The sequence below is a fragment of the Gelria sp. Kuro-4 genome, from assembly GCF_019668485.1.
In the GTDB taxonomy this organism is placed as follows: domain Bacteria; phylum Bacillota; class DTU030; order DUMP01; family DUMP01; genus DUMP01.
The window spans coordinates 1,352,897-1,410,023 of the sequence record NZ_AP024619.1 but is presented as its reverse complement, the minus strand read 5'-3'; the positions used below and the strand labels follow the sequence as shown (position 1 = coordinate 1,410,023).

The 57,127-nt window shown below is 60.1% G+C and carries 59 protein-coding genes and 1 tRNA gene (1 of these 60 only partly in view); 11 read left to right on the top strand and 49 right to left on the bottom strand.

Annotated features, from left to right (window positions below; all coding sequences use genetic code 11):
- Positions 1–297 carry the 3' portion of a CoA-binding protein gene (locus K5554_RS07020; protein ID WP_221040430.1) on the top strand. Its footprint begins 120 nt before the window's first position, so only the last 297 of its 417 coding nucleotides appear in the window; its start codon lies off the left edge, out of view; it ends in the stop codon at positions 295–297.
- On the opposite strand, the gene K5554_RS07015 is transcribed toward K5554_RS07020, so the two are convergent.
- Together K5554_RS07015 and K5554_RS07010 are read right to left on the bottom strand one after the other, a co-directional pair.
- On the bottom strand, positions 294–1,568 hold the full coding sequence (locus K5554_RS07015; protein ID WP_221040429.1) for an alanine--tRNA ligase-related protein: 1,275 nt from the start codon (positions 1,566–1,568) through the stop codon (positions 294–296). The two genes, K5554_RS07020 and K5554_RS07015, sit on opposite strands and share 4 nt — an antisense overlap.
- 156 nt (positions 1,569–1,724) lie before the next feature.
- Positions 1,725–1,928, bottom strand: coding sequence for a hypothetical protein (locus K5554_RS07010; protein WP_221040428.1), 204 nt, complete (start codon positions 1,926–1,928; stop codon positions 1,725–1,727).
- Between the two features lie 151 nt (positions 1,929–2,079).
- On the opposite strand from K5554_RS07010, the gene K5554_RS07005 reads away from it, so the two are divergent.
- Both K5554_RS07005 and K5554_RS07000 read left to right on the top strand, forming a co-directional pair.
- Positions 2,080–2,259: a hypothetical protein gene (locus K5554_RS07005; protein WP_221040427.1), complete on the top strand. Its 180-nt coding sequence runs from the start codon at positions 2,080–2,082 to the stop codon at positions 2,257–2,259.
- Positions 2,260–2,331: 72 nt separating this feature from the next.
- Positions 2,332–4,161, top strand: coding sequence for a dipeptidase (locus tag K5554_RS07000; RefSeq protein WP_221040426.1), 1,830 nt, complete (start codon positions 2,332–2,334; stop codon positions 4,159–4,161).
- A gap of 381 nt (positions 4,162–4,542) precedes the next feature.
- Here the strand turns inward: K5554_RS07000 and K5554_RS06995 are convergent, their stop codons facing one another.
- From K5554_RS06995 to K5554_RS06965, 7 genes are all read right to left on the bottom strand, one after another.
- Complete coding sequence (locus K5554_RS06995) at positions 4,543–5,661, bottom strand: mandelate racemase/muconate lactonizing enzyme family protein (protein WP_221040425.1); 1,119 nt, start codon at positions 5,659–5,661, stop codon at positions 4,543–4,545.
- A 13-nt stretch (positions 5,662–5,674) separates the two neighbouring features.
- A complete protein-coding gene (locus K5554_RS06990; RefSeq protein ID WP_221040424.1) occupies positions 5,675–6,964 on the bottom strand; it encodes a TRAP transporter large permease in 1,290 nt (429 codons plus the stop codon).
- A complete protein-coding gene (locus K5554_RS06985) occupies positions 6,961–7,461 on the bottom strand; it encodes a TRAP transporter small permease (protein ID WP_221040423.1) in 501 nt (166 codons plus the stop codon). Before K5554_RS06985 ends, K5554_RS06990 begins: the two co-directional genes overlap by 4 nt.
- A 63-nt stretch (positions 7,462–7,524) precedes the next feature.
- Positions 7,525–8,544 (bottom strand): TRAP transporter substrate-binding protein, encoded by a 1,020-nt coding sequence (locus K5554_RS06980; RefSeq protein ID WP_221040422.1) that lies wholly within the window; start codon positions 8,542–8,544, stop codon positions 7,525–7,527.
- A 99-nt stretch (positions 8,545–8,643) separates the two neighbouring features.
- Positions 8,644–9,792 (bottom strand): mandelate racemase/muconate lactonizing enzyme family protein, encoded by a 1,149-nt coding sequence (locus K5554_RS06975; protein WP_221040421.1) that lies wholly within the window; start codon positions 9,790–9,792, stop codon positions 8,644–8,646.
- 13 nt (positions 9,793–9,805) lie between these two features.
- Positions 9,806–10,918, bottom strand: coding sequence for a mandelate racemase/muconate lactonizing enzyme family protein (locus K5554_RS06970; protein WP_221040420.1), 1,113 nt, complete (start codon positions 10,916–10,918; stop codon positions 9,806–9,808).
- 78 nt (positions 10,919–10,996) lie between these two features.
- Positions 10,997–11,998, bottom strand: a complete 1,002-nt coding sequence (locus K5554_RS06965; RefSeq protein WP_221040419.1) for a LacI family DNA-binding transcriptional regulator — start codon at positions 11,996–11,998, stop codon at positions 10,997–10,999.
- A gap of 290 nt (positions 11,999–12,288) precedes the next feature.
- On the opposite strand from K5554_RS06965, the gene K5554_RS06960 reads away from it, so the two are divergent.
- Positions 12,289–13,281 carry a 2-dehydro-3-deoxygalactonokinase gene (locus K5554_RS06960; protein WP_221040418.1) on the top strand — a complete coding sequence of 331 codons (993 nt, stop codon included), beginning with the start codon at positions 12,289–12,291 and terminating at the stop codon, positions 13,279–13,281.
- Between the two features lie 78 nt (positions 13,282–13,359).
- Here K5554_RS06960 and K5554_RS06955 read toward each other — a convergent pair whose 3' ends face one another.
- The 20 genes from K5554_RS06955 to K5554_RS06860 form a co-directional block, all read right to left on the bottom strand.
- On the bottom strand, positions 13,360–14,388 hold the full coding sequence (locus K5554_RS06955; protein WP_221040417.1) for a sugar kinase: 1,029 nt from the start codon (positions 14,386–14,388) through the stop codon (positions 13,360–13,362).
- A 12-nt stretch (positions 14,389–14,400) separates the two neighbouring features.
- A complete protein-coding gene (locus tag K5554_RS06950; protein ID WP_221040416.1) occupies positions 14,401–15,048 on the bottom strand; it encodes a bifunctional 2-keto-4-hydroxyglutarate aldolase/2-keto-3-deoxy-6-phosphogluconate aldolase in 648 nt (215 codons plus the stop codon).
- A gap of 132 nt (positions 15,049–15,180) precedes the next feature.
- Positions 15,181–15,972, bottom strand: a complete 792-nt coding sequence (locus K5554_RS06945; RefSeq protein WP_221040415.1) for an IclR family transcriptional regulator — start codon at positions 15,970–15,972, stop codon at positions 15,181–15,183.
- A 126-nt stretch (positions 15,973–16,098) separates the two neighbouring features.
- Positions 16,099–16,860 (bottom strand): fumarylacetoacetate hydrolase family protein, encoded by a 762-nt coding sequence (locus tag K5554_RS06940; RefSeq protein ID WP_221040414.1) that lies wholly within the window; start codon positions 16,858–16,860, stop codon positions 16,099–16,101.
- 819 nt (positions 16,861–17,679) lie between these two features.
- Complete coding sequence (kduD, locus tag K5554_RS06935) at positions 17,680–18,438, bottom strand: 2-dehydro-3-deoxy-D-gluconate 5-dehydrogenase KduD (protein WP_370636974.1); 759 nt, start codon at positions 18,436–18,438, stop codon at positions 17,680–17,682.
- 65 nt (positions 18,439–18,503) lie between these two features.
- Positions 18,504–19,526 carry a zinc-binding dehydrogenase gene (locus K5554_RS06930; RefSeq protein WP_221040412.1) on the bottom strand — a complete coding sequence of 341 codons (1,023 nt, stop codon included), beginning with the start codon at positions 19,524–19,526 and terminating at the stop codon, positions 18,504–18,506.
- 28 nt (positions 19,527–19,554) lie between these two features.
- Positions 19,555–21,261: an FAD-binding protein gene (locus tag K5554_RS06925; RefSeq protein ID WP_221040411.1), complete on the bottom strand. Its 1,707-nt coding sequence runs from the start codon at positions 21,259–21,261 to the stop codon at positions 19,555–19,557.
- Positions 21,262–21,338: 77 nt separating this feature from the next.
- The gene (locus K5554_RS06920; protein ID WP_255565551.1) at positions 21,339–21,785 is read right to left on the bottom strand and encodes a MaoC family dehydratase; all 447 of its coding nucleotides are present in this window, start codon (positions 21,783–21,785) and stop codon (positions 21,339–21,341) included.
- 506 nt (positions 21,786–22,291) lie between these two features.
- Complete coding sequence (locus K5554_RS06915; protein WP_221040410.1) at positions 22,292–23,578, bottom strand: TRAP transporter large permease; 1,287 nt, start codon at positions 23,576–23,578, stop codon at positions 22,292–22,294.
- Positions 23,579–24,061, bottom strand: a complete 483-nt coding sequence (locus K5554_RS06910) for a TRAP transporter small permease (RefSeq protein WP_221040409.1) — start codon at positions 24,059–24,061, stop codon at positions 23,579–23,581. It abuts the gene before it with no gap.
- Positions 24,062–24,121: 60 nt separating this feature from the next.
- Entirely contained in the window at positions 24,122–25,168 is a 1,047-nt protein-coding gene (locus tag K5554_RS06905) for a TRAP transporter substrate-binding protein (protein ID WP_221040408.1), read from the bottom strand.
- A gap of 123 nt (positions 25,169–25,291) precedes the next feature.
- On the bottom strand, positions 25,292–26,863 hold the full coding sequence (locus K5554_RS06900; RefSeq protein WP_221040407.1) for an acyl CoA:acetate/3-ketoacid CoA transferase: 1,572 nt from the start codon (positions 26,861–26,863) through the stop codon (positions 25,292–25,294).
- A 28-nt stretch (positions 26,864–26,891) separates the two neighbouring features.
- A complete protein-coding gene (locus tag K5554_RS06895; protein ID WP_221040406.1) occupies positions 26,892–27,698 on the bottom strand; it encodes an enoyl-CoA hydratase/isomerase family protein in 807 nt (268 codons plus the stop codon).
- A gap of 66 nt (positions 27,699–27,764) precedes the next feature.
- Complete coding sequence (locus K5554_RS06890; protein ID WP_221040405.1) at positions 27,765–28,541, bottom strand: IclR family transcriptional regulator; 777 nt, start codon at positions 28,539–28,541, stop codon at positions 27,765–27,767.
- A gap of 183 nt (positions 28,542–28,724) precedes the next feature.
- Positions 28,725–29,690 carry a substrate-binding domain-containing protein gene (locus K5554_RS06885; protein ID WP_221040404.1) on the bottom strand — a complete coding sequence of 322 codons (966 nt, stop codon included), beginning with the start codon at positions 29,688–29,690 and terminating at the stop codon, positions 28,725–28,727.
- Between the two features lie 87 nt (positions 29,691–29,777).
- Positions 29,778–30,746: an ABC transporter permease gene (locus K5554_RS06880; RefSeq protein WP_221040403.1), complete on the bottom strand. Its 969-nt coding sequence runs from the start codon at positions 30,744–30,746 to the stop codon at positions 29,778–29,780.
- Positions 30,746–32,242 carry a sugar ABC transporter ATP-binding protein gene (locus K5554_RS06875; RefSeq protein ID WP_221040402.1) on the bottom strand — a complete coding sequence of 499 codons (1,497 nt, stop codon included), beginning with the start codon at positions 32,240–32,242 and terminating at the stop codon, positions 30,746–30,748. The genes K5554_RS06880 and K5554_RS06875 overlap by 1 nt, the downstream gene beginning before the upstream one ends.
- A gap of 121 nt (positions 32,243–32,363) precedes the next feature.
- Positions 32,364–33,146 (bottom strand): enoyl-CoA hydratase-related protein, encoded by a 783-nt coding sequence (locus tag K5554_RS06870; protein ID WP_221040401.1) that lies wholly within the window; start codon positions 33,144–33,146, stop codon positions 32,364–32,366.
- 16 nt (positions 33,147–33,162) lie between these two features.
- Positions 33,163–34,728 (bottom strand): acyl CoA:acetate/3-ketoacid CoA transferase, encoded by a 1,566-nt coding sequence (locus K5554_RS06865; RefSeq protein ID WP_221040400.1) that lies wholly within the window; start codon positions 34,726–34,728, stop codon positions 33,163–33,165.
- Positions 34,729–34,807: 79 nt separating this feature from the next.
- A complete protein-coding gene (locus K5554_RS06860) occupies positions 34,808–35,596 on the bottom strand; it encodes an IclR family transcriptional regulator (RefSeq protein ID WP_221040399.1) in 789 nt (262 codons plus the stop codon).
- A gap of 178 nt (positions 35,597–35,774) precedes the next feature.
- Here K5554_RS06860 and K5554_RS06855 point away from each other — a divergent pair, with 178 nt between their 5' ends.
- The 6 genes from K5554_RS06855 to K5554_RS06830 all read left to right on the top strand — a co-directional run bounded on the left by K5554_RS06855 (position 35,775) and on the right by K5554_RS06830 (position 40,159).
- Entirely contained in the window at positions 35,775–36,203 is a 429-nt protein-coding gene (locus K5554_RS06855) for an Rrf2 family transcriptional regulator (protein ID WP_221040398.1), read from the top strand.
- A gap of 133 nt (positions 36,204–36,336) precedes the next feature.
- The gene (gene hcp, locus K5554_RS06850) at positions 36,337–37,620 is read left to right on the top strand and encodes a hydroxylamine reductase (RefSeq protein ID WP_221040397.1); all 1,284 of its coding nucleotides are present in this window, start codon (positions 36,337–36,339) and stop codon (positions 37,618–37,620) included.
- Positions 37,621–37,737: 117 nt separating this feature from the next.
- Complete coding sequence (locus K5554_RS06845) at positions 37,738–37,875, top strand: hypothetical protein (RefSeq protein ID WP_221040396.1); 138 nt, start codon at positions 37,738–37,740, stop codon at positions 37,873–37,875.
- Positions 37,876–38,097: 222 nt separating this feature from the next.
- Positions 38,098–38,532: a MarR family winged helix-turn-helix transcriptional regulator gene (locus tag K5554_RS06840; RefSeq protein WP_221040395.1), complete on the top strand. Its 435-nt coding sequence runs from the start codon at positions 38,098–38,100 to the stop codon at positions 38,530–38,532.
- 15 nt (positions 38,533–38,547) lie between these two features.
- Complete coding sequence (locus K5554_RS06835) at positions 38,548–39,348, top strand: ABC transporter ATP-binding protein (RefSeq protein ID WP_221040394.1); 801 nt, start codon at positions 38,548–38,550, stop codon at positions 39,346–39,348.
- Between the two features lie 34 nt (positions 39,349–39,382).
- Positions 39,383–40,159 carry an ABC transporter permease gene (locus K5554_RS06830; RefSeq protein ID WP_370636973.1) on the top strand — a complete coding sequence of 259 codons (777 nt, stop codon included), beginning with the start codon at positions 39,383–39,385 and terminating at the stop codon, positions 40,157–40,159.
- A gap of 316 nt (positions 40,160–40,475) precedes the next feature.
- Here the strand turns inward: K5554_RS06830 and K5554_RS06825 are convergent, their stop codons facing one another.
- From K5554_RS06825 to K5554_RS06810, 4 genes are read right to left on the bottom strand one after another with little or no spacing between them, the layout of a single operon-like run.
- Complete coding sequence (locus K5554_RS06825) at positions 40,476–41,321, bottom strand: ABC transporter permease subunit (RefSeq protein ID WP_221040392.1); 846 nt, start codon at positions 41,319–41,321, stop codon at positions 40,476–40,478.
- Positions 41,290–42,228 (bottom strand): ABC transporter ATP-binding protein, encoded by a 939-nt coding sequence (locus K5554_RS06820; protein ID WP_221040391.1) that lies wholly within the window; start codon positions 42,226–42,228, stop codon positions 41,290–41,292. Before K5554_RS06820 ends, K5554_RS06825 begins: the two co-directional genes overlap by 32 nt.
- 2 nt (positions 42,229–42,230) lie before the next feature.
- On the bottom strand, positions 42,231–43,394 hold the full coding sequence (locus K5554_RS06815) for an anti-sigma factor (protein WP_221040390.1): 1,164 nt from the start codon (positions 43,392–43,394) through the stop codon (positions 42,231–42,233).
- Positions 43,391–43,903 (bottom strand): RNA polymerase sigma factor SigX, encoded by a 513-nt coding sequence (locus tag K5554_RS06810; protein WP_221040389.1) that lies wholly within the window; start codon positions 43,901–43,903, stop codon positions 43,391–43,393. Before K5554_RS06810 ends, K5554_RS06815 begins: the two co-directional genes overlap by 4 nt.
- A 193-nt stretch (positions 43,904–44,096) precedes the next feature.
- Between K5554_RS06810 and K5554_RS06805 the strand changes: the two genes are divergently transcribed.
- Positions 44,097–44,315, top strand: coding sequence for a hypothetical protein (locus tag K5554_RS06805; protein ID WP_221040388.1), 219 nt, complete (start codon positions 44,097–44,099; stop codon positions 44,313–44,315).
- A gap of 122 nt (positions 44,316–44,437) precedes the next feature.
- Here the strand turns inward: K5554_RS06805 and K5554_RS06800 are convergent, their stop codons facing one another.
- The 16 genes from K5554_RS06800 to pheA all read right to left on the bottom strand — a co-directional run bounded on the left by K5554_RS06800 (position 44,438) and on the right by pheA (position 56,936).
- Positions 44,438–45,460 (bottom strand): alpha-hydroxy-acid oxidizing protein, encoded by a 1,023-nt coding sequence (locus tag K5554_RS06800; protein WP_221040540.1) that lies wholly within the window; start codon positions 45,458–45,460, stop codon positions 44,438–44,440.
- A 59-nt stretch (positions 45,461–45,519) separates the two neighbouring features.
- Complete coding sequence (locus K5554_RS06795) at positions 45,520–46,173, bottom strand: helix-hairpin-helix domain-containing protein (protein ID WP_221040387.1); 654 nt, start codon at positions 46,171–46,173, stop codon at positions 45,520–45,522.
- A 141-nt stretch (positions 46,174–46,314) separates the two neighbouring features.
- Positions 46,315–48,801 carry a leucine--tRNA ligase gene (gene leuS, locus K5554_RS06790; protein ID WP_221040386.1) on the bottom strand — a complete coding sequence of 829 codons (2,487 nt, stop codon included), beginning with the start codon at positions 48,799–48,801 and terminating at the stop codon, positions 46,315–46,317.
- A 126-nt stretch (positions 48,802–48,927) separates the two neighbouring features.
- Positions 48,928–49,002 (bottom strand) — tRNA-Ala (locus tag K5554_RS06785).
- Between the two features lie 99 nt (positions 49,003–49,101).
- Positions 49,102–49,518: a ribosome silencing factor gene (gene rsfS / locus K5554_RS06780; RefSeq protein ID WP_221040385.1), complete on the bottom strand. Its 417-nt coding sequence runs from the start codon at positions 49,516–49,518 to the stop codon at positions 49,102–49,104.
- 16 nt (positions 49,519–49,534) lie between these two features.
- The gene (locus K5554_RS06775; RefSeq protein ID WP_221040384.1) at positions 49,535–50,767 is read right to left on the bottom strand and encodes an LCP family protein; all 1,233 of its coding nucleotides are present in this window, start codon (positions 50,765–50,767) and stop codon (positions 49,535–49,537) included.
- The gene (yqeK, locus tag K5554_RS06770) at positions 50,727–51,365 is read right to left on the bottom strand and encodes a bis(5'-nucleosyl)-tetraphosphatase (symmetrical) YqeK (protein ID WP_255565548.1); all 639 of its coding nucleotides are present in this window, start codon (positions 51,363–51,365) and stop codon (positions 50,727–50,729) included. The genes K5554_RS06775 and yqeK overlap by 41 nt, the downstream gene beginning before the upstream one ends.
- 102 nt (positions 51,366–51,467) lie before the next feature.
- On the bottom strand, positions 51,468–51,728 hold the full coding sequence (locus K5554_RS06765) for an RNA-binding protein (protein ID WP_221040383.1): 261 nt from the start codon (positions 51,726–51,728) through the stop codon (positions 51,468–51,470).
- Positions 51,729–51,824: 96 nt separating this feature from the next.
- The gene (nadD, locus tag K5554_RS06760; RefSeq protein ID WP_255565547.1) at positions 51,825–52,460 is read right to left on the bottom strand and encodes a nicotinate-nucleotide adenylyltransferase; all 636 of its coding nucleotides are present in this window, start codon (positions 52,458–52,460) and stop codon (positions 51,825–51,827) included.
- An 88-nt stretch (positions 52,461–52,548) separates the two neighbouring features.
- Positions 52,549–52,791 carry a hypothetical protein gene (locus K5554_RS06755; protein ID WP_221040382.1) on the bottom strand — a complete coding sequence of 81 codons (243 nt, stop codon included), beginning with the start codon at positions 52,789–52,791 and terminating at the stop codon, positions 52,549–52,551.
- Positions 52,772–54,058, bottom strand: a complete 1,287-nt coding sequence (obgE, locus tag K5554_RS06750; RefSeq protein ID WP_221040381.1) for a GTPase ObgE — start codon at positions 54,056–54,058, stop codon at positions 52,772–52,774. The genes K5554_RS06755 and obgE overlap by 20 nt, the downstream gene beginning before the upstream one ends.
- A gap of 45 nt (positions 54,059–54,103) precedes the next feature.
- Complete coding sequence (locus K5554_RS06745; protein ID WP_221040380.1) at positions 54,104–54,874, bottom strand: Spo0B domain-containing protein; 771 nt, start codon at positions 54,872–54,874, stop codon at positions 54,104–54,106.
- 123 nt (positions 54,875–54,997) lie between these two features.
- Entirely contained in the window at positions 54,998–55,288 is a 291-nt protein-coding gene (gene rpmA, locus K5554_RS06740) for a 50S ribosomal protein L27 (protein ID WP_221040379.1), read from the bottom strand.
- Positions 55,285–55,611: a ribosomal-processing cysteine protease Prp gene (locus tag K5554_RS06735; RefSeq protein ID WP_370636953.1), complete on the bottom strand. Its 327-nt coding sequence runs from the start codon at positions 55,609–55,611 to the stop codon at positions 55,285–55,287. The genes rpmA and K5554_RS06735 overlap by 4 nt, the downstream gene beginning before the upstream one ends.
- Positions 55,608–55,925: a 50S ribosomal protein L21 gene (gene rplU / locus K5554_RS06730; RefSeq protein ID WP_221040377.1), complete on the bottom strand. Its 318-nt coding sequence runs from the start codon at positions 55,923–55,925 to the stop codon at positions 55,608–55,610. Before rplU ends, K5554_RS06735 begins: the two co-directional genes overlap by 4 nt.
- A gap of 87 nt (positions 55,926–56,012) precedes the next feature.
- Positions 56,013–56,936 carry a prephenate dehydratase gene (gene pheA / locus K5554_RS06725; protein WP_221040376.1) on the bottom strand — a complete coding sequence of 308 codons (924 nt, stop codon included), beginning with the start codon at positions 56,934–56,936 and terminating at the stop codon, positions 56,013–56,015.
- Between the last annotated feature and the right edge of the window lie 191 nt (positions 56,937–57,127).

The window sequence follows — 57,127 nt, the reverse complement described above, 5'->3', positions numbered from 1 at the left end:
CTTAAGGCCCACGGCTTCTGGATTATCCCGGTAAACCCCACCCTCGACTCCGTGCTAGCTGAAAAGGCCTACCCCTCGCTGGACGACGTGCCGGAACCCGTGGACATTGTCGATGTCTTCCGGCCCGGCGAAACCATCCTCCCCATCGTCCAGGCCGCCCTGCGCCGCAAGTTCCCGGTGCTCTGGCTGCAGCTCGGCATTCACAACCAGGAAGCTGAAAACCTGGCCCGCACCGCCGGCCTAACCGTAGTAACCGATCGCTGCCTGATGATAGAGCACCGGCGGCTTTTCAGCTAAAGAGCCGCGAGCACTTGCCGGATCTTCGCCGCCACATCTGCATCGCCGCCCGGCAGCGCCGCGCGGCCGCCCAGTTGGGCCACCTCCGGCGACCCACCGCCCCGCACGCCCAGCACCGCCCCTAACCGGGTGGCGGCAGCGCGGGCATCAAAGCCTGGATCGGCGCCGCGCGCGATAACGACGCTAAAGCGGGGTTCGCGCGCAAAGAGCACCACCGGCGTCCCCCGGGCTGCGGCCGCAGCGCGGGCGAGGTACCGGAGCTCGTCCACCGCCCTTCCAGCCAGGGCGCGCACCAGGATCCCGCCCGGCTCTTCCTGCGCCAGCGCCTTGGCTTCAAGATCAAGCAGGGCCCGCCGCAGCTCCTGAGCTTCTTTTTCGCCTTTTTCCGCCCGAGCCGCGAGCGCCTCTATGCCGGTCGCCACCTCCGCCGGCGGCCGCTTGAGCGCCTGGGCCGCGGCAAGGAGTGCCGTCTCTTTGTCCCGGTAGTCCGCGAGGGCCCGCCAGCCGCAGCGGAAGATCACCCGGGTGCCGCCGTGCGCCCGGGTTATTTCATTTATCTTGATGAGCCCGATCCTCCCCGTGGCGGTGACGTGGGTTCCGCCACAGGCACAGGCATCAAAAGCGCCGATGTGAACCACGCGTATCTTGGCCACCGGCTTGGGGATGCGCCGGCGTACCCCTTCCGGCAGCTCGTCCGGCAGGTACTCGCGCGCCGTCACCGGTAGGTCCTGAAAGACTACCTCGTTCGCCAGCCGTTCGACCCGTTCCACCTGTTCCGCGCTCGGCTCTGCCACATCCAGGTCAATGCTCACGTAATCGGCCCCCAGGTGAAAGCCCGTGGTGTGCGCGCCTAGCACGGTAAGAAACGCCTGCGACAGCACGTGCTGCCCGCTGTGCTGCTGCATGTGGTCGAAGCGCCGCTCCCAGTCGATGCGGCCGCGCACGCAGGCGCCGGGCACGAACGGCACCTGCCGTCTGGTTCCCGCCTCAGGCGCGGCCGGCAGCGCTGCCACGTGTACAATGGCGCCGTCTTCTTCGTGCACCTCTTTCACCGTGTACTGTACGCCCTCACCTTCCAGCTCCAGCACGCCGGTGTCCGCGGGTTGACCGCCACCCTCTGGGTAAAACAAGGTGCGGTCCAGGACCAGGCCCCAGCTTGGGTCATCCGCTTCACGGCTTTGTGAGGCCGTGCCAGGCGACGGAACTACACGCTTGATGGTTGCGGTGAATTCCGCTTTATTTGGCTCTTGCCAGTAAAGACGCTCGGTCACAGTATGTTTACCCTCTTTCTTCGGGAAAGTCCGCTAAAGCCCCCTGTCAACCCTGCACTAAGCTTCGCCGCCCGCGGGGCAACCTCCTCTTTCGCCCCGCCCAAGCAGCAAAAGACCTCCGGCCGGTACAGCAGCCGGAGGTCTTCACCAGTTTCGTCATTTTATCAGGTAATAGCAGTACTCCACGTCACCTGGCGGCAGCTTGCTCAGTGATGTCGCCAGTTCCTCGGCCCGCCCGGCGGCATCGGCATCATAGTCGTGCCAAGCCGTCTTCAGCACCACCCGCGAAGCGTGGGACTCGGGGTTCTTCTGTACGAAATCCACTATCTCCTGGATCATCTCGCTCTGGGAAATCTCCACCGCCGGCACCTCCCTGGCGCTAGTTTGTCGCGCCCGCCTTGATTTATACCCCAGGTACCCGCCTTCTGGGATTATATTCATAATTTACCAAATACCTACATAGGTGTATAATGTTAACTGATGATGAAAATCGCGCCACGGGGAGCTTGGTGTGAACACCTGGAGCCGGCCCCGCGCTCTTAAGGCGGGCGTGACCCTCATTCCCTTACGGGGGAGGGCGGCCGCCCTCCTGGGCGCCCGCATCGACCACAACCCGGCCAGCCAGGTCATCAGCACTATGCCGCGCCAGGAGATGGCGCCCGGACCGGAGGCTTCACGGCCCGCAGCCTGAAGGGGGGATGTGGAAAAGACTTGAGCGACCGGTCGGTGTTGCCAAGAGCATCCACGAAAGGAGTGCGCTTTCATGGCGAGCAAGCACAGGCTGGGAACGGCTCTCGTTGCAACCCTCTTGGTGTTGGTCCTCATCGCCCCACCCGCCCTGGCCGACTGCACCACAGTGCTTGTGGGAAGCAAGGCCACGATAGACGGCTCGCTTCTGGTCGGCCACAACGAGGACAACGGCGGTCGCATCGTCATGCCCCAGTACTATGTACCCCGTATGAAGCACGAGCCCGGCGAGGTGATCCGCTTTGAAAACGGCGGCACCACCCCCCAGGTGCCGGAAACCTGGGCCTTCCTCTGGTCGCAGACACCGGGCGGCTCCTTCAGCGACTTCTTCGTCAACGAGTGGGGCGTGGTGGTCTGCAGCGACAACTGCGGTCCTACCAGGGAAGACACGTATGAAGACCTCGTCGCACGCGGCGATATCACCGACGGCGGCATCGGTTACCACATCCGACGGATTGTAGCCGAACGCGCCCGCACCGCCCGCGAAGGCGTGGAAATCGCAGCCAAGCTGGTGGAAGAGTTCGGCTACATTGCGCCCGGCCGCTCCTACCACATCGCCGATGGCAAGGAGGCCTGGGTGCTCCACCTGGTCCGCGGCAAACACTACGCAGCCCAGCGGGTACCCGATGACATGGCCGTCGTCATTCCCAACCATTATGTCATCCGCGAAGTTAACCTCAAGGACAAGAAGAACTTCATCGCTTCCCCCGATATCATCGACTACGCCATCGAGCGCGGCTGGTACGACCCGAAGAGCGGCAAACCCTTTGATTTTGCCGAGGCCTACTCCGCTCCCGCCCAGGGTAAGGCGCTGGAACGCGGCTACGACACCCGCCAGTGGATCGGCCAGAAGCTGCTCACTGGCAAAACGCCCGAGGGTCCCCTCCCCTTCGCGGTCAAACCTGCTGAGAAAGTCGGCGTCCGTGACGTAATGAACATCCTGCGCAACCACTACGAGGGCACGCCCTACGACAAAACCGATGGCTACAAGACTTCGCCGCACTGGACGGACGAACGCGTCATCTGCACCAGCACCACGCGCGAAAGCTCCGTGACGCAGCTAAGAGATAACGTACCGGCCGCTCTCAAGGCTGTCTGCTGGCGCACCAGCGGTCGCCCGGACACCAGCCCCTATGTACCCTGGTACCTGGGCATCACCGCCGTGCCTGAAGGCCACTTCTGGGCCGAGCCCACTGTCGGTGGCTCCCTCCAGTTCAAGCCGCACGCCGCCCTTTATGATTACGACCGCACCAAGGCCTGGTGGACATTCCAGGATCTCGAAAACATCGTCGATGCCCAGTACGGTTCCGTCATCGGCACGGTACAAAAAACCTGGCAGGATTTCGAGGAAGAGGCCCTGGCCAAACAAGCGGAAGTGGAAAAGGAAGCCTGCCGCCTCTTGGCGAAGGACGAAGCCGCCGGCCGCGCCTACCTCACCCAGTACACCAACAGCCTGGCCCAAAAGGCCTGGCAGCAAGCCAAGGAACTCATCGGCGAACTCCCCACAATGAAAGTTGACATCCCGCGTGAAGCCGTGCGCCTGAGCGAGACCGGCACGCTGCAGGTGAATATCATCAGCTCCGGTGAACTTTCTGCCAAGAACATCGACCCCGCCACGCTCACCCTCGGCCCTGCCTACCGCAACCCCAACACCTGGGTACCGGCCAAGAGCAGCGCCCTCAAAGACGTCAACGGTGACGGCGACCCCGACCTCACCCTCACCTTCGAGCTCCCACCCCTCCTTAAACTCATTTCCCCCGCCTGCTACACCGACCTCTGGCTCCACGGCAGCACCAGAGCCGGCGCGCCCATCGTCGGACGCGATCTGGTGAACTTCCTGGAGTGATGCCGCTCGCCGGTACCGCCACGCACAGCAGAGCAAAATGGGGCGACCCCTGCGACTGCAAAGCTCCCGGCTTCACGCTACCGCCGGGAGCTTTCCTGTCGACTGGTCACCTCCGCCTGAACGGGCTGCCTGGGAAAACGCGCCTCATAAGAAGCTCTTTAACACCGCCGCTCAATCGGGTTGGGACTCAATCGGGTTGGTAGTGGGCCGACGCCAACTCCCACAGACCGAGCTTCTCCAATATGGGCCTGGGCGTCAACATGCTGACTTGAAGTCCGCTTCGCAAAGCGCGTAACTGTGGGGTGCCCCCAACAGGAAACTCCCCAAATTAGCCCTTCCCCACTCAACCACGCAGCGAAGAGGGCTGACAACGGTAGGCTGCTACGCCAGCCGGTACCGGGCCAGTATCGCTTCATCCAGCTCTATCCCTAAACCTGGTCCGCCGGGCAGTGCCACTTGGCCGGTGGGGCCTATGCGCAAGCGGCCGCCGATTAGTTCCTCCCGCAATGGGTTGGGATTGCAGTCGTATTCCAGCCAGCGCCCGTTCGGAATGGAAGCGATGAAGTGCAGGTTGGCAGCCAGACTGACCCCGGTCGAAAAGACATGCGGCACACACGGGAGGTTCCAGGCGGCCGCCAGGGCCGCGATCCGTCGGCACTCGGTGATGCCGCCCGCCCACGTGACATCCGGCTGGACAATGCCCACCGCTTTGGCGCAGATGAGGTTGCGGAAGGCAAAGCGCGTGCTCTCCTGCTCAAAGCCGGCTATGGGAATGCGCGTGCCGGCAGCGATGCGCGCGCACCCCTCGACATCGTCCGGACACACAGGTTCCTCAATCCAGGTGATGTTGAACTCTTCCAGATCATGCGCCGCCCTTTGTGCCGTGGGTACATCCCAGTTGCTGTTGGCATCCACCATCAGCGGAACATGCGGGCCGATCGCCCGGCGCACAGCTCGAACCCGCTCCAGGTCTTCCTCCCAGGCAAGGCTCCCGACCTTGATTTTCGCCGCCGTAAATCCTTGTTGCAGACAGCCTGCCACTTCCTGGGCCAGTTCTATCGGACCCTTACCGTCGCTGTAAAAGCCCCCGCTTGCGTAAGCCGGAATGCTCTCAGCGTACCCGCCCAAGACCTTATAGAGCGCCAGCCCAGTTGCCTTGCCGACAATGTCCCAGACGGCGATGTCTACGCCGCTCAGCGCCGCGATTACAGCACCCCGCCGGCCGTGCTGGATGGTACCCCGGTAACTGGCATCCCACAGTCTTTCTACGCAAAAGGGGTCTTGCCCCAAGTAGTAGGGAGCGATTTCTTTTTCTACCAGGGTGGCGGTTGTCTCCCAAGGACCGCCAAAGCAGGCGGATTCGCCCACACCTACCAGGCCTGCATCTGTTTCCACTCTCACCAGTACCGCCGTGCGCGCAGCAATATAGTGCTGGGCATCCCAGATCGGTTTGACCAGGGGGTAGGAAACAGGAATGGCTTTGACGCCGGTTATCTTCATGGTATACCCCCTCTCATCCGCCCAACCCGAGCAGGCGCGGCAGAAACAATGTAATGCCGGGGAAGATCGTCACCAAAGCGAGCGCCACCAAAAGCGCACCCATCCAGGGCATCAGGGCCCGGGTCAACCGGTCTATCGGCAGGCCGCCAATACGGGACATGACAAAGAGTACCAGGCCGAAGGGCGGGGTGAGAACACCGATCATCAGGTTGAGCACCATGATGATCCCGAAGTGGATGGGGTTTATCCCCGTAGACTGAAGAAGCGGCAGGATGATCGGCATAAGAATAGTTATCGCGGAAATGGTCTCCATGAAGCAGCCCACTATAAACAAGAAAACATTCAAGATCAGCAGCATGACGAGCGGAGAATGGATTGAAGCCGTAAAGGCATTAAGAACCATCTGGGGAATCTGCGCACGGATGATAACGTTACCGTAAAGCGTGGCCGTCGCCAGGATAAGCCCGATGGCCGCACTGTCCCGCACAGTTTCGCGCAGGACTTGGTGTAGCTTGGGCCACGTCATCTCCCTGTACACAAACGTTGAGAGGAAGAAGGCGTATACCACCACTACGACCGCAGCCTCTGTGGGGGTGAAGAGGCCGCTGTAGATGCCGCCGATGATGATGACAGGGGTGACTGCAGGCAGGATACCGCCCTTAAGCGCTTCCCAAAGCTGCCCTGCTGTGGGAAAGGGATCACGAGGATAGTGTTTCTTCAGAGCATAATACGCGACGACGCACATCATAATCGCCGCCATGAGCAGGCCGGGAATGATGCCGCCGATAAAAAGCGCCCCAACCGAAGTCGAAGCCATCATCCCATAGATCACCATCGGCAGGCTGGGCGGAATGATCGGACCGATGGTGGAAGCGGTGGCGGTAACTGCACAGGCAAACTCCGTATCGAAGCCGCTCTGACGCATGGCCTGAATCACAATAGGTCCCAGGCCCGAAGCATCTGAGACGGCCGTGCCCGACATGCCGGCAAAGATAACGTTGGCCACGACCACCACGTGGCCCAAGCTGCCCGGCAGAAAACCCACCAGCGTACGCGCCAGCCGAAACAGACGCGTAGTGATTCCGCCCACGTTCATCAGTTTACCCGCCAGGAGAAAAAGCGGCACGGCCAGAATAGTGAAGGTGTTGACCCCGGCGAACATCATCTGAGGAATAGAGCCCAGCCGGACACTGCCCCACTGTAAATACATGAGAATGACTGACGTTATCCCCAGACTGAAGGCTACCGGGACCCCAACCAAGAATAGGAACACCAATACGGCAATAAACACAATTCCGATCATCTGTTCTCACCCCCAGAGCTGAGGGTGTTGTGGTTCTTGCCGCGGCCTAGTCTAACGATATCCCTTATTGTATACCCAAGCATCAGAATGCCGCCCAGAAGTACGGCAAAATAAGCATAGGTCATTTTAAACCAAGGCAGGGATGCCGCTGTTACTTGGGCATTAACCTTGAAGGTGATCACGCTGCCCCAAATAACCAATAACAGAAAAGCAGCAACCACAGTACCAAAAACAATACCCATAGTGCGTCGCACGGTGCTGGGCAAGCGATCCACGAGGACGTCAATAACGATGTGGCTCCGCTCTTTCAGGGCAAGAACAGCCCCCAGAAAGGTAATGTACACAAAGGCAAAGCGGGCCATTTCCTCGGTCCAGGGCGCAGCAAAGCCAATGAAACGAAACACCACCTGCAATGCCACCAGAACCACCAACAGAATAAGAATCAACACCGTTAAGCCGTCCAGGAGTTTTTCTAGAATCCTCACCGGCGCATTCATCCGATACCCTCCCTGGGAGGGCAGTAAGCACGAACCCTACCGCCCTCCCCGTGTTTGGCAGCCCTATTTCGAGTACTGCATGACCTCATCGTACGTGGTGGCGGTCCAGGTGCTCTTGAACATGTCATCCAGCATCGGCTTCGCTGCAGCTTGGAAAGCGGCCAGGTCGGGTTGGATCTCCTGCATACCATGGTCAGTCAGTTCTTTTAAGAACTCTTGGGCCTTCTCTTGAGCCAACTGGTCGGCGTAGAGCATGGCCTCTTTGGCTGAGCTCGTGATGATCTCCTGCTGCTCTTTCGGGAGAGAATCCAGGAAGGACTTGCTGATATACAGCCAGCAGGGTTCGTACACGTGTTGGGTCTGCACGATGTACTTTTGCACCTCATAGAGCTTGAAGGTTGCCAGTTGCTCGTACGGTCCTTCGGAAGCATCGACCACCTTGGTCTGGAGCGCCCCGTACAGCTCCGGAAGCGCGACCGGCGTCGGCATCGCCCCAAGCCCTTTCCACGCCGCCACCCAGGAAGCTACCTCCGGCAGGCGGAGCTTAAGACCTTTCAGCTCATCCGGCTTCTTAAATGCTTTGTTCGAGGTGGTGTTGCGAATGCCGCGGTAGTTCACCGCCAGCATGTGCACATTCTTTTTATCCAGGTCTTGGATCATTTTTTGACCTAGATCTCCCTCGAGAATAGCCCGCAGGTGGTCCCAGCTTTTGATCAAGTAAGGGGCGGTGATGAACATGTACTGCGGGGCAAACTGGTCAACACCTTGAATCCCGCCCAAGATCATTTGGAGTTCGTTTCCGGAAAGAGCATTGAAGGTATCTTTCTCTGAACCGAGAGCCCCGTTGGTGAACAGGTTGACCTTAATCGCACCGTTACTTCTTTGCTCCACCAGCTCTTTAAACTTGGCCGCTCCCATTGTGGGTGGGGCCTTCGCGTCATAAATAGTAGCCAGGTCGATCTTGACCGGAGCTTTGGAGCCGGTGTCCGTGTTCCCTTGTCCGTTACCGCCCCCGGCGCAGCCCGCTAGAACCAAGCTGAGGACTAGTAGCAACGCCCCTACGGTGAGCCGCGTTTTTTTCATCCAAAGTACCTCCCCTGCTTTTTTACTCTATCCTGGATACGCTCTCTAACGTACACGCAACTTCCCGGCCTCACCCCCCCCAACCACGGGTCTTCCCCATCACTGCACCAGATACCGTGAGATGACCTCGCGCCTAATCCTGATACCCAGTCCCGGTCCTTGCGGCACCGCTACGCAGCCCTGTTGAGCCACGAAGGGTTCTTCTACCAGATCGTTCCGGAACGGGTGCAGCGAGCGGTCAAACTCCAGAAGGGGCTCGTTAGGATAAATCGAAAGCGGATTGGGTGGTAACGTTGCCAGAAGCTGCAATGCTGCCGCTAAACCGACAGCAGTTCCCCACACGTGGGGGTTGTAGGACACGCCCCAGGCGCTGGCCATGGCTGAGATGCGCCGACATTCGGTGAAGCCGCCGGCCTGACAGGTGTTAGGTTGAATAATGTCCACCGCCCGCCGCGCAATCCACTCCTTGAAGCCGATGCGAGTAAACTCGTTTTCCCCAGAGGCCAGCGGGATGGGGGAGACGCGCTTGAGCTCCTGGTAGCCGTCAATGTCCTCCGGTTGGATGGGTTCTTCAAACCAGGTGATGTCGTAGGGAGCCAGAGCCTGTGCAAGTCGCCGGGCATCAGCCAGGTTGTAGCCGTGGTTGGCATCGACCATGAGCAGCGGCTCCGGCCCTATGGCTTCACGTACGGCGGCTACGTTCTGAATGTCCGCTTTCAACCCCAGCCCGATCTTAAGCTTCATGCCCGAAAACCCGGCCGCAATGTGTCCCAACGCCTCTTCACGCCAGGGACCGCGCAGGTCCGTCCCCTCACCACGGCGGTAGAACCCAGTGGCATAGGCTTTAACGCAGGTCCGATACGCACCGCCCAGAGCTTTGTACACCGGCACACCGTGCACCTGCCCGATGATGTCCCAAAGGGCGATATCCACACTGCTGATGCCACCAATTACGGCACCTTTTTGCCCATAGTCCTTGGTTTGGTTGTACATAAGGTCCCACAAAACCTCAACATCGAGCGGATCTCTGCCCAGAAGGAGCGGCTTTAGGGCGTGCTCCACCACAGCAGCGGCGATCTGCGGAGGCTGCAATCCTTGACAAAGAGCCTCACCCCACCCGCTTACCCCATCATCAGTAACGACCTCGGTAAGCATCGCTGAACGGGCCCGCACCCAACCCTGCGAAAAAGCGAAAGGTTCTGCCAAGGGCGCCGAAAGAACATAGGTCTTCACGTCCGCGATTTTCATTTACTCACCCGCCTTACTGAACAAGGTATTTGTTGACTACGTCCAAGTTAAGTTCAATCCCCAGTCCAGGGCGCTCCGGCACTAAGAGCTCACCGCCCACACGCTCAATTGGTTCCAGCGCCAGTTCATCCCGGAGTGGGTTCTCATCCAAGGTCAGTTCAATAATGGGTATATTGGGCATGGCGGCTGCCAGATGCAGGTTCGCGGCCAGCGACACCGCCGCCGCCGAGAAATGCGGAATGCAGGACATTTTCCAGGCCGAGGCCAGCACAGCTATGTTCCGCGTTTCCGTAAGCCCGCCCGCCCAGATGGCATCCGTTTGCACAATGTCAACCGCGCGCCGCGTAATGAAATCCCTGAGCGCAAAGCGGGTAAGTTCTGTTTCATAGCCGGCAATCGGGATGTCTGTGGTTTCAGCCAGCCGGACGCTGTCCTCTAGGCAGTCCCCGGAAAGCGGCTCCTCGAAGAAGTAGAGATCGAACGGCTCAAGCAGCCGGGCCATGCGCACAGCCGCGTTTAGGTCGTAGGCGTTGTTCGCATCCACGGCCAGCTTCATCTCCGGTCCCACAGCCTCGCGCACCGCCTGCACCCGCGCCACATCTTCCTGCCAAGAGGCGGCGCCGATCTTCATCTTCATGGCCCCGAAACCCAATTCCTTGTACGTCCGCGCTTCGCGGGCCAGCTCAGCCAAGCCTTTCCCCGGCATATAGTACCCGCCGCTGGCATAGGCAGGAACGCGGTTGCAGCTCCCCCCGAGCAGCTTGTACACCGGTGTGCCCGTCGCTTTACCGACGATGTCCCAGAGAGCGATGTCCACCGCACTCAAGACCGCCATCACAATACCGCGCCGCCCATACCGATAGGTGAAATGGTAGACCTTCTCCCAAAGGCGGGCTGTAGCGAAGGGATCCTCGCCGACGACGAGGGGAGCCACCGTCTCTTCTAAAATCGTTTCCATAGAATGCAGCGAACCCAGGGCAAAGCCTTCACCTATGCCGGTGATTCCTTCGTCCGTCTCTATCTGAACGAGGAAGACATCCCGGCTGGCTATGGGCGCCAGCCCGTCAGCCAACCCCTTCTCTGGTGTATAACGGAGCTTGACCGGTTTAATCCTCCGGATTCTCATTGCGAATCCTCCTTTTTGCTGTCTCTCGATGTGGTAACGTTTGCAGACCGGGGTAGAAAAGACCTTCCCATCAGTTCCTCACCCTTGGTAGCCACAGCTTCTCCGTATGATCAGCTTAGGTTCCAAGACTATCTGTTCCACCTCACCCTGTCCAGGTTTCTCGATCTTCTTGATCAAAAGTTCAGCCCCCATGGCCCCCATTTTGTAACGTGGCACCGCTACCGTGGTGAGCTCGACACCTTGAATGGACGACCAAAGGATATCATCAAACCCTCCCAAGGCCACGTCGGCCGGTATGCGTAGACCAATCTCACATACGTATTGCCGCGCTCCCAAAGCCATAAAGTCGTTTCCAGCGATCAGTGCCGTCGGCCGCGGGCTAAGAGCAAGCAGCTTTTGTGCGGCCCGATATCCCCCTTCAAACTGCAGGTTTCCTTTTTCCACCAACTGCGGTTCCAGCTCTATCCCCGCATCAGCCAGCGCTTGTCTAAAGCCGGCAAACTTTTCTGAGCTTCCGGTTGACTCATCTTTACCGAAAATGTACCCCAAGCGCCGATGACCGAGCTTAATAAAGTGGTTTGTCAACTGATAGGCCGCCAGACGGTCATTGACAATTACACAATCCGTTTCTACCCCTGGCAGTCGCCGCCCCAGCAACACAACTGGGAAACCTTCGGCCTTGAGCCTAAAGATGGTGGTATTTGTCGTGTAGGCACCTCCGTGGATGATGCCGTCCACCTGGCGCTCGAGCAACGTTTTCACCTCGGCCTCACCGGTCTCCGAGTACCCGCTCACGAGTATGATGCTGTATCCCCGCTTAGTTGCTACCCTTTCCACGCCGCTGATGATCTCTGAGTAAAAGGGGTTCTCTATTTCAGGGATAATGAGACCAATCGTGTTGCTTTTTCTGCGCACCAGGCTGCGCGCCAGGGCGTTGGGTCGGTAACCCAGCGCCGCTGCTGCTGCACGGATTCTTTCCATGGTTTCGGACTTCACATAGCCCTTGTTTCCCAGCGCACGCGAGACCGTCGAAGGCGAAACGCCTGCCGCCGCCGCGATTTCCTTGATGGTCACCTGCATACCCGCCACTCCACTCTGCAAACGTTACCATATTCTTCGCTATAACGTATTCGCCATTGCTCCCCGTTTTTCCTTCTGGTCACTAATCTTTTTTTCTGCCGACCTGTTACCGTAAAGGAAGCATCAGCTTTAGCGATCCAACTGCCGGTTTTGGTTGCAGATCTCTCTGTAGATGGATTCCCGTATGCAGGAAAACCCACGCCTGTTGGCTAATCTCCCTGTTAGCTGATCACTTGGGCGGCACGCACCGAGCACCGTGATCAAGCCAAGCGTTGCGGGAGGTTTGCGCTGTGAAGTTCTGTGTCATCGACTGCGGCACCAGTACAACGCGCGTCCTGATAGGGGAAGGCGGAATGGTTCTGGCCAAGGCCGCGCTCCCGGTAGGTGTACGCAGTACGGCCATCAGGGGTGACAACGCTGAGCTCAAGGGGGCCATAGCCAAGTGTTGGCGGCAGGCGCTCGCCGCGGCCAAAGTGAGCCCGAACAAGATCGACGCCGTGCTGGCCAGCGGGATGATAACCTCCAACCTGGGTTTGGTAGAACTGCCCCACCTCACCGCACCCGTCGGACTGGCCGACCTCCGGAGGCATCTCGTGGAGCGTCTCTTCCCCGACGTGCTCCCGCTTCCCATCCATTTCGTGCGCGGGGTCAAAAACTGCGTGCAGGAAAATGCACCAGACGGTTTCGCCCTGGCCGACTTCATGCGGGGAGAAGAAACCCAGGCGCTGGGGCTTCTACACCTGCCGGCTGCAGAAGCTCCGTTTTCTTATGTCAGTCTAGGTTCACACACGAAGATCATCGGTGTGGACAGGGAAGGGCGGATTGTCGGCAGCGTCACCACTTTGTGCGGCGAGCTTTTTGCCGCCCTGCGCGAGCGCACCGCCATCGGCGCCTCTCTACCACAGGGCGCGAGCATAGGACCGGAAGACCTCAACCTGCAACTGGCCGAACGAGGCTTCGAAACCGTTCAAAACTACGGCCTGACGCGCGCCTTGTTCGTCCCGCGCTTGCTCGACATCTTGTTTGACACCACTCCCAGCGACCGTCTGAGCTTCGTGGAGGGTGCCCTCACAGCCGCCGATTTTGCATGCTTTCCCTTGGCCCGCAAGCTTGGTCTCCCCCTGGAGCGGTTGCTCATTGCCGGACACCCACTCCGCACGAGCCTCTTCACCGCTCTTCTTCCTCGCCTGCCCGACCCCCATCCTGATGTGCAGTTCATTGATCCATCCACCCTGGACCACGCCCTTCTCGCCGCCGCCGCGGCCCTTACCGGCGCAAAATAAGCACAACCCCTGGGCCTACGCTCAGCGCCCAGGGGTTGTGTCATCTGACAGTATTCTTTGTCGCAGTGCCTGCTCTGCTCAGCGCTGCACGCGTCCGGAGGCGTCGCCCTTGGCCAGAAGCTCCACCTCGTCCACGGTAACCAGGTTGAAGTCGCCGTGAATGCTGTGCTTGAGGCAGGAGGCGGCCGCCGCAAAGTCCACCGCCGCTTGGGGGCCTCTGCCGGAAAGGAGGGCGTAGATGAGGCCGCTCCCGAAGGAGTCGCCGCCGCCCACGCGGTCGATGATGGGGCTGATCTCATAGCGGCGGGAGCGGTAGAACTCTTTCCCGTCATAAAGCAGGCCGGACCAACCGTTGTGCGAAGCCGAGAAGCTTTCGCGCAGCGTCACCGCCACGTATTTAAAGCCGAAGCGCTCCACCAGTTGCCGGATGACGTCGTGATAGCCTTCTTCGCTGAGCTTACCGGAGGTGATGTCCGTACCCTGCGCCTTGATGCCGAAGACCTTCTCTGCATCCTCCTCGTTGGCTATGCAGAGGTCCACGTACTTGACCACCTCGGACATCACCTTGTTCGCCTGCTCCGGCGTCCAGAGGTTCTTGCGGTAGTTAAGATCGGTGCTTACGGTAACGCCCATTTCCTTCGCCGTGCGCACGGCAGCGATGGTGGCCGCGGCCGCGGCTGCGCTCAAAGCCGGGGTTATGCCGGTGACGTGAAACCAGGCCGCGTCCTTCAAGATGGTCGGCCAGTCGAAGTCTTCCGGCCTGGCCTCAGCGATGGCGGAGCCGGCGCGGTCATAGACAATCTTGGAGGGCCGCTGCGCGGCGCCTGTTTCCTGGAAATAGATGCCCAGGCGCCCGCCGCCCCGTACGACGTAATCTGTTTTCACCCCGAAGCGGCGCAGATGGTTCACAGCCGCCTGGCCGATGGCGTTGTTCGGGACTTTCGTTACGTAATAGGCGTCAAGGCCGTAGTTCGCCAGGGCCACGGCCACGTTGGCCTCCGCCCCGCCGTACACGGCTTCAAAGCTCTCCGCTTGGATGAACCGCTGGTGGTTCGGCGGCGTCAGCCTAAGCAGGATCTCCCCGAAGGTGACGACTTTCTTCGCCATACTGCTTCCCCCCTACTCCCCGCGCGCAGCCTTGATGCGCGCGATGAACTCGCGGGCGGTAGACGTAACCGCCTCGTAATCGCCCGTCTTGGCACCCTTGGTGAGTTCGCCGCCGACGCCCACGGCCACCACCCCGGCCTTGATCCAGTCGGTCACGTTTTCCAGACTTACGCCGCCCGTCGGGCAGAAGGGCACGTGCGGCAACGGCCCCCGGATGGCCTTGATGGCCGCCGGACCACCCAGGCTGCCGGGGAAGAACTTGATGATGTCTCCGCCCAGTTCCATGGCGTGCACGATTTCGGTGATGGTATAAGTACCCGGCATGACAATCTTACCGTAGCGGTGCACCAGTCTAATCGTTTCCTCGTTCAGGTTCGGGCAGACGATGAACTCCGCCCCCGCCAAGAGGCAGGCCCGGGCCGTTTCGGGGTCCAGCACCGTGCCGGCACCAACCAGGATCTCTTTCTTCGGGTAGGCTTTAACCAGCTCCTTGATCACGTCCACGGCACCCGGTACCGTCATGGTGATTTCGATGGCCTCGATGCCGCCGGCTTTACAGGCTTCGGCAATCTTCAGCGCCTGCTCGGCGCTCTCCGCCCGTACCACGGCGATGAGGCCGCAGTCCACGATACGCTTCAGGTTCTCCAGCTTCTCAAACATAGCTTTACCCTCCTTATGGCCGATCACTCTCTGCCGACTCATACCCTCACCAGTGCTCTTTTCCGGCGCCTCACTCCTTTCCTCGTCCTCGCCCTTAGCTTGTTGGGCCGCCCGGCCTCCGACCAAGTTCGGCTACAGGGCGCAGGGTACGCCGGTTGCAGCCGGCTGGTAGCCCAGCCGGGCCGAGATCTCCCGGCTGGTTTCGCGCACCAAGCCGCCCAGCTCTTCCAGTTTGGCCGGCAGCAGGCGCAGGGCCAAGCCGGAGATGCTGAAGGCCGCCACCACCTGGCCGGTATGATTGAAGATGGGCCCGGCCACGCAGCGAATGCCGAGTTCATTCTCCTCGTTGTCCAGGGCGTAGCCGCGCTCCCGGATCAGGCGCAGCTCCCGGCGCAGGCGCTCCGGGTCCGTGATGGTATGCGGCGTCAGCCGGGGCAGGCCTCGTGCCAAAATTGCGTCCACCTGCGCCTTGGGCAGAAAGGCCAGCAGCACCTTGCCCACTGCCGTGGCGTGGGCCGGCGCCCGCCGCCCCAGCTGAGAATACATCTTCACCGGCCCGGGGCACTCTACCTTATCGATGTACACCACTTCCCCATCCTGGAGCACCACCAGGTGCGCCACTTCTTGGCTGGCCTCCATGAGGCGCTTGAGGTAGGGCCGGGCCAGGTCGCGCAGTTCCAGGCGCTCCAGTACGGCCGTGCCCAGTTCCACCAGCTTCAGCCCCAGGCTGTAGCGCTCGGTGGCGGGGTCCTGCTCTACATACCCGTGGCGGGCGAGCGTGGCCAGCAGGCGGTAGACGGTACTCTTATGCAGGCCCACGCGCGCCCCGAGCTCGGTAACGCCCAGGGCCTCGCCCGCCGCTTTCAGGGTCTCCAGGATCGCCAACGCTCGGTCCACCGCTTGCACCAGGTTCTCGTCCTTCACCAGTTTACCCCCAACTACAGGTTTTCGTTTTCTTGCCGCGCCGCCCCAGAAACCACAGCCGCACAACCCAAAACCACCGCGCCAGACAACTTCAAAGCGGCACAGGGAAGCGCACCAACCGCCTGTCTAGCCTTCCCGCACCGGGTTGCGCAACGTCCCGAGTCCCGTAATGCTCAGTTCCACCACGTCGCCGGGCTTGAGCAGCCCTGCTCCCGGCGGTGTCCCAGTTGAGATCACGTCGCCCGGGCACAGCGTCATAATGCTGGAAACGTAGGCAATGATGTCGGCCACCTTGAAAACCATATCGGCTGTGTTGGAATCCTGGGTAACCTGCCCGTTCAAAACTGATTTAATGCCCGCGTTGTTCGGGTCGATGTCCGTGACGATGTATGGACCCAAGGGCAGGAACGTGTCGAAGCACTTACCTTTGGTCCAGGGACCACCCGTCATGAAGTCCTTGGCCGTGATGTCGTTGGCGATGGTGTAGCCCAGCACATGCTGCAGGGCTTTTTCTGGGCTGGCATTCTTGACCTGGTCTTTAATCACCACCGCGAGTTCCACCTCATACCCTAGCTTTTGTACACCCCTGGGATAACGAATTGCTTCCTCCGGCCCTACCACCGTCGAAGGCGGCTTGAGAAAGATTACCGGTTCCATTGGGGCACTCTGACCCTTGGCCGCCAGTACCGCCTGGTAGTTAGTTCCCACGCAGATGATTTTGCTGGGTTCGCAGGGCGCCAAGAGTTTAACCGCAGAGAATTGAAATTCTTCTTGAGTACGGTGCCAAGCGCCGTAGATGCTTCCCGCCAGCGCCACAACCTTATCGCCCTCGAGCAAACCATGGCGAGCCGGACTGTCGCCGACCTGGAAACGCAGGAAGGTAGCCATCCTGTAGCCTCCTTGTTTCGTATTACGCAACTCTGTTCTGCTGATTAAGAATTCCATGTACCGGCTTTTTATTCCTGCTTGCTTTTGAAGTTTTTTACCGTAAGCTAGAATAGGCCCCATAAAGAACCTGCAGGCAAGCGTTACGCTTCTCCAATCGTCCCAACCGCTGGTTTCTTTCTACTGTAAGCTTTAGTCTGTTCTTACTTCTCAGTCTCCAACCTCAAGGTAGCATATGAGTCATGTACTTGATGCTGTTAAGTGGATGTAATTCGCAGATATGTTCTCTTGACAAATCGGAATCACCCTGTGCAGCTACTTTTTGCTGTCTATCGTCTCGATTTTCGTGGTGGATGCGGTGTCAAGGCTACTGAAGCCGGAATTTCAGTATTTACGCGATGGTCTTTGTTGTACCCCTCTTCGCCTGGCTTCGGCGGAAGTGCTCCTCTGCCGGCGAAAACCATGTATACGTCTACGTAGCGTTGTACCTCACCGCTGAAACCCTGATCCGATTTGCCCAGTGGGAACATAATCAACAAGCGGGCACGGAAGACACGGTGATCCAACAGTCAGTTGGTCAACCTACTCTTCCGAACCCGCTACGCACTGAAGACCATTCCGCCCCCCAGGTGGATCAGGTGTTGTGCAATTCCATTTTCACACAGCAACGCAGCAGTTTGTAGGACTCCTGATTAAATACTGGCCAACTCGCACCTGAATGTGGTGGTTCACCCAGCCCGAAAATTGCTCTCTAGAATTCCTGCTTGGAAGGCAGACTCCTCACAGGTGAACCTGTCTGCAGCACGCTTCTGGTACCTGCTCTCAGCGTGCCAGCCAGCCACCGTCTACAGTGAGAATCGTGCCCTGCAGGTAATCCGAGGCATGAGAGGCCAAGTAAACCGCTGCTCCCTGCACATCCGTTGGGACACCCCAGCGCCCGGCCGGGATCCGCTCCAGAATGGCTTGGTTGCGGACGGGATCGTTCTTGATGGGAGCAGTAACGGTCGTATCAATGTAGCCTGGTGCAATGGCGTTGACATTGATGCCGTACTTCGCCCACTCGTTCGCAAGCGATTTTGTAAGAGAGGCAACTCCACCCTTGCTGGCAGCGTAGGATGGTACAAGGATTCCCCCTTGGAAAGACAGCATCGAGGCAATGTTGATGATCTTTCCGTACCCGTGCTCCTTCATGACGCGTGCAGCAGCTTGACTCAGGAAAAAGACCGTCTTCAGATTGAGATTCATTACGTCATCCCAATCCTTTGCACTAAAGTCCAGGGCAGGGGCGCGCCGAATCATGCCCGCAGCATTGACCAGAATATCGAGGCGCCCCAGCCTATCTACGGTCTGGTCTACCAGGTGATGAACAGGCTCGATGCTCGTCAAGTCTGCTGTAAGCGCCAGGCAGCGGTGACCGATTGCTTCAATGCGTGCCCGGGTTTCCCCTAAGCTCCTAGCGTGCCCGACTGCTGCCACGTCGGCGCCAGCCTCCGCTAGAGCAACGGCTATGGCCTGGCCCATGCCAGAGGCAGCTCCTGTTACCAGGGCCACGTTTCCGTCCAGGCGAAACTGATCGAGAATCATCGGTTACTCCTCCTTCCAAAACCCGTCCGTTTTTCTGATGAAAAACAAAGGGTAAGATGTAGTCAGGGTTTGAGCAGAATCTTCAGCGCCGCGTCACCCTCTGCCATAAGATCAAAGCCGTACTGTACCTCGGTCAAGGGCAGGCGGTGAGTTACCACCAGTTCCGGCCGGATTTTGCCGGTGGCCAAGAGGCCAAGGGCGATCTCGTAGTCGCGGAACGAGTAGACACGCGTGCCGACAAGGTTTTGTTCCTTAAAGCTGACGTTCTGTAGGTCGAGGGGCAATGGCCTAGCTCCAATTCCTACAAATACAACCTCGCCCCGAACCTTGGCCATGGCCACCACTTGGGCCGTCGTAGGTGCCGCGCCGACCACTTCAAAAACGACGTCCGCACCCGTCCCACCGGTGGCCTTCTTTACCTCCACCACCGGATCGCAGACAGCCGGGTCGATGGTGGTCACGCCCAACTCGGCCACGCGCTTCCTCCGGCCCTCGCCCAACTCGCTTACTAGAACCTGCCCTGCACCAGCTGCTAGGAGGACCTGAGTAACGAGTTGCCCGATCGGCCCCGCCCCAAGGACTACCACGCGGTCACCAACTTTAACGTTTGAGCGACGCACTGCGTGAACAGCAACCGCCACAGGTTCCACCAAGGCAGCAACATCCGGGGAAAGGGTAGCGGGGACTTTGTATATCTTGTCGACCGCGGCGGTGACATACTCGGCGAACCCTCCGTCCCGGTCGATGCCGAGAAGCCCGAGCGTTTGACACACGTGGTAGTTGCCCGTGCGGCAGGCCTCACACCGGCCACAGGAAAGAAGGGGTTCTACCACCACCTGATCCCCTGGCTTAAGGTCTGTTCCCGTCGTGTTCACATCCACGATGGTACCGGCAAACTCATGACCCATGATGAGCGGAGGTTTTACCCTGGGGTGCCCCCCACGGTAGATCAGCATATCACTACCGCAAATCCCCGCGTAAGCAACCCGTATCAAGGCCTCACCCGGAGCAGGGCGTGGGACTTCTACCTCTTTTACGCCGACGGTGTTTGGTCCCTCGTACACTGCTGCTAGCATTTTAGTCATGGTCAATCTCTCCTATAGTACAGTCTTTTCACCGCTTCGCTTCGAACTCATATGGTACTAGGTCGGGCCCAGCGCTACCGCGGCTGATGGCAAATGGCCGGCCGAAGTTCTCATCGTCACGCTCTGGGTAGTCGGCACGGAAGTGGCTTCCGCGGCTCTCCCTGCGCACACGGGCGGCTGTCGCCATAAGCTCTCCCACAGTGAGCAGGCTCTGTAGGTCCCAGACCCTCCGGCTAGGGGCCGCTGCCGGGGCTGCCTTTATCTCCTCTCGCAGGAGACAGATAGTGTTCAGGAACTCCCGTAATCCAGCTTCGCTTCTCCGCACGAGAAGGTGCGTCTGGGCAGCCTGCTGCAGTCTCGCCTTCAGTGCTGCCACGTCCACTGCGCGGCCTGCGCGCGCCTTAAGCCGGGCTTCCTCCTCTGCCACAAGGGTCGCAGGAATCTCTCTCCGCTCTCTATTCCTGCCTTCGGCAGCAGCTGCACGGCCGGCCCGGGCGCCGAACACCTGGCAAGTAACCATCATGTTTCCGCCCAGCCTGTCCGCGCCGTGAGGCCCCCCCGCCACTTCCCCGGCGGCAAAAAGGCCCGGAACGGTGGTAGCTCCGCTGGCGTCAATGCGCAGGCCGCCGTTGATGGCGTGCCCGAAGCAGGCAATCTGAATTTTCTGTTTGGCTACGTCTACTCCCCGCGCCGAGAGGAAGTCCTGGGTAATGGGCCACATCTTTCGGAAAGCATCCTCAGGTGGGAGGGAATTCAAATAGGCGTCGGTAATCCTGGTCAGGTCTAGATAGACTCCACCCTCGTCGGTACCACGGCCAGCAGCGATCTCGCTTTGCACTGCAATCTCGATGTAACGGGAAGGATCTGCCGAGCTGAATGGAAAGTGGCGGGCGTGGGCATCCATGACGGTCTCAGGGGTAATATCTGGCGGAAGGTAGCGTTCCAGAACTGGTTCTCCTAACCTGTTGGTGAGCACCGGTCGGGCCGACCAAATCCAGGCATTGAGCAGGTTCACTATAGGATAACTGATGCCCAGTCCGGCCTGCATGAATTCCATGTTGATCAGCTGCGCACCGGCCTCATACCCCAGCGTGTAACCGTCGCCGCAAATGTCAAGTGGGTTCAGATTCCGCGCAAACAGCTGCCCGGCCCCGCCGGTCGCAAGTACTACTGCTCCTGCCGCCAGTGCGTGAAATACCCCGTCTTCGTCCAGGATGCCCGCCCCAACGCAGCGGCCATCCTTGATAAAAAGGTTGGTAACCTGGCAATCCTCGTACACCGCGATAGCGCGCTTCCGTATCTCGCGCACCAAAGCCTCGATGATCGGCTCGCCGTGCCCCTTAATCACGTGGGTTCGAGGCCGGTTAGAGAAACAGCTGGTAAACTCCAGGTAGTGGTCACCGTCACGTTCGAAGGGCACTCCCCACTCAACAAGCTTCTGCAGAGCCTGCGGCGCCTCTTCGGCCACGACGCGCGCAAGCTTAGGGTCGGCCATACTATAGGCGGCCTGCATGATGTCCCGGTAGTGCTCTTCGGGCGAGTCGAGTGGGTCTGCCTGGGCATCCGCCACGTTGAAGCCGGCCATCTCAGCGACTTTGTAGGCAGTAGCACCGCTCCTTCCTAGCTTCCCCTTGAGCACCATGGCCACCTTGGCCCCCGCGTCAGCCGCTGCCACAGCGGCGCGGCAGGCAGCCCCGCCGCCGCCGATCACAAGTACGTCAACGCTGCCTTGCATCACCACACAGCTCCTTCTCATCCCGTTTTCTCCGGGCCGAAGCTACATCCTGCGTTATCGTGTCAACCTAGGCAGCTCTAAGACTCGGTTACAACCTCTTTTAGTACCTTAAGGACAGCACTTCCCTCGAGGACCTCCTCTCCTCTCTGGTTCCGGCAGGTTAGCGCCAGGTTTACGATGTGCCGCTCACGGATTACCTCAGTAACGACGGCTTCCGCCGTAATGGTGTCGCCGAAACGCACGGGTGCCGTAAAGTTGATGTGCAGTTCCTTCTCCACCGCGGCGCACACTCCCGGACCCTGAAGAGGCACCCCTAGTACCGTTGAAATCAGTCCCACTGTGATTACGCCATGGGCGATACGGCTGCCGAAGCGCGTCTTCTTGGCTAGCTCTTCGTTGAAATGGATCGGGTAGAAGTCGCCGGAAATAGCCCCAAAGAGCGAGGCGTCTGTCTCAGTTATGGTCTTCGTGAAAACGGACTTGTCCCCAACATGATAGTCGTCAATCGTCATCCGCCGGGTCATCGTTACTCCTCCTTCTCGACTAAACATGTATACTACCAAGGCAGCCCCGTGAGTGATGCGCAATTGTACCCTTGGGCATCTCCCTTCAGCGCAGACGACTTGAAGACGAACGAGCTTGGCTCGCTCAGGGCTCGGACACAACGCGCCCTTCGAGCTCGAACAGTGCCCTCGCACCCATTGGCGTCAGGCCTCGCGCCCAGCGAAAGAAACTGTAAGCGGCCGTAGCCCTGTTCTGCAATTAAGCAGTCCTACTGCCCAGCGCAGACCTGGCGCCTCACCTCCATAGTCACCTGCGCTCTCTGTTTGGGTCAGGTCTTTGAAGGCCCAACACATGGTAAGCTTATTTGCGAGATCCAAGTATGAAATCGGTTAAGCAATACCTTTGTCGAATACACAGGCGCAAACCTGACGTATTTCCTTTTATTCGCGGTACGTAATGCGCCGTGCGGGGAATGGCCCTGCTAGGCATTTCTGCGTGCTGGCAATTTTCAAGGATGGGATCTGCCCTAGACTGCCTGCGGCATGAAGAGGCTCGGCAGGAAGAGGGAGATTTGCGGCACGAGAATTATTAAGACGATAGTAACCATAAAGAGCCAGACGAACGGCAAGATGGCCACGAAGCTGTCTCTCACTGTCATGCCCCCAATGCGTGAAGCCAGGAGCAGGCACACGCCGTAGGGCGGAGTCACCAGCCCCAACGATAGGGTCATCACCACTACGATTCCCATGTGGATGGGGTTGATCCCTGCCGCCGCGCCCAGTTTGTTGAGGAGCGGCAGGAAAATGATGATAGCCGGAACCGCATCGATGAGACAACCCACAATGAGAAACAGTGCCATGACAATGAGAAGAATGATTGTAGGATTGCTCGCGACCGGTGCCACCAAATCCAGGATTAGCTCGGGTGCTTTTAGGTACGCCATCAGCCAGCCGAACGAGGTTGCTGTCCCGACACAAATCAGCGTTAGCGAGTAGAGAAGCACTGTTTCCTTAAAGACCTTAGGCAATTGCTTCAAGTTTACAGACCGATAGAGGAAGCCGAGAGCCAGGGAGTAGACTGCAGTTATCATGGATGCCTCTGTGGGCGTAAACACACCGCTGGTGATGCCGCCGATAAGGATAACAGGGATAGCGAGCGGAAGGGCCGCCTCGCGAAAAGCTCCCCCGAACTGCTTTAACGTTGCTCTCTTGCCGGCAGGGTACCCTCTCTTGATGGCAAAGTAGTAGGTTAGGGCCATCTGGCCCAGGCCGATCAGCACTCCGGGAATAGCTCCGGCCAGGAACAAGGCGCCGATGGATACGCCGCCCATGGCCCCGTAGATGATCATCATGATGCTGGGAGGGATGATAACCCCCATGGTGGAGGACGCCGCCGTTACCGCGACGCTGAAAGGACGGTCATACCCTTCGCGGATCATTGCCGGGATTAGCACCGAGCCGATACCCGCCGTGTCCGCCTGGGACGACCCCGAGAGCCCGGCAAATATCATGCTCACCACGATGTTAACGTGGCCCAAACCGCCCTTGATGTGTCCTACCAGGGCGTTAGAGAACTTAATTAACCTGTCCGTAACGCCGTTGTCGTTCATCAGCTGACCTACTAGCAGGAAGAAGGGGACTGCCAGCAATGGAAAAGAGTCCAGGCCCCGGTAAGTCTGTTGTATCACCATCGTCGGGCTTATCTTCCCGGCAAAAGCGGTCAGGAGTGACGCTAGCCCCAGGGCAAAGCTCACGGGAACGCGCAGAAGGATGAGCACCAGGAAACTACCGAACAACAGGGCTAGCAGACCCAATCACCCTTCCCCCCTTAGATTTCCTATTTCTGTAATCAGGTTCCTAACCGTGTACAGTATCATCATAGCGCCACTAGCGGGGATGGCCGCGAAAATATAAAACATGGGAATCCCCGATGGCCGGGAAAAACGATTTAGACCGAGTATCATCATCCGGTACCCTTCGGAAAAGAGGAAGTAAGCGAAAACGAGGATGCAGACCTCAACGAAGATTTGTAGAGCCGTGTTCAGCTTCTTGGGCAACGGGGGCAAGACATCGACAAAGAAGTGAGCTCGGTTGGATACGCCGATTCCGGCACCCAGGAACACCGTCCAAATGAAACAGATGAGAGAAACCTCCTGGCCCCAGAGGAGCGGCTTACGGATGAGACTCCGCATGAGTACATCCGTAAAAGTGGTAGCCAGGGAAGCAAACAACAGGAACGTGACGAAAGCAGAGGCGGCGTTCGCCAGAAGGCTTAGTGGCCGGTCCAGTGACTTCATGGCTTATCACCTCATGGTTAGGCGCGGCCCGGCCTTGGAGTCCGGGCCGCTCTTTCGCCTTTATTGTCCCAATTCCCGGATGCGGGCCAGAATATCGTCCAACTTCATTTCCTTGGCGATTTCGTCCTGCAGGCTCAGTACCTTGTCGATGAAGGCCTGCTTGTCCACGTCCCGTATGACCTTGACGCCTTTGCTTCCGGCTTCCTCAAGGAGTTTAGCCTCGTCTTTCTGGGTCTGCTGGATTTGGGTGTCTGTCATCTCCTTGGCAGCTGCGACGACGGCCTTCCTCACATCCTCAGGCAGCTTCTCCCAAGTCTTGTCGCTCACCCAGAGGGTGGAAACCATGTACTGGTGCTCAGTCAGATCGAGATACGGGGCCACTTCCTGGTGCTTATTGGCGACGTACACAAGCGGGGTGTTTTCGGCGGCGGCTGCGACGCCTGTCTGTAGGGCGCTGTAGACTTCACCGAACGGAATCGATACGGGCAAGGAACCCAGCGTGCCCCAGACCTTGGCCTCCACTGGCGAAGCCATGACGCGCATCTTCACGCCCTTCATGTCATCGGGCGTCCGGATGGGCTTAATGCTGTAGAGGCTGCGCGCACCGGTGGTCAAGAAGCCCAGGAACTTGAAGCCGAGGTTCTTCTCCGCCGCCAGGTTGGCTACTCTGTCGATGATCGTCTGGTCGGTCATGGCCTTGCGGAAGTGGTCGTAGTCCTTGAACAGGTACCCTACCCCGAAAAAGCCGAGTTCGGGAATATGGGAGGCGGCGTTCGGCGCAGCCGCGATGGAGAAGTCTAGATCTCCGAGCCGCAGGCTATCCAGCATGGAAAGCTCGTCGCCAAGGGTGGCGCCAGGATAAATCTCTATCTTGACCTTGCCGTTCGTTTTCTCGGCCACGGCATTGGCGAAATCTTCAGCGGCCACCTGGTACGGAGTGTCGGTTGTCTGATCATGTCCCAGTCGCAGATTGACGGTTACACTGCCGGACTCACCCTGCTTGTCTTGGCTCTGGTCCGCACTCTGTTTGCTGCCGCACCCGGTAACCGCAAGGCCCAGGGCTAGACCTAGGGCGATCATTCTTAGCACCAACTTAAACCTTTTCACAGCTATACCCCCTTTGTAGACTACAGGTTTCACACAAAACGAGCGAATCCATGGTTGTGACCCGCTGCTTGGCTATCTCACCCCCCCTACGTACCGGACTCGCCGCTGATCTGACCGGGCTTTCTAGCTCTGCGAGGCTCCGCCGGTGAAGCGATCTCTTAACCCCAGTTTGGCCTCGAGGAACAGTGCCGGGTCCATGGTCCGCAGGTTTTCGCTTATAATTGGCCGGAAGGCCATTCTGGCCAGGATGTCCTTCTCCAGGTCCACCCCCGGGGCAATCTCTAAAAGCTTTATGCCTTCAGGCACCAGTTCGAACACAGCCCGTTCGGTCACGTACAGCGCTTGCTGCCCGTTAGCAACTGCCTGGGGGCCGGAGAAGGTTTCTTGGTCCACATGCTCCACAAACTTTGCTATCCTACCCTCTTGTTTGATGAAGAGCCTGCCGTCCTTGACTTCAGCATCAAACCCGCCGGCCGTAAACGAACCGCAGAAGACGATCCTCGGCGTGCGGTAGACGATATCCAAAAAGCCCCCTAAGTTGTACTTGCCGTTGACCTTGCTGACGTTGACGTTTCCCTGCTTATCCACTTGTGCCATACCTAGGAAGGTGATGTCGAGGCCCCCACCATCGTACATGTCAAAGATCATGGGGCTGTCCATGAGGGCCAAGGGATTAACCGAGGCGCCGAACGCGTCCTTGGTGTTGGGCACGCCTCCGATCGGCCCATGCTCCACTGTAAACCATACGTCGTCTTCAATTCCTTCTTCGGCCGCAACTTGGGCAACCCCTGCGGCGACGCCAAAACCGAAGTTGACTACCTGCTCGGGTCGTAGTTCAAGCGCGGCACGCCTTAGCAGTGGCTTCTGCCAGGTCAGGGGCAACCGACTGGACTGGTCCTTTGGCTGGCGCAGGTCGCCGGTGAGGTATGGATTGTAGGGGAAGAAGTCTTGCTGGTGCGGGTCGACAACGATGGCATCCACGAACATACCTGGCACCGCTACCCTGCGGGGGTGAATACTGCCCTTTGCCGCCAATCTCTTCACCTGAGCGATCACCTTGCCGCCGGAGTTCTTGGCCGCCATGGCAATCGAGAGAATGCCAGAGCTGATCGGCTCGTCCTCGATACTCACGTTCCCGACCTCGTCGGCCGTAGTGCCACGGATGATAGCAACATTAATCGGAAAGGCCTTGTAGAACAGGTACTCTTTTCCCTCGATAGTAACTACCGAAACCAGGTCCTCCACAGTCTGGGGAGTGAGTTTGCCTATCCCCGTGCGCGGATCGATGAAACTGCCGACACCCACAGGTGTAAGAGTCCCCGGCATTTTGCCGGCAATCGCCCGGAGAAGCTGCCACATGGCGCCCATGGGCATCAGGTAGGCCTCGACTTGGTTCTCGGCGATGAGGTCACAGATCCGTTTCACCTTGAGCGTGTACATACTACTGGCGATAACCCGCTTGAGCATGCCGGGGTGCGCCAGCCGGTCAACCCCCGTTCCTTCGCGTTGTGCGCCGGAAATTACCGGATAGTACAGGCCCAGGCCCGCGGGGGACCCGGTGGTCTGGAACCTGTTCTCTAAGGCCGCAAGTACGGCATCAGGCATCAGCATTTCACAGTTGCCGGTAACCGTAATGACGTCGTGATCCTTTATGAGGTTTGCCGCCTCCGTGGCGGTCATCACTTTGCTTTTCACGTCACTCACTCCTCCCCTGGGAACAGCCCTAGCTGTGCTTGAATTCGGGTGGTCTTTTGGCGAAGAACGCGGCCACGCCCTCTTTGATGTCGTTGCTGGCGAATACCGTTTCACTAAGGGGATAGGTAGCTTCTATTGCCGCCTCGCGTCCCAGCACCCGAGCTTCCCTTATCCCTTTTTTCATGACCCGGATGGCGACAGCGGGCCGTTTTGCCAGTTCCGCAGCCAAACTCATGGCCGTGCCCAGCACGTCCTCGTCCGGTACAACCTTATTGAGTAGCCCCCACGTTAGAGCTTGCTCTGCGCTTATTGGCTCCCCCAGATACATGAGTTCTTTGGCCCGGGTTTCTCCGATTATCTTCGGTAGCCGGACCAACCCCCCGCTCCCGGGGAACACCCCGAGCTTGACTTCGGGAAGACCAAGCCTGCTGCTTTGCCCGGCAACCCTTAAATCACAGCACAGCGCCAGTTCGAGGCCCCCGCCCAAGGCTACACCGCGGATGGCCGCCACGGTAGGCTGTGGGAGGTCTTCCAGCCGGGTGAAAACCTCATTTTCGTATCGCAACTTGCGGTCAATGACCTGACCACTTTCGAACATCTCCTTGAACTCTTTGATGTCGGAGCCGGCTCCGAAGGCTTTTGTTCCGGATCCGGTCAGGACGACTGCCCGGATGCCTGGGTCAACGGCAATTTCCCGCAACCTCCAGTCGAACGCCCTAGTCATGGCCAGCGTGAAAAGGTTTAAGGGCGGGTTGTTGACGGTAAGTACCGCTACTCCGTCATTATATCGCTCGAGCAAGACAAGCTGAGATGGGTCACTAATCTGGCATTGCATCGCAAGGACCTCCGTTGAGTGTTGTTCGGTAATACCGACTGTTGGTCAACATTCAAGGCAAATTTTTTATCTCCCTCCCCCTTTATAGCCAAACCGCCTCGAGATCCGGTACACCTCGGACATGAGTGCCGGGGCGATGCGGTCCACCACCTCATAAGTGATTCGGTACGTAGGACCGGCCACGCTTATGGCCGCAACCGGTTGCCCGGTATGGTCTAATATGGGGACAGCCACGGAACGTACCCCCAGCTCTGACTCTTCGTCGTCTACAGCGAAACCACGAGCCGCGATCATAGCTAGATGCTGCTTTAGCACCTCAACATCGGTTATCGTACGGGGGGTAAACCTTTCCAGTACCGCTCCTTCAAAACGCCGGGTAAACTCTTCGCCGGGAAGAAAAGCCAGCATGGCCTTGCCCGATCCACTAGAGTGCGCCGGGAGGCGCATGCCGATCCGGCTACTAAACTTCATAGACCACGGTGACTCGACACGTTCTATATAGACTGTTTCTCGCTCCTGAAGAATAGCAAGCTGCGTCGTTTCGCGGTATTCGCCCGCCAGCCTGTTTAGTACAGGGAGAACTTCCGACCGAAGGTCGAGGCGCCCCTTGAACAATTCCCCCAATTCGAAGGCCTTTAAACCGAGGCGGTATTTCCCTGTGGCAGCATCTTGATCAAGGTAGCCCCGGCTCTTGAGGGTCTCCGCAAGGCCGTAAACGCTACTTTTGGGCAAACCTACCCTACAGGCAAGTTCCGAAAGACCAATCTCGGGTTCCTTCTCGAAGGCTTCCAGAACTTGAAGAGCCCTTAGGACTGATTTAACCAAGGGGGCGCTGGTTTCCATGACCCAACCTCGCTTAACCGAAAAGTGGCCGTTTCGGTCGTATAGGCCGATCAGTGGTTAGTTCCTATGTATGTAATTCGCTCTTTTCCGTGAAACTCCTTCTGTGGTTTATGTTTTTTCTACAAGTTTTCTACAAGCATAAAAAGAGGCGCGGACTGACGGCCGCGCCCCGGGTATCTTTAACTAGATTCCCTTGTCGTAGTATTGGTCCACGTTCTCCTTGGTTACTAGAGGCGTGTCCAAAATATTGCGCTTCTCCACTTGCTCGCCGGCCAAAATCTTCTCTACCAGTTGCATGGTCTCGACAGAACCGGTGGGGTAGAGCACGGTCGCACCGAATTCGTCTTTCTTAATGGAATCGAAGGCTGCTTTCTGACCGTCGGTTCCAACCACAAACATTTCCTTGTCACGTCCGGCTGCCTGGATGGCTTTGAGCGCCCCGAAGGCCATCTCGTCGCTCTGTGCGTAGACGGCATCAATCTTCGGATGGGCTTGAAGAATGTCTTCCATCAAGGCGAGGGCCTTGTCCCGCTTGTAATCGGCAGGCTGATCTACAATAATCTTGATATCCGGGTACTTCTTAATCTCTTCCTTGAAGCCTTTATCACGGTCGATGGTGGCAGAGGCACCCAGTTCGCCTTGGATTTCCACTACATTGCCCTTACCGTTCAAGCGTTTGGCAATATACTGAGCCGCAACTCTTCCAGCGTTAACATTATCACCGCCTACGAAAGCTGTATAGGTGTCACTATTAAGGTCACGGTCGATAACCACGAGGGGGATCTTGGCCTCCATCACCTTCTTCGCTACTGGGACAAGTGGTTGTGCTTGCCCAGGAGCCATGATGATAACGTCGGGTCTTTGCGCAATCAGGTCTTCTACGTCGCTGATTTGCTTTGCGCTATTGCGCTGCCCATCGGTAACAATTAGCTTCCAATCCGGGTGGTTTTGCTTAATCCATTCCTCAGCCTGATTGACCATGGCCACCCTGTATGGGCTATTCAAGAACGGCATGGAAAACCCAATCTTAACCTGTTTCTCGCCCGCAGTTCCCTGAGCCTTACTTCCACACCCGGCGAGCGACGTAACCAAGGCCAGAGCCAAGAACCCAATAGTGACTACTTTACCCCACTTCAGCATCGTACGCATGGATAAACTCCTTTCCTTTTTTCTCGCTGTGGCATCACCGCTCTGCGTTTGTTTTTCTGCTATCCCTCCCCTCCTGGCTCTTATGCTTTAACGCCTGACCCTGTCCATCAAAACAGCGCCAAGGATGATGATGCCCTTGACAACTTGCTGGGAATAGGGGCTTACATTCATGAGGTTCATGGTGTTCGCAAGCACGCCCATGATCAAGGCACCGACAACTGTACGGGTAACCCTACCCTCCCCGCCTGACATGCTCGTGCCGCCGATAACTGTAGCGGCAATGGCGTCCAGCTCAAACATATTACCGACGGTTGGGTCACAAGCAGTCATGCGCGCTGTAATGACAACACCAGCAATGCCTGCTAAGAGACCGGAAAGCACGTAAACCATAACCTGGTTCTTCCTTACATTGATTCCGGACAACCGGGCCGCTTCGATATTGCCCCCAACGGCGTAAACCGAACGACCGAAGGTCGTTTTTGTTAGGATAAAGTGACCAGTTGCCACCACGAGAGCAAAGACGACCACCGGCACCGGGATACCTACCAGTTGTCCCTCCCCGATCCAAGCATAAGCATCGCTCACCCCCATAACCGGGCGGCCATCCGAAACCATGAACGCGATTCCGCGGGCGGCGGTCATGGTAGCCAAGGTCATAATGAAGGGAACGATGCCATTGGCAACACCGACCCCATTCAGGAAGCCAAGCGTGACGCCAATGACGAGGGCCACCCCGGTGCTTACCAACAGGCCCTGAGGTTGAAGCATAACCGCCAGCATGCCGGCCAGGCCGACAATAGAGCCGACCGAAAGATCGATTCCCCCGTTAATAATGACGAAAGTCATGCCTACGGCCAGAGTACCGGTGATCGATACTTGTCTCAGAACATTGATGACGTTTACTGGATTGAGAAACACGGGCTCAAGGATCCCGGCCAAGACAATCAAGAGAACCAACGCCATCTCCACGCCATAGCGCTGCAGCGGGCTCAAAAGCCGTGCGCCGATAGAAGGCGTAGGTGAAATCGCCGTGCCGGCAATCGTTTGTTTCGCCATCACTCAACCCCTCCTACTGCATATCCCATTATCTCCTCTTCTGTTGCGTCGCAGGCCATCAGTTCTCCAGCAATCCTCCCCTGGTGCATGACGAGAATACGGTCACTTATTCCTAAAACTTCCGGCAATTCAGAAGACACTACGATTACAGCCGCGCCGCTTTCAGCCAACTTGTTCATTAGCTGATAGATCTCGACCTTGGAACCAACATCAATCCCCCGGGTTGGCTCATCGAAAATGAAGATCCGGGCGCGCGTATCCAGCCATTTCGCTAGCACAACTTTTTGCTGGTTTCCGCCGCTGAGCCCCTGCACTTTTTGCTGAGGTCCCTGCGTGCGGATGTTTAGGTCTTTGATATAACCCTTGACCTTTGTCTTCTCTAACCCAAGGTTGATTACGCCCCGCCGCGATGCTACAGACTGTAGGTTTGCCAAAGTAATGTTTTCGCCAACAGACAAACACTGAACGAGCCCCTGGAAACGTCGGTCTTCGGGAGCTAGAGCAATGCCTGCCCTGATAGCCTCGGCTGGCGTCCTCATCCTTACTTTATTACCAAGGATATAAACCTCACCTGAATCCACAGGATCCGCTCCAAAGAGGGCTCGTACCGTCTCCGTTCGCCCTGCCCCGATCAAACCAGCTAAACAGACGATTTCTCCAGCCCGTACCTGAAAGCTGACATCTTCAATAACTCCCTTGTGGGTCAGATTCTTCACTTCCAGAACAACTTCGCCAGGTTTGCTAGTACGTTTGGGGTAAAAGTCCTTTATATCTCGCCCAACCATCAGCCGGATCAACTCTGCCTTAGTTATCTGACTGACTGCACGCGTGCCGGTAACAGCCCCGTCCTTTAGTACCGTGACACGGTCTGCTATCGTGAAGACCTCGTCCAAGCGGTGCGAAATGTAGATGATCGTCACGCCCTGGCGTTTCAGTTCCCGGATGAGGTTCAGCAGGCTTTGGATTTCTTTCTCCGTAAGTGCACTCGTTGGCTCATCCATGACGATGATCTTGGCCTGGCAGGAAAGGGCGCGCACGATCTCGATCATCTGCCGCTGCCCCACACTGAGTTCACGAACAGGTACCTTTGTATTAATGCTAACCCCGATATCCTGCAAAAGCCGCGCTGCGTCGTTCCACAGTTTAGACCAATCAACAAGCCCTTTGCTCTTTTCCGGCCACCGGCCCAGAAAGATGTTCTCCACGGCGTTAAGCTGAGGAACAAGGCTGAGTTCCTGATAAATAATGCTTATCCCTAACCGCCGGGCATCCCCCGGTCCACGAATATCAACAGGTTGGCCGTTGAGCAGGATTTCTCCCGAGTCGCGCGTGTACGCACCCGAGAGTATCTTCATGAGGGTTGACTTGCCTGCTCCGTTTTCACCAACGAGGGCATGCACTTCTCCTTTTGCTACGGTGAAGGTTACATTCTTTAATACCTGTACTCCCGAAAAGCTCTTGTTGATTTCCCTGAGTTCCAGCAAGGTTTCGTTCATGGCACTCCCCCCTTTGTCTAGGCTGGGCAGCTCTGTTCGATTCCGTAACAATCTCTGCAACGTGCTTCGCGTGCACTATTACCCGTCCGCTGACTACGGTCAGTTGGCTGTAATTCCCCCTTCATTTGCCCTGGAAAACAGGTGCCCGTTTCTCAAAGAACGCCCGCACGCCTTCTTTCTGGTCGTCGGTGGTAAGGCACATGGCCACACCCTGCGCTTCCAAGCTCAGGCCGATAGCCAGCTCGGCCTCAGTCCCCTGATCAATCGCCGCCTTGGCCATCTTTATCGCTATTGGCGCCATAGCGGCCACCTCACGGGCAAGCTCTTTGGCGGTGAGCAGGAGTTCCTCTGGTGAAACCACCTTGTTCACGAGGCCCAGCCTTTCCGCTTCCATTGCGGTGATAAATCTGCCGGTGTATATCAGCTCCTTGGCTTTCGTTTTACCAATAAGCCGCGGCAAGCGCTGGGTTCCACCCCATCCAGGAATGTTCCCAAGCTTGATTTCCGGCTGGCCAAACTTGGCGTTGGTCGAGGCAATCCTGAGATCACAAGCCATGGCCAGTTCGCACCCGCCACCCAGGGCATAGCCGTTCACAGCTGCGATGCTGGGCGTTCCCATTTTTTCGAGCAGGCCGAATACCTCCTGCCCTAGGTGCATTAGCTTCAGCCCCTCGACTGGCGGAAGTCCGTTGAGCTCGTTGATGTCGGCCCCGGCGACAAAAGCTTTGAGACCGCTGCCAGTGATTATCACTGCGCGTACCCCAGGGTCTTCCTCACACTCTAGGAAGGTTGCCTTAAGTTCCGCCAGGGTTTGCCGATTAAGGGCGTTTAATACCTGGGGCCGGTTTACGGTGATAATGGCGATGTTCTTTTCTCTTGTTAGGGTAATATTCTCATACTCCACGATCTGCGCCCCCTGCTTAGTGTTCTTGAAACTTCGCTTCCTCCTTAAGGCCCATAGGCCCGGGTCGAAAGATGCGCGCGTCCATAACCCTGAGATGCGGGCTAATGATGGGCCGCAAGTCCATCTGGGCTAGAACTTCGGTTTCTAGGTCTATGCCTGGGGCGATTTCGGTCAGGACCAGCCCCCCAGGACAAAGTTCAAAAACCGCGCGCTCGGTGACGTATAGAACCGCTTGCCCACGCTTCAGCGCGTAGGAACTGCTGAAACTTATCTGCTCCACAGCAGGAACAAGCTTGCGAATACGACCCTCCTTGAGGATTCGCAGCCTCTCATCTTCAACCGCAACCTCCAGGCCAGAGGTAGAGAAACTGCCGCAGAATACGACCTTCTTTGCGTTTTGCGAGATATTAACGAAGCCGCCTACCCCGACGATCCGTTTCCCGAATCGGCTCACGTTCACGTTCCCGGCCTGGTCGGCCTGGGCAAAGGCTAGGAACGTGATGTCTAGTCCCCCGCCGTCGTACCAATCGAATTGGGAAGCATGGTCGACGAAAGCGACAGGGTTAGCAGCCAGCCCGAAGTTCACACCAAGGGCAGGAATCCCACCAATAACCCCCTGCTCAACTGTAAGGGTAATTTTATTACTTATTCCTTCCTCGGCAGCAACGGCTGCTACTCCGTCAGACATGCCAAAGCCGAGGTTGCAGACTGCACCAGGGTAAAGCTCCATCGCAGCACGGCGGGCGACAATTTTTCGCTCATTGAGCGGCATTGGTTCGCTGCTATCCAGTGGGACTCGGAGTTCTCCGCTGTAAGCAGGATCGTACACCACTTCGCATGACTGCATCTGGCCTGGGTTCACTACCACCGCGTCGACTAGGATGCCTGGGACCTTAACCAGGCGCGGGTCAAGTGTGCCGCGCTGGGCCAGACGTTTCACTTGGGCAATCACAATGCCACCAGAATTCTTCGCGGCCTGCGCGGCCGGAAGAGCCTCCATGATCACCCCCTCGTGTTCCATGGTGATGTTGCCGTCCTCATCCGCAGAAGTACCACGGATGATGGTGACGTCTACCGGGAATGACTTGTAAAGGAGCCATTCCCGGCCCTCCAGCTCCACAACCTTCACCAACTCGGCTTGCGAGCGGGTATTAAGGCGCCCTCCTTCCAGGCGCGGGTCAATGTAGGTACCGATACCCACATGGGTCAAAACCCCAGGTTTCCCCCCGGCTATGGCCCGGGTCAGTTGCGTCATAACCCCTTGCGGCAGAACGTAGGCTTCGATCAGGTTATCAACCACCATCTGCGAAAGCCGAGGAGCCCAGGTCCAGTGGCTGCCAACGACACGTTTGACAAGGCCCTCGTACGCAAAATGATCTGTGCCACCCCCCTGCCGGTCCCCTATGCCGCTCGCATGGCAAACGGTCAGGTCCCGCGGACGCCCTGTCTTGAGGAAGCGTTCTTCAATTCCCGCGAGGACGTAACCAGGTTCTGCAACTCCTCCCCCGGAACTCACTATCCACACGGTGTCGCCATCTTTAATCAGTTGTGCCGCTTCCTGGACAGACATCACCTTGGCCAAAAGAAGCACTCCTCCTGTACGTAGTATGTTCGGCATTGCCGACTTCTGTTCGTAAATCCCTGCACAAGAAAACCCTACCTTAACCTTCTTGATAACCCAAGCGGGCCGAGATCAGGGCTGCCGCCTTGATTATGGCCTGCGAGAACTGGGGGACCACGTCATACGTCACCCTGTTGGCCGGGCCGCCAAGGCTGATCCCAGCAATTACCTTTCCTGCCTGGTTTCGGATTCCAGCCGCTACGCCTCGTACTCCCACTTCAGCCTCCTCGTCATCCAAAGAGTACCCTTGCTCGCGGACGAGGCGAAGGTGTTCCTTAAGAGCGATAAGGCTTGAGATACTACGGGGGGTAGACATCGGCAGCGGGCCACTACCGTACAGTTCATCCAAGAGGCCCTCCGGCAGGTCAGCGAGCATTACCTTTCCGGTTGCCGTGCAGTGAGCAGGTGCCCGCATGCCAATACGGGCAGTGAACCTGAGCGACGTCGGCGCTTCTAAAAGGTCGATATAGACTACTTCGCAGCCGTCGAGTATAGAAACTTGGACCGTCTCAGCGAACCTTTCCACGAGGCTTTTCATCACCGGCGCAACTTCTCGCCGTAGATTTAAGCGTTTCTCGAAAAGCCCGCCCATCTCCAAGAGCCTCACGCCGAGACGATACTTCCCTGTATTTAGATCCTGCTCCAGGTAACCGTGCTTTTCTAGCGTGGCTATTAGCCCATAAACAGTACTTTTTGCCAGATTCATCCGGTCCGCTATTTGCGTTAACCCCAGGGACGACTCTGTCCGGAAAAGGGCGAGAATGCTGAGAGCTCGGTCCACACTCTGTACCACCACCTTCTCGCCTGTCGCCCGCATTTTGTTCGCCATACTCAACCCTCGTTCTTATCTGTTTTAAAGGATGTATTCGACGTAAAGTATTAATCTCCTTCCTTCTGAGCAGAAATAGCAGTTGCATTATGTATTACATAAGGGGCAGACCTATTGACACCCGGGTCAATTTGGACTAAGCTTATCTTGTATGGATGAGAAGGTGTGGTAACGACCATTGGAAGTAATCAGGCGACATACTGACTATGCGCTCAGGGCGCTGGTGTACCTGGCGGCGCGGCCCGGTCTGGTGGTAAGTGCCGGGGAAATTGCGGCCAGCGAGGACATTCCTCTGGAGTTTCTGCTCAAGATCTTCCAGAGGTTCGTGAAAAGCGGCCTGGTGACCTCGCACCGCGGGGCGCAGGGCGGGTTCTCGCTGGCCAAGGACCCGTCGGGGGTAACCGTGCTGGATGTGGTCGAAACCATGCAGGGTAAGGTGGCCATGAACCGCTGCCTACTGGGTAAAGATGGTTGCCCGCACGGGCCACGCTGCCCGCTCAAAAAGAGCTGGATCGCCATGGAAGAGAAGCTGGCCGCGTACATGGCCGGCATCACCCTCCAAGATCTTGTCCGCGAGCAGCGCAGTGTTTTCAAAGAGAAGAGCTGAGCCCGACTTCGGCATTGGGGAGGTGAGTTAAAGCCCAAAGCGTTTTCCGGTTGATTCTTGTGCCCAAAAGTGGATGAAAATCGTCGTGTATAAGACAGACTCCGGTTAATTTGGAAGGAGGAGGAACCGCAAGATGTTTTGTTACCAGTGTGAGCAGACGGCCGGGGGAACCGGCTGCACCAAAGCCGGCGTGTGCGGCAAGAATGAGGACATCGCGGGCCTGCAGGACACGCTGATCTTCGCCCTGAAGGGTATCGCCGCTTATGCCTACCACGCACGGGAGCTGGGCGCAGTGGATGAACAGGTGGATGCCTTCTTCAGCGAGGGGCTCTTCTCCACCCTCACGAACGTTAATTTCAACCTGGAAAACCACATTGAACTCCTACTCAAAGCCGGTGAGATGAACCTGCGCGTAATGGAGCTCCTCGACAAGGCGCACGTGGAGCGGTTCGGCGCCCCACAGCCGACGAAGGTCCAGGTGGGCACCAAGGCCGGTCCCGGCATCGTGGTCACGGGTCATGATCTCCTCGACCTGTATGAACTTCTGAAGCAGACCGAGGGCACCGGCATCAACGTCTACACCCACGGCGAGATGCTCCCCGCCCACGGCTACCCGGAACTCAAGAAGTTCCCTCACCTGGTGGGGAACTACGGCACCGCCTGGCAGAACCAGCGCAAGGAGTTCGAAGCCTTCTCCGGGGCCATCCTCGGCACCACGAACTGTGTGCTCATCCCGAAGGACTCCTACAAGGACCGCATGTTCACCTGTGGCATCGCTGAGCTGCCCGGTGTACCGCACATCAAGGACCGCAACTTCGCCCCGGTAATTGAAAAAGCCCTGGCGCTTCCGCCTCTGCCGGAAAGCCCCGGTCCCACCACCATGACCGGCTTCCACCATCAGGCGGTGCTGAGCCTGGCAGATAAGATTATCGAGGCCGTGAAAGCGGGCAAGATCCGCCACTTCTTCCTGGTGGGCGGCTGCGACGGCGCCAAGCCCGGCCGCAACTACTACACAGAGTTCGTGGAGAAACTCCCCCGGAACTGCGTGGTGCTCACCCTCGGTTGCGGCAAGTACCGCTTCAACTACCTCGACCTGGGCGACATCGACGGCATCCCGCGCCTCCTCGACATGGGCCAGTGCAACAACGCTTACTCCGCCGTCCAGGTGGCCGTGGCGCTTGCGAAGGCCTTTGACTGCGGCGTAAACGACCTACCGCTCAGCCTGGTCCTCTCCTGGTTCGAGCAGAAGGCGGTGGCCATTCTCCTTACCCTGCTTCACCTGGGCATAAAGAACATCCGCCTCGGCCCCAGCCTCCCGGCGTTCCTCACCCCCAACGTCCTCAAGGTGTTGCAGGAAAACTACAACATCCAGCCCATCACCACCCCGGAAGCGGACATCCAGGCAATTCTGGGCTGAGAAGTGCGACCCCGGTGCAGCCGGTACCGGGGTCTCTCAGTTATCGATGTCCCGGTCTGCTCCTGGCTGCATGAACCTAACTGGCTCCGGTTACTTTAACTCCAGGAGGTGAAGCGCGTGGCAAGCACCAACCTGGGGCGGCTGCAGGCGGCCGATCTGACACCGGAGCAGCTCGAGACCCTTAGGCAGGCCGAAGCGAAGCTGAACGCGGGCCGGTCCGGCCAGGAAGTGTATTTGGTAGCCTTAAAAAAGTAGCAGGCAGAACAGCGAGGGCGGGCAGTGGCCCGCCTTTTTCTGTTGGCTCAAGACAGGTCGGCGCTCACGGGGCATACCAAAGTCCCTGAAGAAAACGCCTGCTTACAGAAGAACTGTTGATGTTCAGCTCAGCGGAAGTTGGTTTCCCGGCCAAATATATTGACATTCAACATAAAAGCGATAGAATGAAAGCAGCAATCGACTATAGGGAGGCCAACGAACTTGCCGGCAAGCCGGGAGCCAGACCAAACGACCGCTTTCCTGATCGACGCCTTGTGGCAGTTCTGGCGGGAGTGGCGCCTTATCTCGCACCCCGTGCGCAAAGGAGAGATCACCCCGGAGCAGTACTGGCTTTTGAAGCGGCTCGCGCGCCGTGGGCCCATGAACATCAGTGAACTGGCGCAGGGCCTGGGTATTACCAACAGTTCGGCGACAACAGCAGCCCAACGTCTGGAGAAGAGTGGCTTGGTGGTGCGGGAGCGGCAGCAGAGTGATGAGCGCATCGTGCTCGTCCGCTTGACTGATACCGGCCGGGAGGTACTGCAACGGTGGGCACAGCGGCAACGGCAGGCTCTGGCGGAGCTTTTGGCTCCGCTCTCCCCGGAGGAACGCGCGTCCCTCCTTCACTTACTGCAGAAATTACTCCCCCGCACTTAGAAAGAAGGTCTTTTCATGTGTGCGGCAATAACCGTTAAAGACCTGGTGAAGCGTTTCGGCAGCCATGAGGCCGTGGCGGGCATCACCTTTAACGTCGAAGAGGGTGAGGTCTTCGGCCTCTTAGGTCCCAACGGAGCCGGCAAAACGACCACCATCCGCATACTGACCACGCTGTTGCCGCCCACCGCCGGCCAGATAAAGGTCGAGGGTATGGACGTCAGCCGCCAGGGGGCCCTGGTCCGCCGGCTCATCGGCTACGTACCGCAGGCCCTTTCGGCCGACGGCACCCTCACCGGGTACGAAAACCTGCTGTTTTTTGCTAAGCTGCTCCGTATTCCTGCTCAAGAGCGGGAAAAGCGGATTGGCGAAGTCCTGGCCCTGCTCGACCTGGAAGAGGCGGCCGCACGCCTGGTGCGGGAATATTCAGGCGGCATGGTGCGCCGCTTGGAAATCGGCCAGGCCGTTCTGCACCGGCCCCGGATCTTGATCCTGGATGAACCCACCGTAGGGCTGGATCCCGTGGCCAGGCACACCGTCTGGCACGTCCTGGAGCTGCTGCGCCAAGAAACGGGCCTCACGGTGGTGCTCACAACCCACTATATGGAAGAAGCAGAAGCCGCCTGCCAGCGCGTGGCCATCATGAACCAGGGACGGATTGTTGCTCAGGGAACGCCGGCCGAGCTGAAAAACCAGACAGGCAAGCCCCAAGCCACCTTGGAGGATGTCTTTACTTATTTCACCGGCAACCAGTTGGAGTCAGGGGGTGATTTTCGTGAAACACGCCAAATGCGCCGTCGCCTCCAGCGTTTCCGTTGAAAGTGATACCCCGGCGGAGGTATGCCCCTCAGCGCTGCCGGAAGCCATCGGCGCTTACCTAGTCGGCTCGCTGGCCGTAGCGGAAATGGAAATCCGCAAGTTGCGGCATGATCCCACCGAACTGTTTACCCGCGCCGTGCAGCCGGCACTGTGGCTCCTGATCTTTGGGCAGGCCTTTTCTCGCATCCGCGCCATCCCAACCGGCAATGTCGACTACCAAACCTTTATGACGCCGGGCATCCTGGCCCAGTCCATGATGTTCATCGCCATTTTCTACGGCCTCAGCATCATCTGGGACCGCGACCAGGGTATCCTGCAAAAGCTGCTGGCCATGCCGGTGCCTCGGGCCGCCTTTGTCACCGGCAAGGCCCTGGGCGCCGGGGTGCGCGCCCTCGCCCAGGTGGTCATTATCCTTCTCCTTGCCGTCGTTCTAAGGTTGGACCTGCGCTGGCACCTGGGCCGCGTGGCCCTCAGTATGCTGACAGTGGTGGTCGGGGCTTCCTTTTTCGCCACCCTCTCGATGATTTTTGCCGCCCTCGTGAAAACCAGGGAACGCTTCATGGGTATCGGCCAGGTGATAACGATGCCGCTCTTTTTTGCCAGTAACGCCCTATACCCCATCGCCATCATGCCCACCTGGCTTCAGCTGCTGGCGACCGTCAACCCCTTGAGTTATGTGGTCAACCTGCTCCGCGGCTACCTGCTGGGAGGCGCCATGCCTCAGGCAGGCCATGACTGGTTGGTGCTCCTCGGGGCCACCGTGGTGATCCAGGTGATCGCCGCTAAGCTCTACCCACGGATCGTGATCTGAGGGTCAGGGCAAGCTTGCGGCGTAAGCAGGGGAAGTCCACGCAGCTTCAAGGCACCCTCTTTCAGCGCGAGAAACGCAGCCGCGGGTGGCCATGGGGACAGGTCGGGCATGGGGACAGGTCGGGCCCTCAACACCTGCCCCGAATTGCCGACCTGTCCCCCACTCAACCCCTTGAATTGCCGACCTGTCCCCCACCTCAAAAGACTGCAGCAGCCTCCACGGCACACCCAGCCAGCGCGAGAAACGCAGCCGCAGGTGGCCATGGGGACAGGTCGGACCCTCACCTAAGCCCCGAACTGCCGACCTGTCCCCATACCTATAAATCCCGCTGCTCAAACGCATACACCGCCAGCCCCACCGCCGCTCCGGCATAGACCACCGCCCAGACGAGCATGGCCGTGCTCGGCTCGCCTGCAGCGGCGAAGGGGTTGCCGTAGGATCCCACCAACCTGCTGAGGGTGTCGAAGAGGGCCGCGATTGCCTTGCGGTAGAGGGCGTCGGCCGGCATCACCAGGCTGGAAAAGATGCCGATGTTCTGCAGCACCGGTTGCCTCATGCCGGTGCCGATTTGTTCCAACATACCGCCTACAATGCCGAAGCCGTAGAGGGAAACCAGGAGAACGCCGGCGTTCAGCGTAGAGAGGAACGCCGAGGCGGCTAAGGTAAGCGCCGCCAGCACCACAGGCTGCAGGAGAAAAATGCCGAGCCCGGCGAGAACGTCATCGTAAAAAAGCGGCAGGTAGGGCCGCACCAGGGTCAGCATGGTCAAGAAGAGCGCCGCCGCGTAGGCCAGGCTGAGGACCAGGTAACCGGCGAACTTACCCAAAACAAAGCTGCGCCGGGTGATGGGACGCGCCAAGACGGCGTGCACCGTACCGCTTTCCACCTCCCCGGCCAGCGCTCCGCTCATCATCACTATGGTAAGGAAAGCGGTGAGGAAGTTGGCGAAGTAGAGGCCGATGCTGAGGAGGGCCGCCGCCGTTCCGGCGCGGTTCAGCCGGGCGGACCAATCGTCCGCCGCGTGCGTCCCCGCCTGCAGCGCCAGGGCGCGGTGCACCCCCCAGCCGTAGAGGAGAAGGAAGCCCACCGTGAGGAGGATCACCAACAGCACCAGGCGTTTGCGCACCGCCTCATGCAGAGTGAAGCGCAGGATGGTCCCCATCTGCGCCACCTCCCCCCGTACCGACCAGTTCCACAAAAGCATCCTCCAGTGTGCCGGCGGCCGGCTTCACCTCATACAGCGCGGCCCCCGCCGCAACCAGTGCCTGCACCAGCGCCGGGACCTGCTCCGTGGCAACGTTCAAGGTGACCAGGCGTCCGGTCAGCGCATAGGCCGGGTCAAAGGTGGCCAGCACCCGGCGCACCCCCTCCGAAACAGCGCCCAGCTTCAGCTCCACCCGCCGGGCGCCGGCCAGAAGTCCCGAGAGCTCGCCCTGGTAGATGACCGCACCGCCCTTAATCACCGCCACCCGGTCGCAGATCAGTTCCACCTCGCTCAGCAGGTGGCTGTTGAGGAACACGGTCTTCCCCTGGGCCTTGAGGCGGAGGAGCAGTTCGCGCACCGCACGCCGCCCCAAAGGATCCAGGGCCGAGGTGGGCTCATCGAGAAAGACGAGCTCCGGGTCGGCGACGAGGGCGCAGGCCAGCCCCAAGCGCTGGCGCATCCCCTTGCTGAAGGTGCCGATCCGGCCGGGTACCTCCCGGAGGCCGACCAAGTCCAGCACCGCCGCGCTGCGCTGCTTGGTCTCCTCCCGGCTGAGACCGGCCAGCGCCCCGTGGAAGGCCAGGAGTTCGCGGGCCGAAAGCCAGGGCTGATAGGCGAAGCTCTCAGGCAGGAAGCCGATGCGCCGGCGCGCTGCCAGATCCCCGAGCGGCCGGCCCAGGATGAGGGCCCGGCCGCCCGTCGGCTTAAGGAGGCCGACCAGGGTCTTCACCAGGGTGCTCTTGCCGGCCCCGTTGGGGCCGAGGAGCCCGAAGATCTCCCTCCGGCCCACCGTCAGGGACACGTCGCGGCAGCCGCCGCCCTGCACATACTCTTTGGTCAAGGCAAAGGTCTCGATGGCCGCCATCTTTACTCTAAGCTCGCGGCGATGGCCGCAGCCTGCTCCAGGCTGAGGTTATCGGCGTTGAGGAGGTGCCACAGGCCGCCCCGCTGCCACATGAGCTGGACCTGGCCGTGCTCTTCGCCACCCAGTCCGGTGGTATCGCCGATGCGCACCTCGTGCAGCCCGCCCTCCAGGTTCGGAACAGGAAGGGTGTGCTGCCAGTCGCGCACCGCCGCCAGGCGCTGGCGCAGATCGCTTGGCAGTATCGGCAGATCCAAAAGGATGCTGCGCAGTTCCTCTACGTCAACCCCTTCCGGCACCCGCAGCTCGGGCGCGTTAAAAAAGGCCAGCGATAAATAGTGGGGCTGATTCGGGCCGGCTTTATCCTGCCGCGGCCGCGCGTAGTGAACCCTGACCAACCCCGGGAAGTGCAGGGAAAACTTTTTGCCCAGAACCGCCGCCGGCAGAAGCTTTTTGCTCCCCAAAGCCTGGAGCGCCTCGTTCATCTTTGGGGTGAGTGTGAAGCTCAGGGTGAAGGCCGGGGAATAGTCGAAGGCAGCGTACTCTTCCTTCAGGCCTAAAGGAGCAGGCAGCTTCGGCACCGGGAGTTCGCGCCCCAGCACCCGGCCGGCTTCCGCCCAGGAACTGATTTTCCGGGCTGAGCCTTCCTGCACTGTTTCCACCCGGCCGAGCTCCCCTAAGCTCGCCGCACCGCCCTTCTGCCGCAGCTCATCCAAGACGCTCTCTATATCCGCTCGACTGACCTCCACTGCCTGCAGGCGCTCCACCCGGAACACCTGCAGGAAATTGGCCGCCGCCGCCCTGAAGGGCGCAAAGGACAACGCCCCGGCCACCAGGGCGCAGGCCGCGGCCGCCGCCACGCCCCGCCGCACACGATAGAACATTTCCCTCACTCCTTGTTTCGTGTTCCTACTGTTCTTCCACCCATGCCGCTCCCGGCGGGTGCACCAGCGCCGCCAGGCAGCATCGCTGCGGAAGGGTTGTTGGGCTAATTGAGCCTCGTAGTCCGCCAAGATCCGGCTGACACTGTCCTTCTCCGCCCTGAGTTCCGCCAAGTCGGCCCGGCAGGAGGAGCAGGTCCGAAGATGCGCCTCAAGCTCCGCCTGCTGATCCGCCGCAAGCTCGCCGTCCAGATAAGCCATGAGTCGACCTCGATCGCACACCGTCATCTCATCCCCTCCTTCGCTAAGTACGCCAGACGGAAGCTGCGCTGCGCCCGGGCGAGAATGGTTCCGACGGAGCCCGCCGCCACCCCGATCACGGCGGCGATCTCGGCGTAACTGTAACCGGAGTAACGCAGTATCAGGGCCAGCCGGTCGCGCGCCGTGAGCGCCGTGAGCGCCGCCCGCACCTGTACCTGCTTTTCTTTTGCCATGAGCTCCTCTTCGGGTGAAGGTGCCGTCTGGACGGCTTCCTGGGCGCCGGCCCGCGCTTCCAGCGGGCCGCGCCGCCCCTCCCGCCGGAGGCGGTTGTAAGCCAGGTTAACGGCCACCCGGGCCAGCCAGGCGCCGGGGTTCGTCAGCTCCGCTGGGGGTGAGCGGTAGAGCTTAAGGAAGGCCTCCTGTACCACGTCCTCGGCCAGGGAGGGGTCACCCATCAGAAGGGCCAGACGGCGGCAGAGGGAAGCGTAGTGGGCCTCGAACAGCGCGCGGAACGATGCCTCGGTGATCCCTGCCACCCCCTCGGAAAGGTCGAGTCGCGACTTCCTTTCACTTCTATAACAATTCGCAGCCGCCTTTTGTGACAAGAGGAAAAGCCCTTTTTAGGGCCGACACAGGAAATCTTCTCCGCCTGCCGAAATAAGTAAAGAAGCCCCGGCGCGCCGGGCGGCGCACTGCCGGGCTTAACCTGCACGCGAAAGGAGAGTTCCTGTGAGCCGAGCCTTCACTTTTGCCTTCCCCATCTTCGGCTTCTTTTGGTTTCTCCTCACCCTCGGTCTTACCGTTTTCAGCATCTACCTCTTCTGGCTCCTGGCCACCTCCACCAAGCGCTGCGCCGACGCCCTGGAGCGCATCGCGGGCTCCCAGCCGCCGGCCTCCGCTGCACCACCCTACACGCCGCCCCCAGCACCCCCTCAGGATGAGCAGTAAGAGTGCACCCCTCCTCACTGTCACCGCGCAGCTCGGCCACCAGCTGGTCGGGATCACATCTTATCTCCGGCGCGCAAAAACGGCACTCCCGTCGCGGGGGTGCCGCTTCGTTTCTCCAACCGCTAATCAGCGGCGAATAGCTGGGCCGGCCCGGCCGCCGCCGGCCGCGGGCAACCGGTGAGGATCAAGGCCGCTTGAAGCTCCTCGGCCAGTTTTTCGTACAGCGCCTGCACCCCGGCGGCGCCGCCGCCGAAGGCCGCCCACACCACCGGCCGGCCCACCAGCACGGCATCCGCCCCCAAGGCCAGGAACTTGAGCACATCCACCCCGCTGCGCACGCCGCCGTCGGCCAGAACAAGGAGCTTGCCCTTCACAGCGCGGGCAATCGCCGGGAGCACCTCCGCCGTCCCCGGCGTGTGGTCCAGCGCCCGCCCGCCGTGGTTGGAAACCACAATGCCGGCCGCGCCCGCCTCCAGCGCCAGCTCCGCCTCAGCGGGCGTCATGACGCCCTTCACCACCACCGGCAGGCGGGTGGCGGCGCAGATCGCCCGCAGCACCTCCGGCGCCAGGGGCCCTACCGGTTGCCCGGCGCGGCGCATGTTCACCAGGCCGGCGGCGTCCACGTCGATGCCCACCGCCAGCACACCTGCCGCCTCGGCCTGCCGCACGCGCGCCAGGATCTCTTCCGGCAGGCGCGGCTTGATGACGGCGATGCCGGCGCCGCCCGCCGAACGGATGGCCTTGAGCCCCGCCTGGTACACCTCGGGCACCGGCCCGTCGCCGGTGAAGGCCAGCGTTCCCGCGGCTACTGCTCCCTGCACCTGCGCGGTAACAAACTCCTCCTCACTCAACCGCCCGCCGAAATTCACCTTCACCCCGGCCACAGCAGCCCCCAGCACCGGCAGGGCGAGGCGGCGGCCGAAAAGCTGCGTGGAGAGATCCGGCTCGCTCACCCCGTGGAGCGTGCGCAGGTTGAGCCGAAGGCGGCGCAGCGCCTCGTAGTTGTTCAGCGCCGCCGTCCCGCTGCCGACGCCACCCATGCCGGGCACCTCGCCGGCGCAGGCCCGCCCGTCGCACACCCGACAGAGGCGGCAGATTCCTTCCAGTTTCTCCTTGGCGCTCCGGCGTATCTCTTCCCACTGCATGCGCTTGCTGGTCCGCACCAGCGCCTGGAGCAGGCCGGCCGGTCCCAGGCGACCCCCTCTCAGTAGAGTGTGATGTAGTCCTTCAGTTCAGCAAACCTCTTGTCGCCGATCCCCGAAACGTTTTTCAGATCCTCCAGGCTGCGAAAAGGTCCGTGCGCCGCCCGGTAGTCCAGGATGCGCTGGGCCAGGGCCGGCCCGATCCCGGGCAGGGTCTCAAGTTCGGCCAGGCCGGCGGCGTTGATGTTAACCTTGCCGCTTCCGCCCGCCGAGCCCCCGGGTACAGCCCCCGCCGCCGCGCCGGCCGCCCCCGCTGCCGGAACCTCTCCGCGTTTGGGCACCCACACCTTCTGACCATCCACCAGGGGTTGGGCCAGGTTGAGGGCGTCCACATCCGCCTCGGCGCCGGCGCCGCCCGCCGCCGCTATGGCATCCACCACCCGGCTTCCCTCCGCAAGGTGGTAGACCCCGCTTTGGGCCACCGCCCCGGCCACATGTACCACCACTTCCGCCCGCTGCTCCGCCCCTGCGCCCGCCTCGGCTCCGGGCGCGGTCACCGCCTGGGGCGGAGCCGCAGGGCCCGCAGCCGGCGGCGGTTCAATCACCACGGCTTCCGGAGCAGCCACGTGCCGCCAGTAAAGCAGCGAGGCCGCCACAAGGAGCACCCCGGCCAGGCCGAAGAGCAGGTACTGCTGCGTGCGCGTCAGGTTGCCCACCTGCCTCCCTCCCTGCTTGCTCAGCCAATAGTCGACAGGTTCTTGAATTCGCGCCTTGCGCCAAGAATCCTGCTGCAGCGCCGAAAGAAAGGACCCGCCGGTTTTTGTACCGGGGGTCATTGACGGGTCTCGTCGCCGCCGCTAGCGGGCGACAATGTTAACCAGTTTTCCGGGGACATTGATCACCTTGACCACCCGCTTGCCGTCGAGCTGCGCCCGTACCTTGTCCAGGCCCAGGGCCAGCCGCTCGATTTCGTCCTCCGCGCTGTCGGCCGGTACCACCATCCTGTCGCGCAGGCGGCCGTTCACCTGCACCACCACGGTAATCTCTTCGGCGGCCAGCGCCTGTTCATCCCACTGCGGCCAGGTCTGGCGGTGAATGCTATCGGTATGCCCCGTCTGGTGCCAGAGCTCCTCGGTGATGTGCGGGACAAAGGGAGCCAGCACCAAAAGGAGAATCTCCAAGGCTTCCCGGACAACAGCCGCCTTCTGCTCGGCCACAGGCACGCGCTCCAGGTAGCGGTGGATCTCGTTGACCAGCTCCATGACGGCCGCGATGGCGGTGTTGAAGTTGAAGCGTTCAGCCACGTCCTCCGTAACCTTCTTCAAGGTGGCGTGCACCTTACGCCGGAGGTCGCGGTCCGCCCGCGCCAGTCCGCCGCCGCCGTCACCCTTCTGCCTGAACACTTCCTTGTTGCTCATAACCAAGCGCCAGACGCGGCCCAGGAAACGCCAGGCACCCTCCACGCCCTGGTCGCTCCAGTCCAGGTCTTTATCCGGCGGGGCTGCAAAGAGGATGAAGAGCCGGGCCGTATCCGCCCCGTACTTGGCGAAGATATCATCCGGACTCACCACATTCCCCTTGGATTTCGACATCTTGGCGCCGTCTTTAATCACCATACCCTGGGTGAGCAGGTTGGTGAACGGCTCCACATTGCTCACCAGGCCGGCATCGTAGAGTACCTTGGTGAAGAAGCGCGAGTACAGAAGGTGCAGCACCGCGTGCTCAATGCCGCCGATGTACTGGTCCACCGGGAGCCACGCCTCCACCGCGTCCTTGCCGAAAGGTGCCGCCGCGTTTTTCGGGTCGGCGTAGCGATAGTAGTACCAGGAAGAGCAGATGAAGGTGTCCATGGTATCGGTCTCGCGCCGCGCCGGCCTGCCGCACTTCGGGCAGGTGGTGTTGACGAACTCGGGCACGTGCGCGAGCGGCGAGATCACGCCCGGGTCGAACTTGACGTTCTCAGGAAGGAGCACCGGCAGGTCTTCCTCCGGCACAGGGACCGTGCCGCACTGAGGGCAATAGATGATGGGGATGGGCGCGCCCCAGTAACGCTGGCGGGAAACCAGCCAGTCGCGCAGCCGGTAGGTGACCGTACGCCTGCCCCAACCCTTCTCTTCCAGGTAGGCACCGATCTTCTGCTGGGCCTCGAGGTTGGGCAGGCCGTTAAAGGGGCCGGAATTCACCAGCACCCCCGGCTCGGCATAAGCCGCAGTCATACGGGCAGGATCCAGCTCCTCGCCTTCCGGCTGAATCACCACCCGGATGGGGAAGCCGTACTTCTTGGCGAACTCGAAGTCGCGCTGGTCGTGCGCCGGCACACCCATCACGGCGCCCGTCCCGTACTCCAGGAGAACGTAGTTGGCGACCCAAACCGGGACCTGCTCGCCGTTTAGGGGGTTAATGCAGTACACCCCGAGATCCAGGCCCTCTTTCTCCGTGTCCTGGGCGGTACGCGCAATCTCACTCTGCTGCCGGCACTTCTCGACAAAGGCGCGCACGGCCTCCTCCCGCTCCGTACCTTTAACCAGTTCCATCACCAGCGGGTGCTCGGGCGCCAGCACCATGAAAGTCACACCGTAGAGCGTGTCCTGCCGGGTCGTAAAGACGGTGATGCCCTCCTTGTGCCCTGGCAGCGGAAACGTCACGGCGGCACCGACGCTCTTGCCGATCCAGTTCTCCTGCATCACGCGCACCCGCTCCGGCCAGCCGCCCAGGAGCGACAGGTCCTCGAGCAGGCGCTCGGCATAGTCGGTAATCTTAAAGAACCACTGTTCCAGGTCCTTCTTCGCTACCGGGGTACCGCAGCGCCAGCACTCACCGTCGATGACCTGCTCGTTGGCCAGCACCGTCTGGCAGGAGGGGCACCAGTTTACCGGCGCCTTCTTCTTGTACGCCAGGCCGCGTTTGTACATCAGGAGAAACATCCACTCGGTCCAGCGGTAGTAGTCCGGGTTGCAGGTGGTCACCTCGCGCTGCCAGTCGTAGCTGGTGCCCAGTCGTTTCTGCTGTGCCTTCATGTTGGCGATGTTACGCCGCGTCCACTCCGCCGGCTGCGTACCATGCTGGATGGCCGCGTTCTCCGCCGGCATGCCGAAGGCATCCCAGCCCATGGGGTGCAGCACGTTGTAGCCCTGCATGGTTTTAAAACGCGCCACCACATCGCCAATGGAGTAATTACGGATGTGTCCCATATGGAGCGCGCCGGAGGGGTAGGGGAACATCTCCAGCACGTAGTAGTTCGGCTTGTCCGTGCGGTTCAAAACGCGGTAAGCCTGCTCTTCTTCCCAGATCCGCTGCCACTTACCCTCGATTGCTTTAAAATCGTACCGTTCCTCGTCGGCCAAGGGATTCCTCTCCTTCCAGCTTTTCCGGCGTCACTTGCTATAATAAAACCTCCCGCGCCTGGACATGCCAGGGACGAGAGGTTATGTACCATCCCGCGGTACCACCCTGTTTGGCAAAGATGAAATTGGTGGAGCTGACGGGGATTGAACCCGTGACCTCTTCCATGCCAAGGAAGCGCGCTCCCACTGCGCCACAGCCCCACATCTTTACCCACTTTGCATCCATGCTCCAAGGCGAGTTCAGCAACCGCCGCCGCCGGTTCCCACCTACTCCCGGCTCTCTTAAGGCAGCACCTTTGCTTACTGCTCCTTTTCATGGCTCGCGTGTTCGCTTGTCACAGTCGACATTATACTGGAACTCGCCCCGGTTGTCAAGGTCTCAGGGCGAAAAACCGGGGCGTCGCCCCACAGGCGTTCCAGCGCATAAAACTCCCGGGCCTCGTCCAGCATTACGTGCACCACCACGCCGCCGTAGTCGAGCAGCACCCAGGCGGCGTTGGCGTGTCCTTCCCGGTGCAGCACCTGTACCCCATGCTCCGCCAGCACCTCTTCCACCCGGTCGGCGATGGCCGCCAGCTGCACACGGTTGCCGGCACCGGCAATCACAAAGTAATCGGCGATCAGCGATATGCCGGAGATGTCCAGAATAACCACATCGCGGCCCTTTTTTTCTTCGGCCGCCAGGGCTGCCAGGCGCGCCACCTCTTGCGGCTCCACGCTACAACCGACCTCCTTATCCAGCTAGATCCCGGCCGACAATCACCTTGATGTCCACGTCACTGCTTTCCCCTGCCGCGGCCGGGGCAATGCGCGTCACGTTAAGGGCCTGGGCGATGCTGTCCACTGCCGCCGCCGGAGCGCTCGGCAGGGTGAGAATCTGGCTCTGCCGGTAGGTGAAGCGATCGGCATTGCCTACTCGCACCACGGTGTAACCCATGTTTGTCAGCTGCTGCGCCACTTCACGCGCCGCGCCCACCTCGCCGTTACCGTTGAGCACCTCCACCCGCACCGCCTTATTGGCATCCCGGTCGATGCCCAAAAGAACCTTGGCCACTTGGTCGCTCACCTTCTCCCTGTCCACCAGCCAGTAGCTGACCCCACCGATGTACTTGTCCGTACCGGCCAAGGTCTCAATCGGCACCTGCGCCAGGTCCACCTGGCGGGCCAAGTTGGCGTAGTACACCATCTGGGAAGGGGTCAGGTCCGTCTCCACGTTCTCACTGATGATGCGGGCCAGCTCCGGCACCTTGAGCAGCGTGCTCGGGGAGAACACCTGGTCGGCCAGCGCCCGCACGAACTTCTGCTGGCGGGTGATCCGCCCGATATCACCTGTCTGGTTGCGGTACCTTAAATATTGCTCCGCCTTGGCGCCGTCCAGGACCTGCGGGCCCGCTTTGAGATCGATCTTGAGGCCCCCCGCGCGGTCAACGTAGTGCATGTTCTGGTCCACATCGATCTTAACCCCGCCTAAGGCATCAACAATCTTGGTCAGGGCCGCATAATTGATCTTCACGTAGTAGTGGATTGGGATATTGAGCAGGTTTTCCACCGTTTTAATGGCCAGGGCCGTTCCACCGTAGGCGTGGGCGGCGTTGATCTTGTCCGTGCCGCGCCCGGGAATGGTCACGCGGCTGTCACGGGGTATGGAAAGTACGCCGGCCCGCTTTTTCGCCGGGTCAAAGGTCACCACCATCATGGTGTCAGTGCGTTCCGGCAAGTGGCCGGTATGGGGCTCCAAAACACCGGCATCCAGGCCCAAAACGAGCACGTTGATCGGCTCCTCCTTGGCCGGCTCCGGATGCTCCCGGCCGGCCACCTCGCCGCCGGCAGGCCCCAGCCCGCCGAGAAAGGCGTAAAAGGCTGCACCCACCGCCAGCGCTATAAGGAGCAACGCACAGGAAGAAAACAGCGCAAACCTTCGCCAATTAAACCGGCGGACTACCCGCCTTCTTTTTACCTCTGTCATGTTTTCCCCTCTCCCGTGTCTCCGGCGCAACTTCCCGGAGCAGGCTGTTCCGGGCCGCCACCGTTTGCGGGTGAAGCGGCAGACCCCGCTTTAAGACATACCGAATGGTGGCTTCCATAGCCTGCAGTACGGCCTGGTTAAGATCCTGTTCGGCGCTGCGCCTAAGTTCCTCGACCCCGGAAAAATCCCGCCCGGGTTCAATGTAATCCGCCAGGTAAATGATCTTGTCGAGCGGTCCCATCTCCTCTGCGCCCAGCGTATGCAGCCGGATGGCGGAGAGCACGGCGGCGTCAGCGACGCCGTACTCTTTCCAGGCCAGGAGGGCTCCCACCGGCCCGTGCAACAGGTCTGGACAGGCGGTTTCGGTATCATCCCTTACTATACCAAACGCCAGCGCCCATTGCAACAACTCGTCCGCCCTCATCCCCTTAGCACAATCGTGCAGGAGGCCGGCCAACCAGGCTCGCCCGGCATCGACCCCCCAGCGCTGCGCCAGTTCTACCGCCGCAGCCGCCACGCCCAACGAATGCTCCAGGCGCTCCGGCGTAAGCTGCGCCGCCAGCCTGGCTTTAAGCTCAGCCGAGGACAAAGCCTGCACCCTTATTCACCTGCCAAACATATTATTCGCCGTCCCACGACCAGGGGCGGGCAAGCAAAGGAGCCCTCGTGAGATACACGAGGGCCCGCTGCTTGGCGCCTGTTAAACCCGGCCCTGCCGCGCCCGGGCTTCATTCACCACGATTTCGCGGCCGCCAATCGTCACACCCTGCATCGCTGCAAGGACTTTATCCAGGTCAGCGTCAGCTACCTCTACGAACCCGAAGCCCCGGGAACGCCCGGTCTCACGGTCCGTGATGATGCGGCTCGCCTGGATGTCGACACCAGTCTTTTCAGCAAACACCGAGGCCAGCTCATCCTCTGTGGTAGCCCACGGTAGATTGCCAACGTAGATGGTTTTCAAGGAACTTCACCTACCTTTCTGAGGCCCAGAAACCTCGAACTTAAATGAGGAGTTCTACACTTAGTATAGACATTCCTGCTGTCGTGATACAAATTTTTATTTGTCCTCGGCGGGCGCTTTGCTGTAGTACAGGCCGTGTTTGTAAATGTAGTTTTCCACCGACTCCGGCAGAAGATACTTAATGGGTTTCCCCTCCCGTACGCGCCGGCGAATATCGGTGGAAGAGATGGCCAAAGCCGGTACCTCCACGGTAAACACCCGGCTGGCATGTTTTCTTTGCAGGTGCCCCAGCTCAACGCTGAGTTTGTAGCCGGGGCGGGTGGCGGCGATAAAGTAGCACAAGCCCAGGAGATCGTCCACGTCCTTCCAACTGAGAAGGTCCAGGATGGCATCGGCCCCGCTGATAAAGTACAGGTCAACGGTGGGGCCGAACTTGGCGCGCAGCAGGCGCAGGGTATCGATGGTGTAGGAGTAGCCCTCGCGGTCCAGCTCCACCCGGGAAACCTCGAAATGCGGGTTGGTGATGGTGGCGAGCACCGTCATCAAGTAGCGGTGTTTGGCGTCGCTCACGGGATAATCCTTTTTGTGCGGCGGCAGCCGGTTCGGAACAAAAAGCACCGGTTCCAGGTCAAAGGCCGCCCGGGCAGCTTCAGCCGCCACCAGGTGACCGTAGTGGATGGGGTCAAAGGTACCACCCATAATCCCTATGCGCCGCAGCGCACCCTCTGTCAATTCCTTTCCCCCCGTATATTCGCTCCCGCCATTATACCACAGCTTGGCCGTTCCCGCGTAGAAAAAAGGGGGCTCTGGCCCCAGAGCCCTAGCTCGCCCCCCGCAGGCTGCCCCGCTCACGCCGGAGTTTCTTGCGCCTCTCCGTGCGCTCGTGCTCGCCGGAGCTGCCGCTCGTCTTGCGTTCCTTGATCCTGGTTATGCCATCGACAATAACAAAATCATTGCGGGCCGGGCAGTAGTACACGGTCTCTCCTTTGCGGCAGTTGCCGCAGTCCAGGCAGTCCATCCCAGACTTTTGAACCTCCACTTCTTTAAGAATCGAGAAGATCATCGCTACGGTGGTACTCCAACTCCTGCTTTCCTATGCGAACGATATCACCATCCCGCGCTCCCGCCTGGGCCAGAGCCTTTTCAACTCCCATTCGCTCCAGGGTGCGCTGCAGGCGCTGGACGGCTTCTTCCTGTTTGAAGTCGGTCATCGCCACCAGCCGCTCCACAGCCCGCCCCTTTATAATGAATATGCCGTTTTCCCGCTCGAGGTGAAAGCCCTCCTCCGGCCCGGGCCGGAAGACCGCCGGCTCCGCTTCACCGGCCTGCCGCGGCGGGAGCTTCGCCAGCATACCGCCGACGTAACCCAAAAGCTCCTTGACGCCTTCCCCGGTAACTGCGGAGAGGGGAAACACCCGCCGCCCGTCGGCACCGGCGGCCGCCGTAAGCCGCGGCAGTTGAGCCGCCGCCGCCGGAAGGTCTGTTTTGTTGGCCGCCACCACCTGGGGCAGCTCAGCCAGTGCTTCCTGGTAAAGCGTTAGCTCGGCGTTAATCCGCCGGTAGTCCTCCACCGGGTCCCGTCCCTCCGTGCCCGCCGCGTCCACCACGTGGATAAGAAGGCGGGTGCGTTCAATGTGGCGGAGAAACTCATGGCCCAGCCCGGCGCCGGCGTGCGCCCCCTCAATGAGGCCGGGGATATCGGCCAGGACAAAGCTGGTGTCTTCCAGTTCCACCACGCCCAGGTTCGGCTCCAGGGTGGTGAAAGGGTAGTCGGCGATTTTCGGGCGCGCTGCGGTGGTGCGGGCCAAGAGTGTGGATTTGCCCGCGTTGGGATAGCCCACCAGCCCTACGTCGGCCAAGAGCTTTAACTCCAGGAGCAGCCAGCGTTCTTCCCCCGGTTCTCCTTTTTCTGCAAGGCGCGGCGCCCGGTTGGTGTTGGAAAGAAAGCGGGCGTTACCCCGGCCGCCCCGGCCGCCACGCGCCACCACCACCCGCTGCCCGTCGGCTGCCAGGTCGGCCAGCACCGCCCCGCTCTCGGCGTCCTTGATCACCGTGCCGGCGGGCACCCGGATAACGAGGTCCGGTGCGCTGGCTCCCTGCTTGTTGCTGCCCCGCCCATGCCCGCCGCGTTCCGCTTTAAAGTGCGCCCGGTAGTGAAAATCGGCCAGGGTGTGCAGCCCGCCGTCGGCCACCAGGACAACATCACCGCCCCTACCCCCGTCCCCCCCATCTGGACCGCCGCGCGGGACGTACTTCTCGCGGCGAAAGCTCAGGCAACCGTTGCCGCCATCGCCGCCGCGCACAAAGATCTTGGCCGTATCGTAAAACATTACCTTGCCTCCAACTAGCTTTTGCCTTAGCATTCCCCGACCTGTTCAGCTTTTCGCCGCCCCCACCTTAGGAGCAGCCGGCACGTGTACGGGCGTAAGCAGGATGGCTAGGGTGAGAGTGTTCTCCTGCCGCTTCACCTTAACCTCGGCCGGCACCGTTCGCGCTCGCTCCCGCAGCCGGGCCGGGCGAGGCCAGGGTAAGTTGCCGTCAAAGACCAGCGTAAGTTCCAGTACCTCATCGCCGTCCTCGCTGAAGCTTTTCAGTGCAACCTCCTTGACGGCGCTACCGGCGCCGATAAGCGCCGTCAGCGCTTCCATGAGAAGGGCCGCCAAACCGGTGCCGTTGGCCAGCCGCGACAGGTCGGTTTTCAGGTCCACCTGCACGGCAACGCCGGCATCATGTAAGCGGTAGCACCAGTCAAGGAGCACCAGTCCGGCCTCGGCCGGAAGCAGGCCCGTCAAGCAGCGCTCCCGGTCCAGGTCTTTATTGGTGGAAGTTATGTACTCGCAAATGTGCTCCGGTTTGTTGAGCTGCGCCAGGGCGCTTATCACCTGCAGATGATTCAAAAAAGCATGGCGCTGCAGCTGCAGGAGGTGCACCACCTCGGCGGCTGTAGGCACAAAATGGTGGTGCAGGCCCAGCGCCCAGGCATGGCCAATGGCAGCCCCACCTAAGAAGCAAAACCCGGAAAGCAGGCCCCAGTGGTGCTCCGGCTCGCAAAGCAGCCAAACCCAGCTAAAACCGAGGAGTGCCAAAGCGCCCACCCCCAGGAACACCAGCTGCCTCCGGGAGAAGTCACCCTGCGGCCGTTTCACCTTGCGGTCACTCCCCATCACGGTACATCTGAATATTTGCCTTATCTATTCGACAGAGTGGAGGATTTTTCCTTTCGGAGCGTAAAAAAGAGCACCCGGTGGGGTGCCCTTTTCTTCGAAAATTTATTCCGCCGCCACCGCCGGACGCACACTGACCAGTTTGCGATCGCCCGGGCGCGTCTCAAACACCACCACGCCGCTCACCTTGGCAAAGAGGGTGTCATCCTTACCGATACCGACGTTTTCGCCCGGGTGCACCTTGGTACCGCGCTGCCGCACCAGGATGCTGCCGGCCGTTACGTACTGACCACCAAAGCGCTTAACGCCCAGGCGCTGCGCGTGGCTGTCGCGGCCGTTCCGGGAGCTGCCCATTCCCTTCTTATGCGCGAAAAGTTGCAGGTCAAACCGCCTCATTCCAGCACCTCCTCCACTCTTATTCTGTCCGGGTATTCCTCCGCCATCGCTTCAAGTCCCAGCGCCATGGCTTCCAGGATGGCCTGAGCCGCGTCCGCTTTTTTACCGGGCTCGCCCAGCCGGCAGCTGAGAAACCCCTCCCGCACCGTCACCTGCGGCACCAGGCCCAGGTGCTCCTCCAGGCCGAGAACCGCCGCCTGGGTGAGGGCGGAAACGCCCGCGCAGACGATATCCCGCCCCTTCGGGGCCGTGCCCGCATGTCCCGCAACGCTAAAGCCCGTAATGCCCGTTCTTACCCGGCGCTGGATGGACACCGTAATCATTGCTGGGCTTGAATGGCTCCAATCTGAACCTTGGTAAACGGCTGGCGGTGGCCGTAACGGCGCCGGTAGTTGGACTTGGCCTTGTACTTGAACACCAGGATCTTGGGCGCCCTGCCCTGTTCCAGTACCTTACCGGTGACTTTGGCGCCGGCCACCACCGGGTTGCCTACCAGAACTCCGTCCTCTTTGCCCACGAGCAGCACCCGCTCGAACTCCACGGTTTCGTCCGGACCCTGCGGGAGCTTTTCGACGAAGATCACGTCGCCTTCCTGCACCCGGTACTGCTTACCGCCGGTCTCAATAACAGCGTACATTCTCCCACCTCCATACCCAGGCTCGCCGGAGAAGGCAGCGCCAGGCGCTTTACGCCTGCTCCGTGCGGCAGACCTTTACGCCCTATTCTAGCACACGGCCCGGCCCCCCGTCAACGCACGGCCCTCCGGCCCGAGGCTGGCCGGCACAGCGTCCGGGTGGCAGCAGGCGGCGTAAGAGCCCAAAATGCGCAGCCCCGCTCGCCGCCGGAGCTCAGCCAGGGCTTGGGCCAGGGACGGGCTCTCGGCGTGCCCGGCCACCTCCAACAGGTAAACGTATTCCCCCAGCCGGCGGCGCGCCGGGCGCGACTCCAGCTTAAGAAGCGGTACCCCGTGTTCAGCCAGGATACCTAGGCAGGTGGGGAGGGCGGCGGCGCGGTAAGCGGGTGGTACCAGAACCACAGCCGTTTTGGCCGGCCCGGCCGGCAGCCCCGGCCACTTGGAACTTCTGCCGGCAAGAATGACAAAACGCGTCCAGTTTCCCGGTTCGTCCTGAATGCCGATCCGCGCCGGTTGCAGACCGTAGCGAGCCGCCGCCCACACCGGGCCAATGGCCGCCCAGGGCCGGTCGCCGGCAGCCACCGCGCGGGCGGCAGCTGCAGTGCTCGCCGCCGGTACCTGCGCGGCACCGGGCAGGTATGTCTCGAGGAAGCGCCGGCACTGCCCCAGCGCCTGGGGGTGGGAGTGAACCTCCTCCACCTCGTCCCAGGGCGTGCCAAGGCGGACCAGGAGGCTGTGCACCACCGGGATCACCACCTCCGCGCTTATCGTGCACCCTTCGGCCTGGAAAAGTAGATCCAGGGTCGGGGTGACCGGCCCTTCCAGAGAGTTCTCCCAGGGCAGCACCCCGGCCGCCAGGGTTCCTGCCGTCACGCCCGCCACGATTTCCCGGCAGGTGGCCAAGCCCCGAAGCGTAAGCGGCAGGCGCGCCTCAGTCACATAGCGCTGCGCCGCTTCCTCGCTGAAGGTACCTTCTGGACCCAGGTAACCCAGATAGGCAGGCTGAGTCAGCATTTTACCACCTCCGCCCAGCAAAGAAAAAACCCCTCGTCCGATCAAGGACGAGAGGCCTTCTCGCGGTACCACCTTACTTGGCCCGCCGCACCAAGCGCGGCCGGGCCCCCTCTTCCCGGTACGGGCCGCTTATAGTACACAGGCAGGCCGATACCGGCTCCCTTGTAACGGCGGGAGCTCCGGGCCTGCCT

Bases quoted from the DNA above. Each gene is read 5' to 3' on its own strand.
- K5554_RS06885 (WP_221040404.1), bottom strand. From the start codon at position 29,690: ATGCGTACGATGCTGAAGTGGGGTAAAGTAGTCACTATTGGGTTCTTG.
- K5554_RS06920 (WP_255565551.1), bottom strand. From the start codon at position 21,785: ATGACCCGGCGGATGACGATTGACGACTATCATGTTGGGGACAAGTCC.
- K5554_RS06775 (WP_221040384.1), bottom strand. From the start codon at position 50,767: ATGACAGAGGTAAAAAGAAGGCGGGTAGTCCGCCGGTTTAATTGGCGA.
- K5554_RS06895 (WP_221040406.1), bottom strand. From the start codon at position 27,698: ATGCAATGCCAGATTAGTGACCCATCTCAGCTTGTCTTGCTCGAGCGA.
- K5554_RS06980 (WP_221040422.1), bottom strand. From the start codon at position 8,544: ATGAAAAAAACGCGGCTCACCGTAGGGGCGTTGCTACTAGTCCTCAGC.
- K5554_RS06880 (WP_221040403.1), bottom strand. From the start codon at position 30,746: ATGGCGAAACAAACGATTGCCGGCACGGCGATTTCACCTACGCCTTCT.
- obgE (WP_221040381.1), bottom strand. From the start codon at position 54,058: ATGTTTTACGATACGGCCAAGATCTTTGTGCGCGGCGGCGATGGCGGC.
- hcp (WP_221040397.1), top strand. From the start codon at position 36,337: ATGTTTTGTTACCAGTGTGAGCAGACGGCCGGGGGAACCGGCTGCACC.
- K5554_RS06995 (WP_221040425.1), bottom strand. From the start codon at position 5,661: ATGAAGATAACCGGCGTCAAAGCCATTCCTGTTTCCTACCCCCTGGTC.
- K5554_RS06875 (WP_221040402.1), bottom strand. From the start codon at position 32,242: ATGAACGAAACCTTGCTGGAACTCAGGGAAATCAACAAGAGCTTTTCG.
- K5554_RS06940 (WP_221040414.1), bottom strand. From the start codon at position 16,860: ATGGCTACCTTCCTGCGTTTCCAGGTCGGCGACAGTCCGGCTCGCCAT.
- rplU (WP_221040377.1), bottom strand. From the start codon at position 55,925: ATGTACGCTGTTATTGAGACCGGCGGTAAGCAGTACCGGGTGCAGGAA.
- K5554_RS06930 (WP_221040412.1), bottom strand. From the start codon at position 19,526: ATGACTAAAATGCTAGCAGCAGTGTACGAGGGACCAAACACCGTCGGC.
- K5554_RS06925 (WP_221040411.1), bottom strand. From the start codon at position 21,261: ATGCAAGGCAGCGTTGACGTACTTGTGATCGGCGGCGGCGGGGCTGCC.
- K5554_RS06835 (WP_221040394.1), top strand. From the start codon at position 38,548: ATGTGTGCGGCAATAACCGTTAAAGACCTGGTGAAGCGTTTCGGCAGC.
- K5554_RS06815 (WP_221040390.1), bottom strand. From the start codon at position 43,394: ATGACGGTGTGCGATCGAGGTCGACTCATGGCTTATCTGGACGGCGAG.
- K5554_RS06965 (WP_221040419.1), bottom strand. From the start codon at position 11,998: ATGCAGGTGACCATCAAGGAAATCGCGGCGGCGGCAGGCGTTTCGCCT.
- K5554_RS06735 (WP_370636953.1), bottom strand. From the start codon at position 55,611: ATGATTACGGTGTCCATCCAGCGCCGGGTAAGAACGGGCATTACGGGC.
- K5554_RS06975 (WP_221040421.1), bottom strand. From the start codon at position 9,792: ATGAAAATCGCGGACGTGAAGACCTATGTTCTTTCGGCGCCCTTGGCA.
- K5554_RS06955 (WP_221040417.1), bottom strand. From the start codon at position 14,388: ATGGCGAAGAAAGTCGTCACCTTCGGGGAGATCCTGCTTAGGCTGACG.
- K5554_RS07000 (WP_221040426.1), top strand. From the start codon at position 2,332: ATGGCGAGCAAGCACAGGCTGGGAACGGCTCTCGTTGCAACCCTCTTG.
- K5554_RS06970 (WP_221040420.1), bottom strand. From the start codon at position 10,918: ATGAGAATCCGGAGGATTAAACCGGTCAAGCTCCGTTATACACCAGAG.
- pheA (WP_221040376.1), bottom strand. From the start codon at position 56,936: ATGCTGACTCAGCCTGCCTATCTGGGTTACCTGGGTCCAGAAGGTACC.
- K5554_RS06755 (WP_221040382.1), bottom strand. From the start codon at position 52,791: ATGATCTTCTCGATTCTTAAAGAAGTGGAGGTTCAAAAGTCTGGGATG.
- K5554_RS06910 (WP_221040409.1), bottom strand. From the start codon at position 24,061: ATGAAGTCACTGGACCGGCCACTAAGCCTTCTGGCGAACGCCGCCTCT.
- K5554_RS06950 (WP_221040416.1), bottom strand. From the start codon at position 15,048: ATGTTTGAGAAGCTGGAGAACCTGAAGCGTATCGTGGACTGCGGCCTC.
- rpmA (WP_221040379.1), bottom strand. From the start codon at position 55,288: ATGAGGCGGTTTGACCTGCAACTTTTCGCGCATAAGAAGGGAATGGGC.
- K5554_RS06985 (WP_221040423.1), bottom strand. From the start codon at position 7,461: ATGAATGCGCCGGTGAGGATTCTAGAAAAACTCCTGGACGGCTTAACG.
- K5554_RS06890 (WP_221040405.1), bottom strand. From the start codon at position 28,541: ATGGAAACCAGCGCCCCCTTGGTTAAATCAGTCCTAAGGGCTCTTCAA.
- K5554_RS06825 (WP_221040392.1), bottom strand. From the start codon at position 41,321: ATGGGGACCATCCTGCGCTTCACTCTGCATGAGGCGGTGCGCAAACGC.
- K5554_RS06860 (WP_221040399.1), bottom strand. From the start codon at position 35,596: ATGGCGAACAAAATGCGGGCGACAGGCGAGAAGGTGGTGGTACAGAGT.
- K5554_RS06990 (WP_221040424.1), bottom strand. From the start codon at position 6,964: ATGATCGGAATTGTGTTTATTGCCGTATTGGTGTTCCTATTCTTGGTT.
- K5554_RS06800 (WP_221040540.1), bottom strand. From the start codon at position 45,460: ATGCAGTGGGAAGAGATACGCCGGAGCGCCAAGGAGAAACTGGAAGGA.
- K5554_RS06820 (WP_221040391.1), bottom strand. From the start codon at position 42,228: ATGGCGGCCATCGAGACCTTTGCCTTGACCAAAGAGTATGTGCAGGGC.